50 protein-coding genes and 1 tRNA gene (2 of these 51 running past the window's edge) are annotated in these 57,671 nt (G+C 65.7%); 26 read left to right on the top strand and 25 right to left on the bottom strand.

Annotated elements, in window-relative coordinates:
- Positions 1-42: the 3' portion of a methylmalonyl Co-A mutase-associated GTPase MeaB gene (gene meaB / locus QM615_RS01115; RefSeq protein ID WP_262498332.1), read on the top strand. Its footprint begins 993 nt before the window's first position; only the last 42 of its 1,035 coding nucleotides appear in the window; its start codon lies beyond the left edge, outside the window; its stop codon occupies positions 40-42.
- On the opposite strand, the gene QM615_RS01110 is transcribed toward meaB, so the two are convergent.
- Both QM615_RS01110 and QM615_RS01105 read right to left on the bottom strand, forming a co-directional pair.
- Complete coding sequence (locus QM615_RS01110) at positions 19-1,095, bottom strand: nucleoside hydrolase (protein ID WP_283346923.1); 1,077 nt, start codon at positions 1,093-1,095, stop codon at positions 19-21. The genes meaB and QM615_RS01110 overlap by 24 nt on opposite strands.
- Positions 1,092-1,562 (bottom strand): OsmC family protein, encoded by a 471-nt coding sequence (locus tag QM615_RS01105; RefSeq protein WP_283346922.1) that lies wholly within the window; start codon positions 1,560-1,562, stop codon positions 1,092-1,094. Before QM615_RS01105 ends, QM615_RS01110 begins: the two co-directional genes overlap by 4 nt.
- 287 nt (positions 1,563-1,849) lie before the next feature.
- Here QM615_RS01105 and proP point away from each other — a divergent pair, with 287 nt between their 5' ends.
- Positions 1,850-3,259 (top strand): glycine betaine/L-proline transporter ProP, encoded by a 1,410-nt coding sequence (gene proP, locus QM615_RS01100; protein ID WP_283346921.1) that lies wholly within the window; start codon positions 1,850-1,852, stop codon positions 3,257-3,259.
- Positions 3,260-3,270: 11 nt separating this feature from the next.
- Here proP and QM615_RS01095 read toward each other — a convergent pair whose 3' ends face one another.
- From QM615_RS01095 to QM615_RS01080, 4 genes are all read right to left on the bottom strand, one after another.
- A complete protein-coding gene (locus QM615_RS01095) occupies positions 3,271-4,536 on the bottom strand; it encodes a saccharopine dehydrogenase family protein (RefSeq protein ID WP_283346920.1) in 1,266 nt (421 codons plus the stop codon).
- 44 nt (positions 4,537-4,580) lie between these two features.
- Positions 4,581-6,077, bottom strand: a complete 1,497-nt coding sequence (locus QM615_RS01090) for a glutamate-cysteine ligase family protein (RefSeq protein ID WP_094670049.1) — start codon at positions 6,075-6,077, stop codon at positions 4,581-4,583.
- A gap of 105 nt (positions 6,078-6,182) precedes the next feature.
- Positions 6,183-7,643, bottom strand: a complete 1,461-nt coding sequence (locus tag QM615_RS01085) for an SDR family NAD(P)-dependent oxidoreductase (RefSeq protein WP_283346919.1) — start codon at positions 7,641-7,643, stop codon at positions 6,183-6,185.
- 146 nt (positions 7,644-7,789) lie between these two features.
- Positions 7,790-7,875: transfer RNA gene (locus tag QM615_RS01080), tRNA-Leu, on the bottom strand.
- 204 nt (positions 7,876-8,079) lie between these two features.
- Between QM615_RS01080 and QM615_RS01075 the strand changes: the two genes are divergently transcribed.
- The gene (locus tag QM615_RS01075) at positions 8,080-9,411 is read left to right on the top strand and encodes a M20/M25/M40 family metallo-hydrolase (protein WP_082898618.1); all 1,332 of its coding nucleotides are present in this window, start codon (positions 8,080-8,082) and stop codon (positions 9,409-9,411) included.
- 16 nt (positions 9,412-9,427) lie between these two features.
- Complete coding sequence (locus QM615_RS01070; RefSeq protein WP_068050809.1) at positions 9,428-9,955, top strand: YbhB/YbcL family Raf kinase inhibitor-like protein; 528 nt, start codon at positions 9,428-9,430, stop codon at positions 9,953-9,955.
- 45 nt (positions 9,956-10,000) lie between these two features.
- Here the strand turns inward: QM615_RS01070 and QM615_RS01065 are convergent, their stop codons facing one another.
- From QM615_RS01065 to QM615_RS01055, 3 genes are all read right to left on the bottom strand, one after another.
- Positions 10,001-11,071 (bottom strand): quinone-dependent dihydroorotate dehydrogenase, encoded by a 1,071-nt coding sequence (locus QM615_RS01065; protein WP_283347152.1) that lies wholly within the window; start codon positions 11,069-11,071, stop codon positions 10,001-10,003.
- Positions 11,072-11,166: 95 nt separating this feature from the next.
- A complete protein-coding gene (locus QM615_RS01060; protein WP_149405803.1) occupies positions 11,167-11,427 on the bottom strand; it encodes a DUF5703 family protein in 261 nt (86 codons plus the stop codon).
- 58 nt (positions 11,428-11,485) lie between these two features.
- The gene (locus tag QM615_RS01055; RefSeq protein ID WP_149405802.1) at positions 11,486-12,511 is read right to left on the bottom strand and encodes a YncE family protein; all 1,026 of its coding nucleotides are present in this window, start codon (positions 12,509-12,511) and stop codon (positions 11,486-11,488) included.
- A 160-nt stretch (positions 12,512-12,671) separates the two neighbouring features.
- Between QM615_RS01055 and QM615_RS01050 the strand changes: the two genes are divergently transcribed.
- Positions 12,672-13,037, top strand: a complete 366-nt coding sequence (locus tag QM615_RS01050) for a hypothetical protein (RefSeq protein ID WP_149405801.1) — start codon at positions 12,672-12,674, stop codon at positions 13,035-13,037.
- Here the strand turns inward: QM615_RS01050 and QM615_RS01045 are convergent.
- From QM615_RS01045 to QM615_RS01030, 4 genes are read right to left on the bottom strand one after another with little or no spacing between them, the layout of a single operon-like run.
- Positions 13,012-13,866 carry a heme ABC transporter ATP-binding protein gene (locus QM615_RS01045; RefSeq protein ID WP_502941865.1) on the bottom strand — a complete coding sequence of 285 codons (855 nt, stop codon included), beginning with the start codon at positions 13,864-13,866 and terminating at the stop codon, positions 13,012-13,014. The two genes, QM615_RS01050 and QM615_RS01045, sit on opposite strands and share 26 nt — an antisense overlap.
- Positions 13,857-14,924, bottom strand: a complete 1,068-nt coding sequence (locus tag QM615_RS01040) for a FecCD family ABC transporter permease (RefSeq protein WP_283346917.1) — start codon at positions 14,922-14,924, stop codon at positions 13,857-13,859. Before QM615_RS01040 ends, QM615_RS01045 begins: the two co-directional genes overlap by 10 nt.
- Positions 14,921-15,928 carry a heme/hemin ABC transporter substrate-binding protein gene (locus QM615_RS01035; protein ID WP_283346916.1) on the bottom strand — a complete coding sequence of 336 codons (1,008 nt, stop codon included), beginning with the start codon at positions 15,926-15,928 and terminating at the stop codon, positions 14,921-14,923. The genes QM615_RS01040 and QM615_RS01035 overlap by 4 nt, the downstream gene beginning before the upstream one ends.
- 35 nt (positions 15,929-15,963) lie before the next feature.
- Positions 15,964-16,896 carry an aldo/keto reductase gene (locus QM615_RS01030; RefSeq protein WP_283346915.1) on the bottom strand — a complete coding sequence of 311 codons (933 nt, stop codon included), beginning with the start codon at positions 16,894-16,896 and terminating at the stop codon, positions 15,964-15,966.
- A gap of 211 nt (positions 16,897-17,107) precedes the next feature.
- On the opposite strand from QM615_RS01030, the gene QM615_RS01025 reads away from it, so the two are divergent.
- From QM615_RS01025 to mshC, 5 genes are all read left to right on the top strand, one after another.
- Positions 17,108-17,938 (top strand): undecaprenyl-diphosphate phosphatase, encoded by an 831-nt coding sequence (locus tag QM615_RS01025; RefSeq protein ID WP_502941864.1) that lies wholly within the window; start codon positions 17,108-17,110, stop codon positions 17,936-17,938.
- A 25-nt stretch (positions 17,939-17,963) separates the two neighbouring features.
- On the top strand, positions 17,964-18,671 hold the full coding sequence (locus QM615_RS01020; protein ID WP_149405798.1) for a histidine phosphatase family protein: 708 nt from the start codon (positions 17,964-17,966) through the stop codon (positions 18,669-18,671).
- Positions 18,672-18,806: 135 nt separating this feature from the next.
- Complete coding sequence (locus QM615_RS01015; protein ID WP_269594121.1) at positions 18,807-19,397, top strand: DUF3090 domain-containing protein; 591 nt, start codon at positions 18,807-18,809, stop codon at positions 19,395-19,397.
- Positions 19,398-19,432: 35 nt separating this feature from the next.
- Positions 19,433-20,206: an SCO1664 family protein gene (locus QM615_RS01010; protein ID WP_269594231.1), complete on the top strand. Its 774-nt coding sequence runs from the start codon at positions 19,433-19,435 to the stop codon at positions 20,204-20,206.
- Positions 20,207-20,230: 24 nt separating this feature from the next.
- On the top strand, positions 20,231-21,472 hold the full coding sequence (gene mshC / locus QM615_RS01005; protein WP_269594120.1) for a cysteine--1-D-myo-inosityl 2-amino-2-deoxy-alpha-D-glucopyranoside ligase: 1,242 nt from the start codon (positions 20,231-20,233) through the stop codon (positions 21,470-21,472).
- Here mshC and QM615_RS01000 read toward each other — a convergent pair.
- The 8 genes from QM615_RS01000 to QM615_RS00965 all read right to left on the bottom strand — a co-directional run bounded on the left by QM615_RS01000 (position 21,469) and on the right by QM615_RS00965 (position 34,033).
- Positions 21,469-22,707: a DUF2399 domain-containing protein gene (locus tag QM615_RS01000; protein WP_269594119.1), complete on the bottom strand. Its 1,239-nt coding sequence runs from the start codon at positions 22,705-22,707 to the stop codon at positions 21,469-21,471. The genes mshC and QM615_RS01000 overlap by 4 nt on opposite strands.
- On the bottom strand, positions 22,697-26,881 hold the full coding sequence (locus QM615_RS00995; protein ID WP_149405793.1) for a TIGR02680 family protein: 4,185 nt from the start codon (positions 26,879-26,881) through the stop codon (positions 22,697-22,699). Before QM615_RS00995 ends, QM615_RS01000 begins: the two co-directional genes overlap by 11 nt.
- Before the next feature lie 4 nt (positions 26,882-26,885).
- Positions 26,886-28,319 (bottom strand): TIGR02678 family protein, encoded by a 1,434-nt coding sequence (locus QM615_RS00990; protein ID WP_149405792.1) that lies wholly within the window; start codon positions 28,317-28,319, stop codon positions 26,886-26,888.
- Positions 28,316-29,803 (bottom strand): TIGR02677 family protein, encoded by a 1,488-nt coding sequence (locus tag QM615_RS00985; protein ID WP_373557664.1) that lies wholly within the window; start codon positions 29,801-29,803, stop codon positions 28,316-28,318. Before QM615_RS00985 ends, QM615_RS00990 begins: the two co-directional genes overlap by 4 nt.
- Before the next feature lie 82 nt (positions 29,804-29,885).
- Positions 29,886-30,185 carry a Rieske (2Fe-2S) protein gene (locus QM615_RS00980; RefSeq protein WP_149405790.1) on the bottom strand — a complete coding sequence of 100 codons (300 nt, stop codon included), beginning with the start codon at positions 30,183-30,185 and terminating at the stop codon, positions 29,886-29,888.
- Positions 30,182-32,671, bottom strand: a complete 2,490-nt coding sequence (gene nirB, locus QM615_RS00975) for a nitrite reductase large subunit NirB (RefSeq protein ID WP_149405789.1) — start codon at positions 32,669-32,671, stop codon at positions 30,182-30,184. The genes QM615_RS00980 and nirB overlap by 4 nt, the downstream gene beginning before the upstream one ends.
- Positions 32,671-33,018, bottom strand: coding sequence for a molybdopterin oxidoreductase (locus QM615_RS00970; protein ID WP_149405788.1), 348 nt, complete (start codon positions 33,016-33,018; stop codon positions 32,671-32,673). Before QM615_RS00970 ends, nirB begins: the two co-directional genes overlap by 1 nt.
- Before the next feature lie 100 nt (positions 33,019-33,118).
- Positions 33,119-34,033 (bottom strand): PAC2 family protein, encoded by a 915-nt coding sequence (locus QM615_RS00965; RefSeq protein WP_283347151.1) that lies wholly within the window; start codon positions 34,031-34,033, stop codon positions 33,119-33,121.
- 152 nt (positions 34,034-34,185) lie between these two features.
- Between QM615_RS00965 and metH the strand changes: the two genes are divergently transcribed.
- Genes metH through hisG form a run of 4 tightly spaced genes read left to right on the top strand, consistent with a single transcriptional unit; the run spans position 34,186 to position 39,628 of the window.
- Positions 34,186-37,755 (top strand): methionine synthase, encoded by a 3,570-nt coding sequence (gene metH, locus QM615_RS00960; RefSeq protein ID WP_149405787.1) that lies wholly within the window; start codon positions 34,186-34,188, stop codon positions 37,753-37,755.
- Entirely contained in the window at positions 37,748-38,416 is a 669-nt protein-coding gene (locus tag QM615_RS00955; RefSeq protein WP_149405786.1) for an HAD family hydrolase, read from the top strand. Before metH ends, QM615_RS00955 begins: the two co-directional genes overlap by 8 nt.
- 49 nt (positions 38,417-38,465) lie before the next feature.
- Positions 38,466-38,729, top strand: coding sequence for a phosphoribosyl-ATP diphosphatase (locus QM615_RS00950; protein ID WP_149405785.1), 264 nt, complete (start codon positions 38,466-38,468; stop codon positions 38,727-38,729).
- Between the two features lie 47 nt (positions 38,730-38,776).
- On the top strand, positions 38,777-39,628 hold the full coding sequence (gene hisG / locus QM615_RS00945; RefSeq protein WP_094642360.1) for an ATP phosphoribosyltransferase: 852 nt from the start codon (positions 38,777-38,779) through the stop codon (positions 39,626-39,628).
- Positions 39,629-39,676: 48 nt separating this feature from the next.
- Here hisG and QM615_RS00940 read toward each other — a convergent pair whose 3' ends face one another.
- Together QM615_RS00940 and QM615_RS00935 are read right to left on the bottom strand one after the other, a co-directional pair.
- Positions 39,677-40,489 (bottom strand): thioesterase family protein, encoded by an 813-nt coding sequence (locus tag QM615_RS00940; RefSeq protein ID WP_149405784.1) that lies wholly within the window; start codon positions 40,487-40,489, stop codon positions 39,677-39,679.
- A complete protein-coding gene (locus QM615_RS00935) occupies positions 40,486-41,364 on the bottom strand; it encodes a RecB family exonuclease (RefSeq protein ID WP_410482235.1) in 879 nt (292 codons plus the stop codon). Before QM615_RS00935 ends, QM615_RS00940 begins: the two co-directional genes overlap by 4 nt.
- A 321-nt stretch (positions 41,365-41,685) precedes the next feature.
- Here QM615_RS00935 and QM615_RS00930 point away from each other — a divergent pair, with 321 nt between their 5' ends.
- Positions 41,686-42,552 carry a tRNA (adenine-N1)-methyltransferase gene (locus tag QM615_RS00930; protein WP_149406013.1) on the top strand — a complete coding sequence of 289 codons (867 nt, stop codon included), beginning with the start codon at positions 41,686-41,688 and terminating at the stop codon, positions 42,550-42,552.
- Between the two features lie 34 nt (positions 42,553-42,586).
- Here the strand turns inward: QM615_RS00930 and QM615_RS00925 are convergent, their stop codons facing one another.
- Positions 42,587-43,072, bottom strand: coding sequence for an MTB12 C-terminal domain-containing protein (locus tag QM615_RS00925; protein WP_262498330.1), 486 nt, complete (start codon positions 43,070-43,072; stop codon positions 42,587-42,589).
- A 185-nt stretch (positions 43,073-43,257) separates the two neighbouring features.
- Between QM615_RS00925 and arc the strand changes: the two genes are divergently transcribed.
- From arc to prcA, 5 genes are all read left to right on the top strand, one after another.
- The gene (gene arc, locus QM615_RS00920) at positions 43,258-45,021 is read left to right on the top strand and encodes a proteasome ATPase (RefSeq protein WP_068050781.1); all 1,764 of its coding nucleotides are present in this window, start codon (positions 43,258-43,260) and stop codon (positions 45,019-45,021) included.
- Between the two features lie 82 nt (positions 45,022-45,103).
- Complete coding sequence (gene dop, locus QM615_RS00915) at positions 45,104-46,603, top strand: depupylase/deamidase Dop (RefSeq protein WP_068050780.1); 1,500 nt, start codon at positions 45,104-45,106, stop codon at positions 46,601-46,603.
- 194 nt (positions 46,604-46,797) lie between these two features.
- Positions 46,798-46,992 carry a ubiquitin-like protein Pup gene (locus tag QM615_RS00910; RefSeq protein WP_008716348.1) on the top strand — a complete coding sequence of 65 codons (195 nt, stop codon included), beginning with the start codon at positions 46,798-46,800 and terminating at the stop codon, positions 46,990-46,992.
- Positions 46,989-47,930 carry a proteasome subunit beta gene (gene prcB / locus QM615_RS00905; protein ID WP_149405782.1) on the top strand — a complete coding sequence of 314 codons (942 nt, stop codon included), beginning with the start codon at positions 46,989-46,991 and terminating at the stop codon, positions 47,928-47,930. Before QM615_RS00910 ends, prcB begins: the two co-directional genes overlap by 4 nt.
- Positions 47,927-48,700, top strand: a complete 774-nt coding sequence (gene prcA, locus QM615_RS00900; RefSeq protein ID WP_068050778.1) for a proteasome subunit alpha — start codon at positions 47,927-47,929, stop codon at positions 48,698-48,700. Before prcB ends, prcA begins: the two co-directional genes overlap by 4 nt.
- Positions 48,701-48,733: 33 nt before the next feature.
- On the opposite strand, the gene QM615_RS00895 is transcribed toward prcA, so the two are convergent.
- Entirely contained in the window at positions 48,734-50,203 is a 1,470-nt protein-coding gene (locus QM615_RS00895) for a bifunctional phosphatase PAP2/diacylglycerol kinase family protein (RefSeq protein ID WP_149405781.1), read from the bottom strand.
- Between the two features lie 98 nt (positions 50,204-50,301).
- On the opposite strand from QM615_RS00895, the gene pafA reads away from it, so the two are divergent.
- The 6 genes from pafA to QM615_RS00865 form a co-directional block, all read left to right on the top strand.
- Positions 50,302-51,660: a Pup--protein ligase gene (gene pafA / locus QM615_RS00890; protein WP_170944814.1), complete on the top strand. Its 1,359-nt coding sequence runs from the start codon at positions 50,302-50,304 to the stop codon at positions 51,658-51,660.
- 69 nt (positions 51,661-51,729) lie between these two features.
- Positions 51,730-52,722 carry a helix-turn-helix transcriptional regulator gene (locus QM615_RS00885; protein ID WP_149405780.1) on the top strand — a complete coding sequence of 331 codons (993 nt, stop codon included), beginning with the start codon at positions 51,730-51,732 and terminating at the stop codon, positions 52,720-52,722.
- On the top strand, positions 52,719-53,714 hold the full coding sequence (locus tag QM615_RS00880) for a helix-turn-helix transcriptional regulator (protein WP_149405779.1): 996 nt from the start codon (positions 52,719-52,721) through the stop codon (positions 53,712-53,714). Before QM615_RS00885 ends, QM615_RS00880 begins: the two co-directional genes overlap by 4 nt.
- An 86-nt stretch (positions 53,715-53,800) precedes the next feature.
- Positions 53,801-54,067 (top strand): Sec-independent protein translocase subunit TatA, encoded by a 267-nt coding sequence (tatA, locus tag QM615_RS00875; RefSeq protein ID WP_149405778.1) that lies wholly within the window; start codon positions 53,801-53,803, stop codon positions 54,065-54,067.
- A 111-nt stretch (positions 54,068-54,178) separates the two neighbouring features.
- Positions 54,179-55,150 (top strand): twin-arginine translocase subunit TatC, encoded by a 972-nt coding sequence (tatC, locus tag QM615_RS00870; RefSeq protein ID WP_068050772.1) that lies wholly within the window; start codon positions 54,179-54,181, stop codon positions 55,148-55,150.
- A 27-nt stretch (positions 55,151-55,177) separates the two neighbouring features.
- On the top strand, positions 55,178-57,671 hold the 5' portion of the coding sequence (locus QM615_RS00865; protein WP_149405777.1) for a DEAD/DEAH box helicase. It continues 281 nt past the right edge of the window; only the first 2,494 of its 2,775 coding nucleotides appear in the window; the start codon lies at positions 55,178-55,180; the stop codon falls past the right edge of the window.

Below are 57,671 nucleotides of genomic sequence, written 5' to 3'. Positions count from 1 at the left end.
GCGCTGGCTGCGCAGGAACTACTCGACGCCTTCGATTCCTGAATCTGTCTCGGCGACCGGGATTGCGGGGTAGAGCCGGGCGGCGAGATCCCCGACACGCTCGATCAAGCGGTCGAAGAATGCCTCCGGGTCCGTACGAGTCGCGATCGCGGCATTCGGTTCTCGACCCCACATCCCGCGCCAGTCGGCCACTGTCGTTCCCCGTGTGAGGGTTCCGACGAGTTCGACGTCGACGGTCGCGTGCCGGTAGGTGGCGATGTCCGCGTCCAGCGCGACAGCGGCCGCAAACGGATCGTGCATGTGCGCCAGGAAGCCTTGATCGTGATCGCGATGGAATTCCAGGTAGAACCGCACCGCGTCGGAGAAGTGCCGCACGATCGGGTTCGACGCGATCGATCGGACACCCGGCGCATCGCTCGACGAGATCGATTCGGCCGGAACGCTTCCGGCGCGTTCGGCAAGACGCCGGATGTGTTCGGGGGTCATTTCGACGGTCTCGGTGATGTCGAGCGCGCAGACGATGGGATGGCGTTCCGGCGGTAGTCCGGAGAAGGCCGCGAACACCTCCGCGGCGGCCTCGGGGTCGACGGCGATGTTCCACTCGCTGGTCGGCGTCGTGTTGCCCTGGTGCTGAAATGCGCCGCCCATCAACACCAGTCGCTTCAACAGTCGAGGTAGCTCGGGATCCCGACGGATCGCCAGAGCGAGATTGGTCAGCGGACCGGTGACCAGTCCGGTGATCTCGCCCGGCCGCGAACGAACCAGCTCCACCCACATCGTGGTGGCGTCCCGGTCGGACAGCGGCCGCGTCGACACCATAAGCTCCGCGTACCCGATGCCCTGCGGACCGTGGGTGTCCTCGGTGGTCATCAGTGGTGCCACGAGGGGTACCTGTGCGCCGAGCGAGACCTCGACATCGCCCGCGCGGCACAGGTCGAGCCAGGCGAGATTGTTCGCGGCAACCTGGTTCACCGGCACATTGCCCGCGGTGGATGCGATGCCGAGGACCTCGGCATCCTCGCTGGCGAGCAAGTAGAGCAAGGCGAGAGAATCGTCGATTCCGGTGTCCACGTCGACGATCAAGGGGACGGTCACGACGCCACCTCCGTCGTCGGGGTGTGCCGCACCGGAAAGTTGACCGATCGCGCGATGAAGCACTTCGAAGACGCCGATGCGTGCAGTTTCTCGGCGCGCGGCACCATCGACGGGTCCACGACGGTCACGACCGGAGCGAGGGTGACCTCGACGAACTGACCCGAACCGTCGGATTGCTCGGTCATCACTCCGGTGGGGGAGTCGGTGTAGTCGGTGACGACCACTCCCGAGGCGGCGGCGAGCCCGAGGTACCACAGCATGTGGCAACTGGACAGCGAGGCGACGAGCATCTCCTCGGGATTCCAGCGTGTGGGGTTGCCGCGAAAGCTCGGATCGGAGCTCGCGTGGAGGTCGGGCTTGCCGGGTGCCGAGACGATGTGATCGCGGTCGTAGGCGGCGGCACCGGTGGTACCGACGCCGCGGTTGCCCGTCCAGTTCACCGTGAGTCCGTAGTTGTGGTTCGGCACCGGTCCATCCTGCCAGCTGTGCGTCGATCGGTGTCGTTGCCCCGAGACGGTCTCTGTCCGGATTGGCCGAATTGCTCCAATTGTCAACGTGGTGTGGCACATTCGACGTCCTGCCGTTCACCTGGAGGAACATCGGTAGACCGAGTTCGGTCGTTTGAAATCACATCGTTTGTCTGGCTAACGTTGCTGGAATGACCGTAGCCCGAGAGCCTGAGACAACCCCGCAGCACACGCGGTGGGGACATCGACACGTCCAGCTTCTTCGACGCGACGCGTTCACGAACCGAATGCGCAGGAAGCCGGCGCTCTCGCAGGAGAGCATCACCGTCGTCGATCAGCCGATGCTCAAGCGTGCGGTGTCGGCAGCTGCTCTCGGCAACACGATGGAGTGGTTCGACTTCGGTGTGTACGGCTACCTGGCCGCGACATTGGGCAAGGTGTTCTACCCCGACGCCACGCCCGCAGTGCAGCTCATCTCGACATTCGCCACGTTCGCGGCAGCGTTCGTCGTCCGTCCACTCGGAGGCCTGTTCTTCGGACCACTGGGGGACCGAATCGGGCGGCAGAAGGTACTCGCCGCGACGATGATCATGATGGCGATCGGCACGCTGGCCGTCGGACTCATCCCCAGTTACGCGACCATCGGGATCTGGGCACCGATTCTTCTACTCGTCGCGCGCCTGGTTCAAGGCTTTTCCACCGGCGGCGAGTACGGCGGTGCCACGACGTTCATCGCCGAGTACTCCCCGGACAAGCGTCGTGGTTTTCTCGGTAGTTGGCTCGACTTCGGCACTTTCGTCGGTTATGCCATGGGCTCGGGCTTGGTGACGATCCTCAACGCGGTGTTGGGTGACGCCACGATGGTCGAATGGGGCTGGCGCATACCGTTCTTCGTCGCAGGACCGATGGGTCTGATCGGGCTGTACCTGCGGCTCAAGCTGGAAGACACCCCTGCGTTCCGCAAACAACTCGACGAACACGACAGCAAGGTCAAGGCGCAGGAGAGCGGTCGGAGGTCGATCGGAAAGATCTTCACCGACCATTGGCGGGCTCTGTTGATCTGCATGGGAATCGTGTTGCTGTACAACGTGACCAACTACATGGTGACGTCGTATCTACCCACGTACTTCACCGAGGTCGTCGGCCGCAGTCAGCTCAGCGCCGACTTGCTCGTCCTGTCGGCGATGGTCGTCGTGGTGAGTGTCATCGTGGGTGTCGGCAGGCTGACCGATCGAATCGGCCGCAAACCGGTGTTCGTCTTCGGTGCCGTCGGACAGATCGTTCTGGCCGTGCCGTGCTTCCTGTTGCTGCGCAGCAGTGGGTGGCTGGGGCCGCTGATCGCATGCGTGCTGCTGGGCCTCGTCCTGGCCTGTTTCGCGGCACCGAGCGCATCGACGCTACCGGCCCTGTTTCCCACCCGGATTCGCTACGCGGCGCTGTCGATCGGGTTCAATCTGTCGGTGTCGATCTTCGGTGGTACGACGCCGCTGGTCACCTCTGCGTTGGTCAGCGCAACGGGTAGCCCGATGATCCCTGCGTACTACCTCGTCGTGAGCGGTGTTGTCGGCCTCGTCGCGGTCGGGTTTCTGCGCGAGTCCGCCACCCAACCGTTGGAAGGCTCACCGCCACAGGTCGACTCGACCGCGGAGGCCGAGGAGCTCTACACCGAGCTGTCCTCGGCCTCCCCGCGGTCGTAGTTCGCGGTCGATCAGTTCCGCTTGGCCCAGATCTCCATTCCGGCAGCATTGAGACGATCGACGAGAACGTCGCCGATCGCAGTGGCGGGAGTGAGAACTCCTGCGGCCTTCGGCAAGGCGTCGCCGCCGTACACGAGCGCGAGTGCCGACTCCGCCAGCATGACGGCGGTGGCCTTGTAGCCGGGGTCTCCCGAGGCCTTGACCCGGGCCCGGTAGCGAGCCCCCGACGTGGTGAGGGTGTACAGGTCGACCGTGAAATGTCCCTTCTCGCGGGCTTTTTCACTGGGGCCGGTGCCCGGCTTGGGCAGAATGCGGTCGAGCACCTTGGCCGGAAGCACAGTCATCGCAGACACGCCGACGAACAGCCCGGCAGACAGAGCACCGGCGAGGACAGGGCTGGCGAACGACGAGCCGACGCTCATCACCTCGCTGTAGCGAAACTGCTTGCCGTAGGCCCAGTCGCGGAGTGCATTGGTGCGCCGGACGACTCGTGTGTTGTACGAGGCCATCACGAAGGGAGCTTTCCAGCCACGCAGGCTCGGGTCGATCTTCTTGCCGTCGATCAGCACGGTGTCGAGTTGGCGACCGAGTTGCGGCTCGAGGCCGCGATCGGGACTGAGCGAGTACGGCCGCGCGGCGATGCGTCGGGCCCGCTTGTCCTTCTTCATCGCCTCGATCTGCCCGCGCAGCGAGTCGATGGTGCCGCCGCTGACCCCACCGGACATCGACGTCACCACCAGGGTCGTGTCGGTCAGCTCACCGGCGTTGTCTGCGGTGACGGCCTCGTACAGCGCGTGTACGCCGATGTCGGACGGGATGGAATCGAAGCCGCACGAGTGAACGATGCGGGCCCCGGTGCGCTGAGCGATCTCGTGGTTGGCATCGATGCTCTCGCGAGCGAACAGGACCTCGCCGGTGAGGTCGACGTAGTCCGTCCCGGCCTCGGCGCACGCCGTTGCCAATTCCAAGCCGTACTTGGCGTAGGGACCGACCGTGGTGATGACGACTCGGGTCGATCGGGCCATGGCCTCGAGCGATGCGAGGTCGGTTGCGTCGGCCTCGAGAACGGACCACTGCTGAGCCCTGGAGCCCAGTTCTTTCCTGGCGGCCTCCACCCTCGCCGTAGAGCGCCCTGCGAGGGCGATGCGGGTGTCTGCCGGTGCATGCTCGGCGAGGTACTTCGCCGTCAATTTCCCGACGAAGCCGGTGACGCCGTAGACGACGATGTCGTGAGTGCGATCGGGGCCGATGGTCGAGTCGGATGCAGGCGAATTCATACCAGCGACACTAACGCGGGTCACCCCGGCGAGTCGACGCGCCGTCAGTTCGTCCAGGTGTGCACGGGTTCTCCGGCATTCATGAGGGTGACGTAATCACCGAGCATTCCTGCGAGTGCGCGATCGCGCTTCTCACCGGCGCGTTCACGGGCGACGACGGCGTTGCGCTGCCATACCGAGCCGGACTGCTTGGCCAGGCACCGCGCCTCGATCACCCCCAGATAGCGGTCGCGGACCGCCGCGTCCACGCCGTAGGCGGCCAATCCGGCGTCGGCCAGGGGCAGCAGCCGACGCAGCACCAGTTCCTGCGGACTCACCCAGCCCACCTCGGGCCAGTAGAGCATCGAATCGAATCCGCCGCGGGCGGCGGAGTGCACGTTCTCCTCGGCGGCGTCGAACGACATCTGCGACCACAGCGGGCGGTCGGCATCGGCCAGCGCGCGGACGGTTCCGTAGTAGAACGCCGCGTCCGCGAGGGTGTCGACCACCGACGGTCCGGCCGGCAGAACGCGATTCTCGAGCCGGATGTGGTGGCCGTCGCCGGACCGGTCGTAGATCGGCCGGTTCCACCGGTAGACGGTTCCGTTGTGCATGCGCAGTTCGGACAGCGACGGTGTCTTGCCCTCGGCCAGCGCAGCCTTGGGATCCTCCTCGCTGCAGACGGGCAGCAACGCAGGGAAGTAGCGCGAATTCTCCTCGAAGAGATCGAAGATCGACGTGATCCAACGTTCGCCGAACCACACCCGCGGCCGGACTCCCTGATTCTTGAGCTCCTGCGGCCTGGTGTCGGTGGCCTGCTCGAACAACGGAATACGGGTCTCGTGCCACAGCGCGCGACCGGCGAAGAACGGCGAGTTGGCGGCGAGTGCCACCTGTACACCCGAAAGAGCTTGCGCTGCATTCCAATACGACGCGAACTCGTCCGGAGCCACCTGCAGGTGCAGCTGAACCGACGTACAGGCCGCCTCGGGCAGGATCGTGTCGGTCACGATGTCCAGGTCCTCGGCGGCGGCGGCACCCGGCAGCCGAACTCCGCCGATCTTCAGTTCGATGTCCTCGCCCCGCGCGGCGAAGATCTGCTGATTGAGCAGGTCGTAGCGCGGATTCGCCGAGAGCCACCGGTGCTCGAAGTGCTCCTCGTCCAGAGTCGGGAGCATGCCGATCATGGCGAGACGACTACCCGAGGTGCGGGCGCGTTCGTCCGCTGCGTTCAGCGACCTACGCAGGTCCGTCTCCAACTCGGCGATAGAGGCACCGCGCAGTGGCCGAGGGTCGACGTTGATCTCGATGTTGAACTGGCCGAGCTCGGTTTGATAGTCGGGATCGGCGATGGCGTCGAGCACCGCCGCGTTGGCCATCGACGGCTCCATGTCGTCGTCGACGAGATTGAGCTCGATCTCCATGCCGATCTGCGGTTCACCGACGTGGAAGGTCTCGTCGGCCAACATGATCGCGAGGGCATCGAGACAGTCCTGTACCTTCTGGCGAAACTCGTGCCTGTCCTGCCTGGTGAACTTACGGCGCTCGACGTCCTCGCCCATGGTGCCCGCCTATCGGTGCGTGAAGAAGGGCCGTTCGCTCGCGCGCAACGACTTCGGCTTACGAGTATCGCAGCCCACGTTCGCCGACGGGCACGCACGCGAAAATCACCAGGGCGACGGCTTGTAGTCCTTGAGGAACGAGCCGTACAGATCGACTCCGAGTTCGCCCTGCACGATCGGGTCGTACACCCGGGCGGCACCGTCGACCAGGTCGAGTGGAGCGTGGAAACCTTCGTCGGCGAGCCGCATCTTGGTGGGGTGTGGCCGTTCGTCGGTGATCCAGCCGGTGTCGACGGCCGTCATCAGGATTCCGCTCTCGAGCATCTCCTTCGCGCTGGTGCGCGTCAGCATGTTCAGCGCGGCCTTGGCCATGTTGGTGTGGGGGTGGCCCGGCCCCTTGTACGCGCGGCCGAACTGGCCTTCCATGGCCGAGACGTTCACCACGTACTTGCGCCGCGCGTCCGAGGCCTCCATCGCGGTGCGTAGCCGCGAGACCAGGATGAACGGTGCGACGGAGTTGCAGAGCTGCACCTCGAGCAGTTCCACCGGGTCGACCTGCTCGACGGTGTGGATCCAGCTGTTGGTCTCGGCGAGATCGGGTACCAGGCCGCCGGCATCGATGGCGAGTCCGCTCTCGATCCTCTCGGCCGTGACCGAGCCGGCGACCATGGCGAGCGAGGCCACGTCGTCCGCGCTCAGGGCAGCAGTCGATCGGCCGCCGATCGCGGTGGCGGGCAACGAGCTCGCCAGTGACGCGGGGTGCGCATCACTGGTCTTGCCGAACGTGATCCGCTCCGGTCCTGCGCCCTCGGTCAGGGCTGCGGGCAATGGTTCGGCCTCCGCATCGGCCAGTGCGCTGTAGGAACCGGGGGAGCGTTTGACGGTCTGTGCGGCGTTGTTGATCAGGATGTCCAGAGGTCCCTCGGCCGCGACCGAATCGGCAAGCGCCACAACCTGAGCCGGATCGCGAAGATCGATGCCGACGACGCGCAGACGGTGCAGCCACTGGTCACTGTCGTCCATCGCGGCGAAGCGACGCACGGCGTCGTTGGGAAAGCGAGTGGTGATCGTGGTGTGTGCACCGTCGCGCAGCAGTCGAAGTGCGATGTACATCCCGATCTTCGCCCGACCACCGGTCAGCAACGCCCGCCGGCCGGACAGATCGGTTCGCGCGTTGCGCTTGCCTCGATTGAGCGTCGCGCACTCCGGGCACAGCTGGTGATAGAACGAGTCGACGTGGGTGTAGCGCTGCTTGCAGATGTAGCAGGGACGAGCCTTGATCAACGTGCCTGCGATGTCTCCCTCGGCGCGGGAGGTCAGGGACAGTCCTGCGGTCTCGTCGTCGATTCGGTCCGGGGATCCGGTTGCGGTGGCGGCGACGACGGCACGGTCGGCCGCGTTGACGGCGTTGCGCGCCGCGACGCGTCGAGCACGCTTGAGATCTTTGAACATGGCACCGGATGCGCGCTGCACAGCGATCGAATCCGGATGGTTCTTGTCCAGCTCTGCGGCCTGCTTCAGCACGCGCAGGCACGTCTCGAGATCGGTCGGGTCGATCGCGTCCATCGTCGGTCTCCTAGCATCGGCCCCTTCGAGCCGAACGAAAGCGAGTGCAGAACGAAAAAGACCCCGATTCCGAAGAATCAGGGTCAGTTTCGTCTGTCTCAACTCAGATCTGTGAAAATCTTTGTCTGACTACATCTTTCAGACGGTGTCCGAGGGGGGACTTGAACCCCCACGTCCGTTAATAGGACACTAGCACCTCAAGCTAGCGCGTCTGCCATTCCGCCACTCGGACAAGTGCGACCTCTGCCGCATATTCTTTTGTTGCTTTCACAGCCGGCCGCTGTGTGCTGCGTAAGATTATCCGACGGGTTCCCGATAACCCAAATCCCCACGTCAGTTCATGCTCGAGGCCGTTTCTCATGGTGCCCGGAGCGGATTCTGGTGGTAGGAACGACGTGTGCCCAACGATGTGAGCAATCCCGGAAACACAACCGATATCGACGCCACCGTTGCCCTCGACGAAGTCGTGGATCTCGTCAGTTCCCTCATCCGGTTCGATACCTCGAACACGGGGGAGCTCGACACGACCGTCGGCGAGAAGGAATGCGCCGAGTGGGTGGCGAGCAAGCTCGAAGAGGTGGGCTACGAGACGGAGTACGTCGAGTCCGGTGCCCCGGGTCGAGGCAACGTGTTCGCGTGGCTGCGCGGAGCGGACTCCTCTCGCGGCGCGCTGCTGGTCCACGGACACCTGGATGTCGTACCGGCCGAACCCGCCGACTGGAGCGTGCATCCGTTCTCCGGGGCCGTCGAGGACGGTTACGTGTGGGGCCGAGGCGCGGTGGACATGAAGGACATGGTCGGCATGGCTCTCGCGCTGGCCCGCCAGTTCAAGTCCAACGGAACCGTCCCACCCCGCGACATCCTGTTCGCGTTCCTGGCGGACGAGGAGGCGGGCGGTAAGTACGGATCGCACTGGTTGGTCGACAACCGACCCGATCTGTTCGAGGGCGTCACCGAGGCGGTCGGCGAGGTCGGCGGGTTCTCGCTCACCGTCGCTCGTCCGGACGGCACCGAGAAGCGGCTCTACATGGTCGAGACGGCGGAGAAGAGCCTGGCGTGGATGCGGCTGACGGCCAAGGCCCGCGCCGGACACGGATCCTTCCTGCACGACGACAACGCCGTGACGTACCTCGCCGAGGCAGTGGCCAAACTGGGCAATCACACGTTTCCGCTGGTGCTCACCGAATCGGTCTCGCAATTTCTGCAGGCGGTCTCGGAGGAATCGGGTCTCGATTTCGACCCGACGTCACCGGACATCGACGGCACCCTGCTCAAACTCGGCAGCATCGCCCGCATCGTCGGAGCGACCCTTCGCGACACCGCGAACCCGACGATGCTCTCGGCCGGCTACAAGGCGAACGTGATTCCGCAGACGGCGACGGCAGTGGTGGACTGCCGAGTGCTGCCGGGGCGGCAGGCGGCCTTCGAGAAGGAGGTCGACGAGTTGATCGGCCCGAACGTCGAACGCGAATGGATCACGAAACTCGAACCGTACGAGACCACGTTCGACGGCGATCTCGTCGACGCGATGAACGACGCAGTCCTGGCACACGACCCGAACGGTCGAACCGTTCCCTACATGCTGTCCGGCGGAACCGACGCAAAAGCATTCGCGCGCATCGGTATTCGCTGCTTCGGCTTCGCTCCGCTGAAGTTGCCACCGGAACTGGATTTCGCGGCGTTGTTTCACGGCATCGACGAACGAGTACCCGTGGAATCGTTGGAGTTCGGTACACAGGTACTCGAACACTTCTTGCTGCACAGCTGATACGAAAGGAACCATCGTGGCGTACAACCCATACGACTCGCTTCCGGACCTACCATCCTTCGAGTTGACGTCCGAGGACGTCGAGGACGGCCAGACATTGGCCGCTCAGCAGGTCAGTGGAATCATGGGAGCCGGTGGGCACGACAACTCTCCGCAGCTGTCCTGGTCCGGATTCCCCGAGGGCACCAAGAGCTTCGCCGTCACCGTCTACGACCCCGACGCGCCGACGGCATCCGGCTTCTGGCACTGGGCAGTGGCGAACATCCCCGTCGAGACGACCTCGCTGGTGTCGGGCGCGGGCGACGACGGCGGGACCGGGGTACCGAGCACCGCGGTGACGCTCAAGAACGACGCCGGCCTGTTCCGCTACATCGGTGCTGCTCCGCCCGCAGGCCACGGCCCGCACCGCTACTTCATCGTGGTTCACGCGGTGGACGTCGAACGGCTCGAAGTGGACGAGACGGCCACCCCGGCCTACCTCGGCTTCAATCTGTTCTCGCACGCCATCGGTCGTGCGGTCCTCACCGGCATCTACGAGGCCTGAGCTCGATCGTCGGGTGTCGAAACACTGGTTCCGACACCCGACGGTTCAGGGCTTGTTCGCCGAGCCCACCGCATCGGTGATCGTGGCGAAGCCGTGTGCCTCGAGCCGAGTAGCCAGTCCCCGGTGAATGTTCTTGATCCACAGCGGGCCGCCGTAGATGAATCCGGTGTAACCCTGCACCAGTGACGCGCCCGCAGTGATGCGTTCCCACGCCTGCGCCTCGGTCTCGATTCCGCCGACGGAAATCAGCGTCAGCCGGGTGCCCACTCGGCGGTAGAGACGTCGCAGCACCTCGAGCGAGCGGTCAGCCAGCGGAGCACCGGACAGGCCACCTGCTCCTGCTGTGGCGACCACGTCGGCGTCGGTGCGCAGCCCGGCGCGGGAGATCGTCGTGTTGGTGGCCACGATTCCGTCGAGACCGAGTTCGACGGCCAGATCGGCCACGGCGTCGATGTCCTCGTCGGACAGGTCCGGGGCGATCTTGACCAATACCGGCACCGTCACCACGGACTGAACCGCCTCGAGGATCGGCCGCAACGATTCGACGGCCTGAAGGTCACGTAGCCCAGGGGTGTTGGGGGAGCTGACGTTGACGACCACGAAGTCCGCCAACGGGCCCAGAAGCCGGGCGCTGGCCGTGTAGTCCGCGGCGGCATCCACCGGCTCCACGATCTTGGTCTTGCCGATGTTGGCACCGATCGGGATACCCGTGCGCCTGGCGCGGACACGCTGGGCGGCGTGCTCGGCACCGTGGTTGTTGAAGCCCATGCGGTTGACGATGGCGCGGTCCTGAGGCAATCGGAACAGGCGCGGCGTCGGATTGCCCGGCTGGCTCTGCGCTGTCACGGTGCCGATCTCGGCGAAACCGAATCCGATCGGCCCCCACGCGTCGATTCCGTCGGCATTCTTGTCGAAGCCGGCCGCGAGGCCGAGCGGAGCCGGGAAGTCGACGCCGAACACCGTCGAGCGCAGTCGTGGATCGTCGACCACGAACGCCTTCTCGGCCAGGTAGCGGAGCGGCGGCACGACGGCGACGACGCGGAGCACCCGAAACGCCAGGTGATGGATCCTCTCCGGTGGCACGAGGAACATCAGGCGCAACAGAACTCGGTACAGGCGGTCTCCCACGGTCTTCTCTCCGGTCGATCTGGCTCGGTCGAACTCATGCGGTGGTGTCAACGATCGTGCGGTCGAACAGTACTGCGACGGGCTCAGATTCCGGGCTCGGGGATGTGATGCGCGGTTTTCTTGCGTTTGAGCAACACACGCCTGCTGCCATCGGTGTACAGCCGAACCCGCGACAGTTCCCAGCCGCCGAACTCCGCCTGAATCGCCAGCCGCATCGAGGCCGTCACCCGGGTCACGTCCGGCGGCAGCCGCAACGGCACGTACTCCCAATCGTCGGACGCAGACACTTCCCATCCGACGGGCATCTTCGCGCGACCGGGTACCGAACTGTCATGCGCGTTCATATGCCTCCTCCGTACGTACGGTTCGTTCCTGCAGGCTCCACTCCCGCGTCCACGCGGGTCAACGACCGGCAGCAGGGATGCGCTGCAGTCCGTCACCGGTAGCCGATCCCACGTACAGGTCGCCGGTGTCGGCGTCGACAGCAACCGAATTCGGCTGCCGCACAGTGGCCAACCGCCCGGCCTCGACCGGAATTCCGGTATCGAGTGTGTACCCGACCACCTCGTTGAGAGCCGGAAGCGTCACCCATACGACACCGGACTGCTCATCGTAGGCGATCGCCCACGGCTGCGACCCGACCGGAAAGCGTTGCCGCATCAGCAGATCGTGCGAGGTGAAGACGAGCAACTCGGTCCCCGTCGAATCGGTGACCAGCAAGCGGCCGAACTCGTCGCTGGTCATCTCCGCGGCACCTTCGCCTGCGCGCAAGGCCACTCCGAGTGTGCCGTCGTCCAGATTCAGGTCGGTCACCGACGTCTGGCGACGATCGAGAACCGAGACCCCGTTCGGTGTACTGGACAGAGCATCGGCGGAGGTCACGCTGCCGCCGGAGACCGTGGTGGTGACGTCACCGTTCGTGTCGAGTACACGGACCGCTCCGGTGTCGTCCCCGACAGCCGTCGTGCCGTCGGGTAGGTCTGCTGCGGACAGCGCGTCGCCGTCGACAGGCAGGGCAGTCCGCTGTCCGTCCACCACGGAGATCCTCGCGACGGAACCGTCCATGGGCACCAGCACTGTCGAGTCCCGTCCGGCGACGAGTGCTGCTCCCGTGGCGCCCAGATCGACCACCTGGGTCTGCGCTGCGGCACCGTCGCGGGCCAGGGTCACGGTTGTCGATGCGTCGGTCAGCGCCACGAGGGTGCGGGTGACGGGGTCGAACGTGAGGGCGTCCACGGGCGCGAACGCGCTGACGGTTCCGGCGGGGGTGGCAGTGGCTTCGGGGGACTCGGCCGGCGGTCGGGGGTCGACGGAGATGTCGTCGGCGTTCTCGTCGTCGCTGGAACACCCGCCGACCGACAGGACTGTGACGACGGCGAGCGCGGACGCGACTGCCGCTCGAACGGACCGAGCCGACGGTGTTCGCATGAGGCCGAACCTACTTCCTCGAGAAGACGCTGCCTGTGGAGGCGTTGCCACATCTGTACCAGCGTGCAGCGACCTCGGCGAAATCGACCGCGCCGGATCGGTTGTCGTTCGGTCTCGCCCGAACAGGCGGTAGCGTGATCGGGCGAGGTGAGTACACGACATGGGAGTGGACGTGGGAACCGAGGAAACACACTTCGTCGTCGAGGAAGTGAACGCGGGAACGCACCCGAACGGCTTCGGACGCACCGACGACGGTCGGGCGTTCGCGTTTCGTGTGCATCGAAGCACCCTGTACGTGGAGATATACCGCGCCGATGTGCAATCTCCGGTACCGGATCGGTCCGAGGTCGAGGCGGTTGCCGAGCATTCGGTCACCGAGGTCGATCTGACGGACGAGCGCAGCATCGTCGGTGTGGTTCGTGACGCGGTCGCCCATGCGCAGCAGCTGTCCGATGCGTCACAGCGGGACACCACCGCAGTTCGAGCCTTCTTCAACCGGGTCAATTCCGTGCTGGAGGGTTTCTGACACGGTGGGGAACCACCAGCTGTTCGCCCGTCACGGGATGGTCGAACACGTCGACGGGGTGTCGGTAGACCCGGGCCAGCCGTTCGGCGGTGAGCACCTCCCGCGGCGGACCGGTTGCGACCAGTTCACCCGAGTCCAGGATCGCGACGCAGTCGGCGTAGGCCGCCGCGAGGCCGAGATCGTGCAGCACGACGACTACGGCGCGGCCGGCGGCCGCGAGTGAGCGCACCACAGCCATGACCGACTCCTGATGTCCCAGGTCGAGTGCGGCAGTGGGCTCGTCCAGCATGATCGTCGCGGTGTCCTGGGCTATGACGCGCGCCAGCGCAACTCTGGCCTGCTCGCCACCGGAGAGCGACGCGAACGGTCGATGAGAGAAGTCCGCTACGTCGCACGCGGACATGGCTGCGGCGACGCGGTCGTCGTCGTTGCGCGCGGCCGACGTACCGACCCAGGGGGCTCGACCCATTCGAACGATCTGGCCGGCCGTGAACGCGAACCCGACGCTGTGGTGCTGAGGCAGCACCGCACGCCGCCTGGCCACGTCGACCGTGCGGAGGCGGTTCAGGTGCTTCTCGTCCAGTAGAACCGACCCGGCGCTGGGCTCGGTGTCTCCCGCCATGACCGACAGCAGCGTCGATTTGCCCGCGCCGTTGGGGCCCACCAGCGCCAGTATCTCGCCGGCGACCACGTCGAGGTGGACGTCGGACAACACCGTCGCGTTCCCGCGCCGTGCGGAGACTCCGCGGGCGACGAGGGTCTTCGAACCCGGTTTCGGGATGACCGGGATGTCGTTGCGTGCCGTGCCGATTCGCTTCGTCACGCCCAGCCGCCCTGGCGAGCACGGGTACGGCGGAGCAGCCAGAAGAAGAACGGGGCACCCGCCAGTGAGGTCACCATGCCGAGCGGCAGGTCGACGTTCGCGACGAGGGTGCGGGTGACTAGATCGGCAGCGAGCAGCACGACGGAGCCGGCGAGGGCGCTGGCCGGGATCAGGAGTCGATGGGCGGGGCCGAGCACCATCCGCATGGCGTGCGGAACCACCAGACCCACGAACAGAATGATTCCGGTGAAGGCGACGCCGGACGCGACGAGCAGGGCGACGACGACGATGGCGAACTGTCTGAGGCGTTCGACGTTCACTCCCAGATGGCGTGCGACATTCTCTCCGAGCGCAAGCAGGTCGAGTCGGCGCGCGATCGCCAGGGATGCTCCGATTCCGAGCAGTGCGAGCGGGCCGACCACGGCCACCGACTGCCAGGTCGCGCCCGCGAGTGACCCCAGTTGCCAGAACACGATCTGATCGCGGGCTGCGGGACTGGCGACGAACGTGACGAACGCGATGGCACCGCCGGCGAATGCATTGACTGCAACGCCGGTGAGGATGAGCGTCACCACTTCGGTGCGTCCTGCGTTGCGGGCGAGGAAATACACGGCGATCGTGGTGACGAGCCCGCCGACGAATGCTGCGAACGCCACACTCCAGACTCCGGCGAAGCTGCCGCCGAGCACGATGACCGAGCTGGCACCGACGGCAGCGCCCGAGGAGACCCCGACGACACCCGGCTCGGCCAACGGATTGGCGAACACCCCCTGGAGCAGCGCACCCGCGCACCCCAGACACGCGCCGACGACGATTGCCAGAGTCAGGCGCGGGAATCGGACCTGCCACAACGTCACCTCGCCACTGGGGTGTGCGGGCATCGGGCCGATGTCGAGTCCCACCCGATGCGCGAGGCTGCCCAACACTTCCAGCGGTGTCGTCGGCACCTGCCCCACGACGGCCGAGATCAGGGCCAGACACACCAGTGCCGCGACCAGGGCTCCGAATGTTGCAAGGACCCGCCCTCCGCCCGTGCGCGTTTCGGCGAGTGCGCGGTCGGTCATGACGCCGGGTCGTACACGGCCTTCGACAGTGCGCCCAACACCTTTCCCGTGTTCGGGCCGAAACTGAGGATGGTGCCGTCGTCCATGTCCACCACCCGGCGATCTCGGCCTGCCGGGGTCTGCGCGATTCCGGGGATCTGCTCGAGCCCCTCGATTCCGCCGATCGATTCCAGGCCCTTGGTCATCATGAGAATGACGTCGGGTGCCGCGGCGATCAACGCCTCGCTGGTCACCGGCACGAATTGTTCGGTCAGACCCGATTCGACACCGGCGTCCCTGGCACCGAGAGCCTCGATCAGTGCATCCGCTCCCGAGCCGGGTCCGGCGAGCATCTTGATCGCCGGACCGCGCATGTACAGAAACGCGATCTTCGGCGGTTCCGAGGACTCGGGTGCGGCGTTCTCCGCTGCCGAGATCTCGGTGTGCGTTCGTTCGGCGAGTGCTACACCGGCGTCGGGCACACCCAGGGCAGCTGCGACGGCCTCGATCTGAGGGGCGACGCCGGCCAGAGTGCGCGTGGGATCGAAGTACACGAGCGGAATGCCCGCGGCTCGGATCTGATCCTGCACGGCACGTGGACCGATGCTGGTATCGGTCAGTACGACGGTCGGCGACAGCGCCAGAATTCCCTCGGCGCTCAGCGAATGGCCGGTCGGGGTGACGTCGGGCACGTTCTCGGCCGCGGGAAATGCAGCCGAGGTGTCACGACCGACGAGGTTGTCGCCGAGTCCGAGCGCGAAGACGGTCTCGGCCAGCGTGCCGTACTGGTCCGCAGCGACGATGCGGCTGTTGTCCGTCACCGTGACGGGGACGCCGTCGAATCCGGTCACGGTCACGGGTAGTACCTCCGCCGGATCGTCGACGACGGGTTCCGGATTCGGATCGTCGACGACGGCAGTGCGGGGGCCGATGGAGTCCGAGGATGCGGTGCCGGGGGTGTTCGCCGAGCAGGCGACCAGGACTCCGGCGACGAGGAGCACGGCGGCGAGACGGTTGACGGTCACCACGGAAGGTTAGCCTGTCCGATGTTGGTGCGTGATCAGGCGCTGACGTCGTCCAGGGCCGACGCGATCGCTGGCGGCAGCTCGAGTTCCTCGGCCATCAGTGCGCCCATCAATTGCGCGAGGTCCCGCGCTCCCACGATCGCGCTGCTCACTCCCGGTCGGTCCCGCGCCCACGCGAGTGCGACCACCAGGGGAGAGGTGGCCAGACCGTCGGCAGCGGTGACGGCCGCGTCGACGACGCCCACGGCGGAATCGGTCAGGTACGCGTGCACGGCCTCGGCGTGCAGCTCGTCGGCCCCGCGGGAGTCCGCGGGTATGCCGCTGCGGTACTTGCCCGTCAGGACGCCGCCTGCCAGGGGTACCGCCGCGAGGATGCCGATGCCGTGGTGGTGCGCGGCGGGAACCAGCTCGTCCTCGATTCCGCGCGCGAGCAGTGAGTACTCCGCCTGAGTGGCCACGATGCGCCCGGTACCGGCTGCGCCCGCTGCCGTCGCCAGTTGCCAGCCGAGGTATCCGCGGGCTCCGGTGTAGCGAACCCGTCCGCTGGTCACCGCGTAGTCGAGCGTTGCGGCGACCTCGTCGACCGGCGTCATCGGGTCCCAGGTCGCAACCTGCCACAGGTCCAGGTAGTCGGTTCCCAGTTCGCGCAGCGTGGCGTCGAGTTGACCGAGCAGTCCGCGCCTCGAGCAATCCACGTGATAGCGGCCGTAGCGTGAACTGAGGCCCGCTGCGCTGCTGATCACCAATTCGTGCCGCGGGACGACGTCGTCGAGCAACTCGGCGAGCACTCGTTGCGCCCGTCCATCGCCGTACGCCGGAGACGTGTCGACGAGCGTGCCGCCGGCCTCGGCGAACGCCGACAACTGCGCTGCGGCGTCGTCACCGTCGGTTCCGCTACCCCATCCGAGGGTGCCGAGGCCGAGTCTCGAGACTCGAAGTCCGCTGGTGCCGACCGATCTCTGCTTCATATGTGCCGAATGTCCTTTTACGTGTGATCGTCGGTGTCGAACTGCACTGCCGCCAGTGCACAGTAGTGCGCCGCGCCGCTCGGTGCGTACGTGCCGCGCCGGGTACGGTCGTGCCCGTGAATCGCGAATTCAGGGGGCAGGCCGGCGGCCGCGCATCGACAGTGGACAGTCCATCGACGCTCGTCTCGGAGGGTGGCCCCGCATGATCGACATGACGTGGCTGCAGGCGATCATCCTCGGCGCAGTGCAGGGCCTCACCGAATTCCTGCCGATCTCCTCGTCCGGGCACCTGCGCATCGTGTCCAGCGTGTTCTGGAACGAGGACGCGGGCGCGTCCTTCACCGCGGTGACCCAGCTCGGCACCGAAGCCGCTGTGCTGCTGTTCTTCTGGCGCGACATCGTCAGAATCGTCAAGGCCTGGTTCCTCGGACTGAAGCACAAGAACGAACGCGGACTCGACTACCGAATGGGGTGGTACGTGATCATCGCCACCATCCCCATCGGCGTTCTCGGCCTGCTGTTCAAGGATCAGATCCGAACCGGTGCCCGGAACCTGTACCTCATCGCGTTCATGTTGATCGCGTTCGCCGTCGTCATCGCGATCGCCGAGAAGGTCGGCCGCAAAGAACGTCCGATCGAGAAGCTGACCACCCGCGACGGCATCGTCATGGGTCTGGCGCAGTGCCTCGCGTTGATCCCCGGAGTGTCCCGTTCCGGGGCGACGACCAGCGCAGGCCTGTTTCTCGGACTCGAACGCGAAGCGGCTGTGCGATTCTCGTTCCTGCTCGCCATCCCGGCGGTCACCGCCTCCGGTCTCTTCTCGCTGCCCGACGCCTTCGAGCCGGTCGGCACGGGGCTGGCCGCGTCGGGCCCGCAGCTGCTGGTCGCCACGATCGTCGCCTTCGGTCTCGGCTACGCCTCGATCGCCTGGTTGTTGAAGTTCGTCGCGAACCACTCGCTGTACTGGTTCGTCGGATACCGCATCGTGCTGGGTGTCGTCGTGCTCGGGCTGCTGGCCGGCGGGGTCGTGTCGGCAACGTAGGTTCACCCTCATTAGGCTCGATGCAATGACAGTCATCTTGCTTCGGCACGGCCGCTCGACGTCGAACACCGCAGGCACGCTCGCGGGTCGGAGCGCGGGAGTCGAGCTCGATGATCGGGGGCGTGAGCAGGCGCAGGCGGTGGCGGATCGTCTCGGCGAGCTTCCCGTGGCCGAGATCGTGCGCTCGCCGTTACTGCGGTGCGAGCAGACGGTGGAGCCGTTGGCGGCAAAGCTCGGGCTCTCGCCGGTGGTCGAGGACCGGTTGGTCGAGGTCGACTACGGACAGTGGACCGGCCGGACGATCAAGGAGTTGCTGGCCGAACCGCTGTGGAAGGTGGTGCAGCAGCACCCGTCGGCTGCGGTGTTCCCGGAGGGCGAGGGCTTGGCGACAGTGCAGCAACGCGCGGTGCAGGCCGTGCGTGAACATGACGCCCGGTTGGCCGCGCAGCACGGCCGCGACGTGCTGTGGGTGGCGTGCTCGCACGGCGACGTCATCAAGTCGGTGCTCTCGGACGCCATGGGGGCCCACCTCGATTCCTTCCAGCGGATAGTCGCCGACCCGGCCTCGATCAGTGTCGTCCGCTACACCTCGACGCGGCCGTTCGTACTACGGACCAACGACACCGGGTCCGATCTGAGTGCGTTCGTGCCGAAGGCCGAGGAGCCCGCCACGCCGGAATCGGTCGATGCGGACTCTTCCGACGCGGTCGTCGGTGGTGGGGCAGGCAGCTAGAGCGCCCTTTCGGCGCTGACACCCCTATCGGTGGCAGGCTGGAGGGCAAGCAATACCGTCCACGGTCGATCCGTGGCCGATAATGAAAGTTCCGAGAATCACTTCGCGGAGCTGTTCGAGTCGTTAGGAGGTGCAATGCCGCGCGCCATACACGTTTTTCGCACCCCTGATCGTTTCGTTGCCGGGACCGTTGGGGAACCGGGCGACCGAACGTTCTTCCTCCAGGCGGTGCACGACGCCCGCGTGGTGTCGGTCGCGCTGGAGAAGCAGCAGGTCCAGGTACTCGCAGACAGGATGGGGCTGCTACTCGAAGAAGTGCACCGCCGGTTCGGAGCCGACGTTCCGGCCGAGGAGACCGATTCGGTCGACACCAGTCCGCTGCTGACTCCGATCGACACAGAATTCCGCGTCGGAACGATGGGACTCGGCTGGGATGCCGACGCCAACGCCGTCGTGGTGGAACTTCTCGCCGTCAGCGAAGTCGAGGTGGACGAATCGGTCGTTCTCGACGACACCGACGAGGGCCCGGATGCCGTCCGGGTGTTCCTCACTCCGGTGCAGGCCCGCGAGTTCGCGGTGCGGTCCGAGCGCGTCATCGCGGCCGGCCGTGCGCCGTGCCCGCTGTGCGGACAGCCTTTGGCCCCCGAGGGACACGTCTGCATCAGAACCAACGGCTACCGCCGCGGTGCGACGTTCGGACCGGTGACCGAGGTCGACGAGTCTTGACCGTCGAACTGCCGCCGTTCGAGGGCCGCGAAACCATGGAGACCGGCGACCTGACGATCGTCGGTCGGGTGGTGTCGGCCAGCAACGCCACGCTGGTGTGCGAGGCGGGCGAGGGCGACTCGGCCGTGCGGTGCGTGTACAAACCCGTTCGCGGGGAGGTTCCGCTGTGGGATTTTCCGGACGGCACTCTCGCGGGCCGCGAAGTGGCGTCCTACGAAATCTCCGAGGCCCTCGGTTGGGGAGTCATCCCGCCGACGGTTCTGCGCGACGGGCCGTTCGGTCCCGGCATGGTGCAGAAGTGGATCGACACGCCCGACGATCACGCCGAGGGACGCGTCGACCTCGTCGATATCTGCCGTCCCGATCTCGTACCGGCGGGATGGATTCCGGTACTGCAGGCGTACGACGGCGAGGGCGAGGAAATCGCGCTGATCCACGCCGACGATCCGCGACTGCAGCGGATGGCGGTTCTCGACGTGATCCTCAACAACGCCGATCGCAAGGGCGGGCACGCCCTCGAAGGTCTGGACGGCTACGTGTACGGAGTCGACCACGGTATCTGCCTGCACGCCGAGAACAAGCTGCGCACGGTGCTGTGGGGGTGGGCAGGCCAGGCGGTGGACGACGCGTTGATGACCGACGTCGTGCGGTTCGTCGAGACGTTCGACGCGGTCATCGCACCACGATTGGTCGACAAGATCACCCTGACCGAAACGGTCGCGGTTCTCGATCGGGCGCAGGCGCTGATCGCGCGGCCGGTCATGCCGGAGCCGCGCTCGAGCAGACCCATACCCTGGCCCGCCTTCTGATCGGGCTCGGATAGGCTCGGTTGCATGCATTCTTGGTCGAGCCCGGAGATCCCGACAATTCCAGGACAGGGTCCAGCGCTTCGATTGTTCGATACCGCAGACCGTCAGGTTCGACCCGTCACCCCGGGTTCGACGGCTCGGATGTACGTCTGTGGAATTACCCCGTACGACGCCACTCACCTCGGACACGCAGCGACGTATCTGACGTTCGACCTGATCAACCGACTGTGGCGAGACGCGGGCATGGACGTGCATTACGTCCAGAACGTCACCGATGTCGACGACCCACTGTTCGAGCGCGCCGACCGCGACGGCGAGGACTGGCGCGATCTGGGAGCGCGTGAGATCGAGCTCTTCCGTGCCGACATGGAAGCGCTGCGCGTGCTCCCTCCGCGCGACTACATCGGCGCCGTCGAGTCCGTCGACGAGGTCGTCGAACTGGTGGGCAAGCTCGTCGCGTCCGGTGCCGCGTACGTCGTCGACGATGCCGAGTACCCGGATGTGTACTTCCGTGCCGATGCCACCGAGCAGTTCGGTTACGAGTCCGGCTACGACCGCGCCACGATGGACACGTTCTTCGCCGAACGCGGAGGTGACCCCGATCGGGTCGGTAAGCGGGATCCGCTCGATGCGTTGCTCTGGCGCGCGGTGCGGCCGGGCGAGCCGTCGTGGCCGTCGCCGTGGGGTCCCGGCAGGCCCGGGTGGCACATCGAATGCGCGGCCATCGCCCTCAACCGCATCGGTACCGGCTTCGACATCCAGGGCGGCGGAAGCGATCTCATCTTCCCGCACCACGAATTCTCGGCCGCCCACGCGGAGGCGGCGACCGGTGATCCGCGTTTCGCGCGGCACTACGTGCACACCGGCATGATCGGGCTCGACGGCGAGAAGATGTCCAAGAGCCGCGGCAATCTGGTGTTCGTCTCCAAGCTCCGGGCCGAGAACGTCGACCCCGCAGCCGTGCGACTCGGTCTGCTGGCCGGGCACTACCGGCAGGATCGGCCGTGGTCCGACGAGGTTCTCGAACGGGCTCACACTCGGCTCGCACTGTGGCGTCGGGCCGCTGCGCTCGAGAACGCAGCGTCGGCCGACGACGTGATCAATCGGTTGCGGCAGCATCTGGCCGACGATCTGGACACCCCCAAGGCCCTCGATGCGCTCGACGCGTGGGCGAGTTTCGCAGTCGAGCGCGGCGGATCGGATGCGGGTGCACCCGCCGCCTTCGCCGATGCAGTCGACGCGTTGCTCGGAGTTCCGCTGCGTTAGGTCGAATCCCCGGCTCGCAGATCCATCAACAGATCCGGGACGAGTCGTTCCTCCATGACTGCCCGGCCCGAGTCACGCAGGGCGACAGCCAGTTCCGTGTCCCACGGACTGTCCGTCGGATGGCCCTTCAGCGGTTCGGAATTTCGTGCGTCGAGCGCATGTCGATAGGAGTCGACGTCCATGCGCCACGGCGCCGCGTCGTACCGGGAGAGTGCTCGTTTCACCATGTGCAGTCCGGCCCAGTCGAAGTCGGCACGCCAGCGAATCGTGGTCCCCGGCGCGCGGGAGGTCAGCAGCCGGTGTACCGCTGCGGATGGTTGACCGTCCGTGCAGATCAGGCTCGCGCAGTTCGCCCCGAGAGTGCGGGCTGCGGCGGCGAGAACCGCCACGTTCTCGCAGACGAACACCGTGGCCGAACTGTTGGTGAGCGTCCCGCGCATGAGCATGTCCACGGTGACGGGGAAGGGGATGCCCTCGTCGGCAGCCTCGTTCAGCCACCCCGCCACGGTATGGGTCTCGTCGACGCGGTAACCGAGCACCAGCACCCGGCTGGACACCGCGTCGACCGACACACCCGCGGTCTCCCACAACGCCCTGATACCGACCGGATCGACGGGCCGAGGGACGTTCTCGCGCAACGACAATGCATCCAGAACAAGTTTCGGGGCACCGCCGGCCGAGAGTGCCTTGGTGTCCCCGCAGGCAAGTTCGGCCAGCTCGGTGAGCGACATCCCGTCCACCGGCAGCATCGCGAGGACCTTCGTGGCCACCTCGAGCGCGTCGACGGCGACCCGGCCGCCGAGGGTGCCGTCCTGGTTGAGCAACGAGGCGATCCAGTGCTCGATCCATTCTCGGTCGGTGCCGCCGCCGAGAACCTCCCTGGCCCGATCGAGTGCATCGGCACGCACCTGAGCCTTGTCGGCGGCGATCCGTTTCTTGTCCTGCAACGGGGCTTGCGACGTGAGGGTGTCGATCAGTCCGAGGCCACCGTTGAGCGGATGGCTCAGCCACGCGTCGAACCGCTCCAGGTCGAGTCTGGTGCTGCGCGCCCGAGAATGCAGACTCGAGTTGGACCGAGAGATCGCGCTGCACAGACGCCACAGCTCCGGGGCATCGCTCAGATCCACGGTGATGTTGCCGCCGACCCGAAGCCAGTTGGACTCCAACTTCTTTCGTGCCGCATCGAGCAGCGCACCCAATTCCACGCTGCCGCGCCATTCGCTGTTACCGCTCAAACTCCAGCCCACCTTCGGTTCGGGTCGGCACCCGGCGCGTCAGCGGTGACCCGAGTGCGGCGGCGAGGTCGGTACCGTCGTGCTCGGCGAACAGTTCGCCGTTCTCCCACACCAGAAGTGCTGCGCTGACGGTGTTCTCGGCTGTCGAATGCGCCAGGTCGTAGTGCGCGCAGCCGGGGACGTCCCCGTAGGTGATCCACAGGTCGTATCCGGTCATGAACAGGTCGAGGTCGAATTGCACACTCAGGCCGAGCAATTCGCTGCGGCCGTTGTCGTCGACACCGGCGAACGCCTCGTCCAGCGCCAGCAGCCGAGGTGAATGTGGATCGGCGGAGGACAGCATCACGTGCGCGGCGGCGAACAATGGCAGGTGCAGCGACACCGACTGCTCACCGCCCGAGAGCGCACTGTGGCGTGCGACCGTGAGACGATCCTCGGTGCCGTCACCGCTGATGAGCGTGAAGGCGAACACGCGCCAGCGGCGATAGTCCAGTGTCGTGGACAGGATCTCGGGATAGGACCGTTCCGGATGCGCCGCGCGAGCGATTCTGATCTCCGACGCGAAGTGGGCGCGCATTGCGGCCAGATCGTCCTGGTTCAACGCCGAGGCGTCGCGGTCGAGCAGTTTGGACACCGCCCGGGCCCCGTCGTCGAGGTTGTCCGCGAGCACCCAGTGCACACCGATCGTGTTGCCCGACGACATGCGGCGCTGCTTCATCTCCGCAGACATCTGGGCGATCAGCTCGCGTGCGTCGACGGTGCGCTCGTGAATCTGCTGCGCCAGACCGGTCAGCAGTGCATCTTCGAGTATTCGGCGCTCCTGCTCGGTCAGCAGCAACTCCTGATCGGCCCTCGCCGCGCCGATGCGGTCGGCGAAATCTCCGACCGACGAATAGCCCTGCTCGTCCTGAACTCGTACGACGGTCAAACCGTCCGGCGCATCCCACTGCAAACGGTAGTCCTGCCCCGATGCGGCGAGTTGCGAGTCGAACTCCTGCAGCGCACTCGTCAGGGCCGTCCGGGTCGACTTCCGGCTCGAGTCACTGACTTTCACCGACGCCGTCGCTGCGTCGAGTGCCGAATGCAGTGCGCTCACGACCGGCGGTAGTACCGGAACCTCGTCGTCGGGACCGTCGGCCTGCTGAACTCGATACAGAATCTGCTCCACGGTCAACCAGGCAGAATCACTGGCCGGCCAGGCGTACGCCTCGTGGACACCGAGGATGCCGAGCAGGTCCTTGCGAGCGTAGGGCGCCAGCCGCACGGCGTCGCCCAGGGTTTCGGTGACGGCACCGCGCAGGCTTTCCAGCGCGGTGTTGCAGGCACCCTCGGCCTTGCCGATCGCTTCGCCGGCTTCCTTGTCCGCTTTGCGCGCCGCCCGCTGCTCGGCGCGGCATTTCTCGATGCGTTCGCGTGCGTTCTCCAGATCGGTGTCGATCTGTTCGGCGGTGGCACCGAGCTTCTCGCTCAGGAGCTCTAGCCGTTGCACTTGCTGTCGGTAGTTCTCTTCGGCTATCGCCGCTTCCTCGGCGAGCTCCTCGGCCAGGCCGGTCGCCTCTTCGAGCCGGTTGGTTGCTTCGCGGGCGCGTTCTGCTTCGCGCGTGTGATCGCCACGCTTGCGGATCACCACCGAGCCCTGATGCTCGAAATGCCGAATCGCAGCGGCGAGGGCATCGATGTCGCGGCCGATATGTGGGGTGCGGTGAGCCACGGCGGCGGTGCGCAGCTGCTTCTCCTTCGCCGACAGGTCTGCGATCGCCTGGTCGAACTCACGGTCCGCCGCGGCAGCACCCTCCGTGGACGTGCGTAGCGCTCCAGCGGCAGCGGTGACGGCGCGTTGCGCTCTCACGATGGCCGAGACCCGGGGGAGCTGCTTGGCGGCCGCACCCAGTGCCTGCACCGATTCGCGCGCAGATCGTTCGTCGGCCGTCGCGGTCTCCAGCGCGGCCGTTGCGGTATCGATCGCGGCACCGAGCTCGGCGATGCGGTGCTCACGCCGACGAGCCCGCGCCGTCGCACCGATGTACTCGGCATCGGCCTTGGTGTGGCGACCCTGCTGCACACCCTGCCAGTACCGACCGTCGACGCCCACCGAGACGGCACCGCCGGAGACTGCGCTTTGGTCCTGTTGCAGTGCAACCGAATTCAGCACGTCGAGTACGCGCGATTCCGATACGGCGGTGCCGGGCTCAGCTTCGAGGACGGACGCCAACGTGGTCCCGGTCGGCCTCGCGGCCTCCGGCAGCGGCGACAGATACTGCTCCGAGTTCGAGTCGACGGGGAAATCCGCGATCGGATGGATCCAGCCGTCGAGCAGATTCGCCGCCTGCAGCGCGGATTCGATTCCGGCGGCGTCGGCACTGGAGACCGAATCCGCGAACCGAACCAGCTGCCACAGCGGGGCACCCGACAGATCCGCACGCGAGTCGGTCCGCGCCGCGAACTGCGGCGGCGCGTCATCGTGTTCGGCCCGCACCAGGGACAGTTCGTCGCGCAGCGCGTTCAGCTCGGCCGTGCGGGTCGATACGTCCACGCGGGCCTGTGCCTGCCGGGCACGAAGCGCGTCGATACCGTCTGCGGTCTGTTCGGCCAGCACCGATTCCAGGCTCGGGGCGTCGTCGTCGCCGACGTGTGCCAACGCCGCGTCGAGGGCCTCGAAAGCTACGGAGGTGATGCCCGCAGCAGAGTAGAGCGCCGAATTGTTCGACCACCAGGCTCGTAGTCCCGAAGCGAACTGCGCCTTCTCCAGGTCCACGGTCGCCTCGGCCTCGGTGACCGCAGCCGACGCGGCCTCGAGCATCTCTCTGGCCTTCGACGCGGACTTCTCCGCACGAGTGCGTTCCGTCGACGCCTTCTCGACGGTTCCCAGCGCCTCGCGAACCGCCCGCACGTCGCCGTCGCGTTCCTCGGCGTGGCCACGCAGCGCGGTGCTGATCTGGTCGCTACGGGCCGTTCCCGGCAGTGGTGTCCAGACGATCCCCGCGTCCTCGGCTGCAGTCTGCAGTTCCTCCTCGGCGCGGGTGACCCCGGCAACGGAATCCCGGAGTGCGGAATCGGCCCGAGCCGCTTCGGTGGTGCGCTGTTCCAGTTCTCCTCGAGCCTTGCGGGCGCGGTCGGCCTGCTGGGCGGTCGAGATCTCCAGCTTCGCAGCGGATTCGGCCAGATCGTCGAGTTGCTGCTTGCCCTCGTACGCGCTCGAGCGCTGTAGGGTCTCGCGGTCTGCGACGGCCTGATCCAGTGCGCGTTCGGCCTCGTCGAATCGGGTTTCCGCAGCCGCACGTTCGAGCAGACGGCGGTCCTTCAGAGCGGCAGCGGCGAAGTGTGCGGTGGTCGCATGAGTGACCGCCTCGAGCCGGCGCGAGACCTGCTCGACATCCGAACGGGTCTGCACCCGAAGGTATTTGGAGTACACCGAGACGAAGTTCTTGGCGGCGTGATCGGCCTGCGCCAGTCCTTCGAGCGCCCGGCCAACCTCCTCCATGTCGCTGAAGGAGCGCGCTGCTTCGAGCACCAGCTGCTCGTCCAACGGACGCAGGCCGTCGGTCAACGCCTGCGAGAGCCCCTTCGGGTCGAGGTTCTTGGCCAACTGCGGACGGCGAAGTGTCAGAATGAGATTGATCAACTGGTCGTAGCGCTGCGCCCCGAGCCCGAACATGCGTGCGTCGATCGCGGCGCGATAGTCCACCGGGCGATCGGTCAATGCGTCGGTGCCCAGCTGTTCACCGAGTTGCTTCTTCGTCAACGGACGGTCGTCGGAACCCAACAGCGAGAAGTCGACGCCCACTCGGCCGTCGGCCACGAAGTACCAGCGGGTCACCTTGTCGTTGTGGCGGCTCGCCCGCATGCCGATTCCGACCGTCACCGATTCGGGGTCCTCGCGTGACCCGCGGCCGAACTCCATCCACACGTACGAGTGTGCGCTTTCCTGCCCTCGGTAGAGAAGATTGGACTTCATCGTCCGCTCTTCTCCGGCGAACGGATTGAGCCGGCGCGGTTCGATACGACCGTCGAGGACGAACGGGAACAGCACTTCGAGAGCCTTGGTCTTGCCGGAACCGTTGGGCCCACGCAACACCAGACGACCGTCGGCGAAGGAGAACTCCTGATCACGGTAGTCCCACAGGTTGACGATCCCTGCTCGCGTCGGCCGGAAACGTGACGAGTGTGCGGTCATCTACTCAAGCCTCTACTTCGGATGGATCGGTGCTGCTTGACTGGTCGGTACTGGGGGACTGTTCGGTACCGAACAGCGAATCCTGCGGGGTCCGATCGCGCACGCTGACCATCACGTCGCGGTAGCGCGCGATCACCGGCAGCACCAGCACGCCGCCGGACACGCTGTGTATCAATCGAAGTCGATGCAGCATCGCGATCGATCGGAGCCGCAGGCCGTCGCGATCGGTCTGCCACTGAGCAGCGAACGTACGACCGAACCGTTCGACGAGATCGTCGACCACCGAGACCAACCAACTGTCCTCGATCAGCGGATACTGCTTCTTGCCCACCGCATCGTCTAATGTCCCTGCATCGGAACCGAACCCGAATTCTGCGAGATCACCGAAAACTCCACCGTCGGGAATGGCACCGTCCAACTGCTCGATCAGGGCGTCACCGTCGGGAAGGGGGTAGGTCGCCAGCGCGGGTGCATCCGGATCGATCACCCGGTCCGAGATCTCGCCAGCGATCAGCAATGCGACCTGGGCAATGGTTCCGGTGCTGGGGAATCGGTAGTCCGAGAGTCGTCCCGAGGTGTCGATGAGGGCCACTCCCTCGGCGCGACGCTCGGCAACGAGGCCGGTCAGCAACTCGACGTCGGCAACGGTGCGCGACGCGGCGAGGGCCGTGCGGCCGTCCGGGTCGAGATCGTCGACATAGACGACCGGTTGCTCCACCAACGCACGGCGTACCGCACGCAGCGTTTCCTTCGGATCTGCCTCACGCCCGGAATCGGTCTGTCCCGCATCGGATTCCTCGGGGTCGATCGCGGCGTCCGAGCCGGCCAGCAAACCGCGAATCGACCGCAGATGCTGCACGGCGCGGGGCGGCCTGAACATGGCAACGACGACGGGACGGTCGATGTCGTAGAGCGCCTCGCCTGCGGACGGGTTGTTCGCCCAGCCGCTCGCGTCACCGTCGGCCAACGCGATGGCCCCGCGTGTCGCGAGCCACCCGATCGCGTCGACGAACGCGTCTCGGTCGCTTGCCCGGTCGGTTGTCAGCTCGACGCCGTCGACCTGACTCGCCTCTGCTGCAACATGATCGGCAAGTTCGGACAGAGTGATCTGGTTGCCCGCCCGGCCGAGTGCCGCCAGCGCCAACGCCAGGTACGCGTACCTGCGGCGGTCGAAGATTCGGTCGGTGGGCGTTCGCGCGGGTTGACTGTCGTCGAGTGCGTCGATCACCGGGAACAGGCGAGCCGTGGTCTCGGTGACCTCGAGGCGATACCCGAACAGCTCGAGCAGATCCTCGCGCAACTCGGTGGCCCATCTGCGCAGCAGTGGCAGCGCGATCCGATCGGGGTACGTCGTGGTCACCAGGTGATTCGACAGCGCAACCCGGGCGGCCCGCTGGTAGGAATCCAGTGCGAGGGTGGAGATCTCGCGAGCTCTCATCGGCGTGCCACCTCGCTGACCTCGAGCGCGAGGCGGTCCAGATGCAACCGGCCTCTGCTGGTCCGCACGATCGTCGAACGGTCGCTGTCGCTGAGCGTCAGGCGCACGCCGCTGTCCGATCCGGACGAGTCGGAGGTGCGTCCGCTCACGCGTACCCGGGCGGTCAACGCAGCATTCAACAGACTCAACAGCACCTCGGTTTCCTGCTCGTCGAGAATCCGGTCGTGGATTCCGGCGGAGGCAAGCGACTGCGCTGCGGCACTGCGTGATCGCTGCGACTCGAGTTGCTGCTCGCGAAGCCGTCTGATGCCGCCGTCGTTGCGCTGCACCCGTCCCGGAACACCGGGGGTCGGGGTGCGTCCGGTCTCGGCCAGGGTGCGCGAGATCTCGACCGGAGGTGCCTCCCACCACGATCGGGATGTCGGGATGATGTCTGCGTCGGGATGCACCATCGACAGATGCCGCGGTCTGCCGAGGCCGAACACGGCATGGAACAGAGCGTGCGCGCTGTCTTCGGTCGGTGCGGCAGCGAACCAACCGGCCAGGTGGCGCAATTGGCTCTCGCGACTGACGCCGCCCTTGCGGGTCTCGGTGACCCGGCGCAGCAGCGACAGCACGGCGGCGATCGCGCTCATCGTGCCCTCGCGGAGTCGCTCGGACTCGCTGAGTTCGGACTCGGCCGAGACGAACCAGTGCGAGAGGCCCGCCCAGCGATCGGTCCAGTCGGCGCGGCGTTCGGCGACGGTGAGAAAGACTCGTTCGTCGCTGATCGCGGCTCGCTCGACGAGTTCCTCGATTCCGGTGCTCTCGACGAGTGCTATCGCCTCGGCGAGCTTCGGTGCGTAGCGGGTCAGGTCGGAGCTGAATTCACGCATGTGCGTCAGCAGGGCGTCCTTGTGGACCAGGAACGACTCCGGCGTGATCTCGGTGGTGCGCACGAGGTCGCCGAGCACCAGGTAGAAGTGGGCGGCGCGGGTCGCCATCTCCGACAACGTCGAATCGAGTCGACTGAGCTTGCGGTAGATGCGATCGCCGTCGGCCTGACGGTTCGCCTCGGCCAGCTCGTGCATGTCGGCCAGTAGCTCGGGCAGCACCAGCCGCGACAGGGCGGCGTCGTCCAGGCGGGCCCCGAGCACGTCCTCGACCGCTCGGTAGGCCTTGTAGCCGGCTTGGCCGAACTGGTAGACGAAGTGACGGTTGCGGTACTCGGCGAGGGTGGCGGCGCGGGTGCCGTCGTAGCTGCGTTCGAGCAGGCCCCAGGCGTGGAGCTGATCGAGCAGAGGCGCGATGTCGAGGGTGCTCAGCGCTTCGTGGTGCCCGGAGCTGCGTGCGATGAGGTCGGCGACGTCTCCGGAGTGCAGCAGGACGACGTAGTTGGCTCGTGCGGTGTCGAATGCCCGGAGAACAGCCAGGTACTCGGAACGCTTCTCGGCAACGGCGAACGAGAAGAGACCGAGGCGATCTTCCTCCACGAACGCATTCACGGCTCCCTGCCGTGCCTCCTCGCCTGATTCGCTCACTGGAACAGGGTAGGGGGTCAGGCTCTCGGTCGTTCAACCGTGCCGGTTACAGCTCCACGGTGACTTTTCCGTCCACCACTGCGGCGGGGTAGGTGCGCACCGAGTCGATGCCGCTGGGGCAGGTGCCGTCGTCGAGCGAGAAGGTGTACTGGTGCAGCGGACACACGACGATGGATCCGTCGATCTGACCGTCTGCCAGCGGTCCGCCCTTGTGCGGGCATACGGCATCCATCGCACGGACCGAGCCGTCACGGAGCAGGAACACCGCCACCTGTTTGCCGTCCACCACGTAGGCCCGTCCCTCGCCGGGCGTCAGGTCCTCCACGGCCCCGACCGGCACGCTCATCGGACCGGCACCTGTGGCAGCGGAAGCAGGGGCAGCGATGGGGTGAACTGGGCGGGTGACTTCGGTGCGGCGCGGTCCTGCCACGGGTCGATGTACCCGTCCACCGATGCCTGCATTCGTTCGTCGAGTCCGGCGACGATGCCGTCGCGGTCGTCGATCAGCACGCACTGCAGTTCTTCGAGACCGACACGCGGAACCCACGCGTACGTTCGCTCGAGCCACTGGGCGTTCTCACGGTAATGCTGAATGAACCTGCCTGCCACGGTCAGAACCTCCTCGGCCCCCGTCACGGTGGCCAGTAGATCGCCCTTGCGGATGTGTGCACCGGCCGCACCTCCGACGTAGATCTCCCATTTGTCCTCACCCACCGAGACGACGCCGAAGTCCTTGCACAGTGCCTCCGAGCAGTTGCGCGGGCAGCCCGCGACCGCGAGCTTCAACTTCGCCGGAGTCTCCAAGCCCTGGAACCGTTCTTCGAGGGCGATGCCCAGTGCCGTCGAGTCGCCGAGGCCGAAGCGACAGAAGTCGCTGCCGACGCAGGTCTTCACCGTGCGCATGCTCTTGCCGTACGCGAACCCGGAGGGCATGTCCAGATCGCCCCACACCTTCGGCAGGTCTTCCTTCTTGATGCCGAGGAGGTCGATACGCTGACCGCCGGTGACCTTGACCAGCGGAACGTGGTACTTGTCCGCGACGTCGGCGATCTTGCGCAACTGATCCGGGGTGGTGACGCCACCCTTCATCTGCGGCACCACCGAGAATGTGCCGTCCCGCTGGATGTTGGCGTGGACTCGGTCGTTGATGAACAGCGCGCCGCGCTCGTCCACCCAGTCCGGGCCCCACACCGTCCGCAGCAACGACGCCAACGGCATCTTGGCCGCGGCATCCTCCGCTCCACCGGTCGCCAACGCGGCGAAGACCGCAGACACCGCCCGAAGATCCTGCGCGCGAATCGCGTCGATCAGCTCCGGCTTGGTCATCGGAATACAGGGCACGTACCAGTCTGCGGTCGGGTCGGCCTCGACGGCACCGCCTGCTACACACGCGATGATGTCCTTCACCAGTCCCTTGCACGATCCGCACCCCTTGCCCGCCCGGGTCTTCGCGGTCACGTCGCCGAGGTTCTTCGCGCCTGCGTGTACGCAGGCCACGATGGCTCCCTTGGTGACGCCGTTGCAGTTGCACACCTGGACGTCGTCGGCCAATTCGGCGGCTCCTGTTGCCGCAGAGGGCGTTCCCATGTCGAAGAGCATGCTGATGCGCTCGTCGGGCAACGGCACTTTCTCGTCGAACGCCTGGGTGAGGAAGTTGGCCTTGGAGATGTCGCCCAGCAGGGTGGCACCGACGAGTTTGTTGTTCCGCACGATCACCGACTTGTACGTACCGCTGCGCGGCTCGTAGAACTGGACGAACTCGTCGTCGTCGCGTTCGGGGGCGGTGATCCCCATCGAGGCCACGTCGACACCGGCGACCTTGAGCTTGGTGGTCAGACGCGAACCGTGGTACGCCGCAGTGGGATCGGCTCCGGTGAGCACGTCTGCCAACACGACGGCCTGCTCCCACAGCGGAGCGACGAGGCCGTAGACCTCGCCGCGGTGTTGGCAGCATTCACCGACGGCATAGATGGAACCCTCGTCCTCGCAACGTAATTGGTCGTCGACGACGATTCCGCGTTCGATCACCAGTCCGCCGGCGCGAGCGAAATCGACGCTGGGACGAATGCCCGCGGTGACCACCACCATGTCAGCGGCGAGCGAGGTGCCGTCGTTGAACCCCACGCCGGTGACGACGCCGTCCTCGGAGCGCAACACCGAGTTGGTTCGCTTGGAGGTGTGCACGCCGACGCCGAGTGACTCGATCTTGTTCCGCAGTACGCGGCCGCCACGCTCGTCGAGCTGCTGATTCATCAGGTGACCGGGGGAGTGCACCACGTTCACTTCCAGGCCCTGCGTGCGCAAGCCGTATGCGGCTTCGAGTCCGAGCAGACCGCCGCCGATGACGACGGCGCAGACGTCGTCGCGCGACTGCGCCATCTGCAGCATGCCGTTGGTGTCGGCGATGGTGCGGAAGCCGAACACGCCGCGCGCCAGCCTGCCGTCGGACTCGCGGAGACCGTCCATGTTGGGGAAGAACGTGTTGCTGCCGGTGGCGATGATCAGCACGTCGTAGTCGACGGACCGACCGCTCTCGCAGACGACGGTCTTGGAGAACCGGTCGAGTGAGATCGCGCGGTCTCCGGCGTGCAGCGTGACGCCGTTCTCGCTGTACCAGCTCATCGGGTTGAGGATCAGGTCCTCGTCGTCGACGGTGGCCTCGCCGGACAACACGTGCGAGAGCATGATTCGGTTGTAGTTGCCGTACGGCTCGTCGCCGATCATGGTGATCTCGAACGACGAACTGCCGCCGCGCTTGATGATCTCCTCGACCGCCCTGGCACCGGCCATCCCGTTGCCGACCACCAGCAGCCGCTGCTTGCCCGCGGTCATCAGATCAGCACCAGACCGAAATCGACGACGACCTCTCCGCTGGTTCCGGCAGGGGCGGCGACGACCAAGTCGAGCACCGTGTCCGGATCGACGTCCTCGACCACCCGCAGCGGAATGTTCACCCCGCTCTTGGCACCCATCGGGAACATGCGCATCGGGCTGCCGTCGCGCAGCAAGGTGACGACCACCAGCTCGTCGCTCGAATTCCCGCCGCGAAAGTACAGTGGCTGAGCCGTCGTACCCTCGGGGACAACGAAGCTGAGGCTGGGATCGATCAGCTCGGGCTTGTCCAGACCGTGTCCGGTGAACGAGAAGACGCCTTGCAGGAATCGCGGTGTGCTGGCCATACCCACGAGGTTGCGGGGTCGGGGTGACGTCACCGCTGCGGTGACGTTACGTCGGGATCAGAAAGACCTCACCGGCCCGCGGCTCTTCCTGTGCGGTCGGTCAGAGCCCGAAGTTGCCCGGACCGCGTCGCCTCAGGTACTTCTCGAATTCGGCCGCGATGGCGTCGCCGTCGATCTTGGCGATCGCATCGGACATGTCCACCTCGGCGTCGCCGCGTTCCTCGAGGCTGCGAACGTATTCGCTGATCTCCTCGTCTTCCTTCGTCATCTCGGTCACCGCCTCTTCCCATTCCTCGGCCTGGGTGGGCAGTTCGCCGAGCGGTACCTCGATGTCGAGCACGTCCTCGACCCGCTGCAGCAGCGCCACGGTGGCCTTGGGGTTGGGCGGCTGGGAGACGTAGTGCGGGACCGCAGCCCAGAAGGAAACCGCGGGCACTCCGGCCTTGACGCACTCGTCCTGCAGCACACCGGTGATCCCGGTCGGTCCCTCGTAGCGAGTCTGTTCCAGGTTGAACTGCTCGGCCGATTCGGTGCTGTAGGCGGTGCCGGTCACCGGAACGGGTCTGGTGTGGGGAGTGTCCGCCAGCAGTGCGCCAAGGATCACCACGGTCTCGACGCCGAGCTGTTCGACGAATTCGAGAAGGTCGTCGCAGAAACTGCGCCAGCGCATGTTCGGCTCGATGCCGCGTAGCAGCACCACATCGCGCGAGCTGCCGGGAGGCGAACACACCGACAGCCGAGTCGACGGCCACTCGATCTCGCGCGTGACACCGTCCACCTGCCGGACCGTCGGGCGGTTGACCTGGTAGTCGTAGTAGTCCTCCGAGTCCAGTTCGGCCAGCGGACTGGCGTCCCAGATCAGCTCCAGATGCTCGATCGCGCCGCTGGCTGCATCTCCCGCGTCGTTCCAGCCCTCGAAGGCAGCGACCAGGATCGGGGAGCGCAACTCGGGAATGACGTCGTCGAGGTCGTCGAGGTCTGTGGCATTGGCCACAGCATCGTGGACGGCCTCGATCAATGCAGCATCCAGAGGCACATCCGATCCGGCACCTGAAATGTCCGTATTTTCGTTTCCGTCGTCGATCGGGGACTGGCCATCGAGGTTTCGGGGACTCACCACGACAGCCTACGACCCGACGTAACTTCGGTGCCCACTACTCTGTAGTGATGCCCGCTCAACACAAGCCCAGTCTGCTCGATGCGATTTCACGTCGTGTTGTCATCGGCGACGGAGCGATGGGCACGATGCTCCAGGACGCCGACCTCACTCTCGACGACTTTCTCGGTCTGGAGGGATGCAACGAAATCCTGAATGCCACCAGGCCGGACGTGCTGCGTGAGATTCACCGCGAGTACTTCGCGGCCGGTGCGGACGCCGTCGAGACCAACACCTTCGGCTGCAATCTGCCCAACCTGGCCGATTACGACATCGAGGACCGCATCCGCGAGTTGGCCGAGAAAGGCACCCGGCTCGCGCGTGAGACCGCCGACGAGATGGGCCCGGGCCGCGACGGGATGGGTCGCTTCGTGTTGGGTTCCATGGGCCCCGGTACCAAGCTCCCCACGCTCGGCCACGCTCCCTTCGCCCGACTGCGCGACGCGTACACCGAAGCCGCCCTCGGCATGATCGACGGCGGTGCCGACGCCATCCTGGTCGAGACCTGCCAGGACTTGCTACAGGTCAAGGCCGCTATTATCGGCAGCCAGCACGCGATGGACAAGCTGGGCGTCCGCATCCCGATCATCACCCACGTCACCGTCGAGACGACGGGCGCGATGCTCGTCGGCAGCGAGATCGGTGCCGCACTGACGGCACTCGAACCCCTCGGTATCGACATGATCGGGCTCAACTGTGCGACCGGCCCGGCCGAGATGAGCGAGCACCTGCGCCATCTGTCCAAGCATTCGCGTCTTCCGGTGTCGGTGATGCCCAATGCCGGCCTGCCCACCCTGGGCGCGAAAGGGGCCGAGTACCCACTGACCGCTCCCGAATTGGCCGAGGCCCTGAGCGGTTTCGTCAGCGAGTACGGGTTGGCTCTGGTCGGCGGTTGCTGTGGCACCACGCCCGATCACATCCGCCAGGTTGCCGACATGGTGCACGGGGCAACGAAACTCGAACGGCAGCCCGCGCCCGAGCCGGGCGTCTCCTCGCTCTACACCGCCGTTCCGTTCGAGCAGGATGCCAGCATCCTGATGATCGGTGAGCGCACCAACTCCAACGGGTCCAAGGCATTTCGCGACGCGATGCTCGCCGAGGATTACGAGAAGTGCCTCGACATCGCCAAGGACCAGACCCGCGACGGCGCGCACATGCTCGACCTCAACGTCGACTACGTCGGCCGCGACGGCGCCGCGGACATGGCCGCGCTGGCCAGCCGACTGGCGACGGCGTCGACCCTGCCGATCATGCTCGACTCCACCGAACCAGCCGTTCTCGAAGCAGGTTTGGAGCACCTCGGTGGCCGCAGCGCGGTCAACTCGGTCAACTACGAGGACGGCGACGGACCCGTCTCGCGATTCCAGAAGATCATGCGTCTGGTCAAGGAGCACGGCGCCGCCGTCGTTGCGTTGACCATCGACGAAGAGGGACAGGCGCGGACGGCCGAGTGGAAGGTGCGCGTCGCAGACCGGTTGATCACCGACATCACCGAGAACTGGGGCCTGCGCCACGAGGACATCATCGTCGACACCCTCACCTTCCCGATCTCCACGGGCCAGGAAGAGGTGCGACGCGACGGCATCGAGACCATCGAGGCGATCCGGCAGCTCAAGGAGAAGTACCCGAAGGTGCACACCACCCTCGGGCTGTCGAACATCTCGTTCGGCCTCAATCCCGCTGCACGCCAGGTGCTGAACTCGGTGTTCCTGCACGAGTGCACACAGGCCGGCCTCGACACCGCCATCGTGCACGCGTCGAAGATCCTGCCGATGAACAAGATTCCCGACGAGCAGCGCGAGACGGCCCTCGATCTGGTGTACGACCGCCGCAGCGAGGGCTACGACCCGCTGCAGAAGCTCATGCAGCTCTTCGAGGGGGTCTCCGCGGCGTCGGCGCGTGAATCTCGCGCCGAGGAACTCGGCCGTTTGCCGCTGTTCGAGCGCCTCGAACGACGCATCGTCGACGGCGAACGCAACGGCCTCGACGTCGATCTCGACGCCGCGATGGCCGAGAAGCCGCCGCTGGAAATCATCAACGAGACGTTGCTCTCGGGGATGAAGACCGTGGGCGAGCTGTTCGGCTCCGGTCAGATGCAGCTGCCGTTCGTGCTCGCCTCCGCCGAGGTGATGAAGGCTGCTGTGGCGTATCTCGAACCGCACATGGAAGCGACCGACGACGACGGCAAGGGTCGCATCGTGCTCGGTACCGTCAAGGGCGATGTGCACGACATCGGTAAGAACCTCGTCGACATCATCCTGAGCAACAACGGGTACGAGGTGGTCAATCTCGGTATCAAGCAACCGATTTCGACCATTCTGGAAGCCGCGATCGACAAGCGCGCCGACGTGATCGGCATGTCCGGGCTACTGGTCAAGTCCACCGTTGTCATGAAGGACAACCTCATCGAACTCAACTCGAAGGGTGTCGCCGAGCAATTCCCGGTTCTGTTGGGCGGAGCGGCGCTGACCCGGTCGTATGTCGAGAACGACTTGCAGGACGTCTACGAGGGCGACGTGCACTATGCGCGTGATGCATTCGAGGGCCTTCGCCTGATGGACACCATCATGACCACCAAGCGTGGTGGCGGACCGGCCCCGGACAGCCCCGAGGCACTCGCTGCGAAGGCCAAGACGGCCGAGCGCAAGGAACGCCACGAGCGGTCCAAGCGCATCGCCGAGAAGCGCAAGGCCGCCGAAGCGCCGGTGGTCGTGCCCGAACGTTCCGATGTTGCTGCCGACATCGACATCCCGGTGCCGCCGTTCTGGGGCACGCGCATCGTCAAGGGCGTGTCACTGTCGGAGTACTCGGGGCTGCTCGACGAGCGGGCCCTGTTCCTGGGGCAATGGGGTCTGCGCGGTGCCCGCAAGGGCGAAGGTGCCACGTACGAGGACCTGGTGGAATCGGAAGGCAAACCGCGCCTGCGGTATTGGCTCGATCGACTGAGCACCGACGGCATCCTCGCACACGCGGCATTGGTGTACGGGTACTTCCCGGCGGTCTCGGAGGGCGACGACGTCGTCGTGCTCACCGAACCCGAACCCGATGCGCCCGAACGTTTTCGGTTCACTTTCCCACGGCAGCACCGCGACCGCTTCCTCTGCATATCGGACTTCGTTCGGTCGCGTTCGGCTGCACGGGAATCGGGCAAGGTCGATGTTCTGCCGATGAACCTGGTGACGATGGGCCAGCCCATCGCGGACTTCGCCAACGAGCTGTTCGCCGCCGACTCGTACCGTGACTACCTCGAGGTCCACGGAATCGGCGTTCAGCTCACCGAAGCCCTGGCCGAGTACTGGCACCGCCGGGTACGCGAGGAACTGAAGCTCTCCGACGGCAATTCCGTCGCCTCGGAGGATCCCACCGAGGCCGAGGGCTTCTTCAAACTCGAATATCGCGGTGCGCGTTACTCGTTCGGCTACGGCGCATGCCCCGATCTCGAGGACCGCATCAAGCTCGCCGCACTTCTGGAACCCGAGCGAATCGGCGTGAAGCTCTCCGAGGAACTGCAGCTACACCCCGAACAGTCGACCGATGCGTTCGTACTTCATCACCCGGAGGCCAAGTACTTCAATGTCTAGAACCCACCTGCAGGGTGTCCTGTGGGACATGGACGGCACACTGCTCGACTCGGAGAAGATCTGGGACGTCGCCATCGGTGAGTACTCCCGCTCACTGGGAACGGAACTCAGCGCGGAGGTGCGTGAAAGCACCCTCGGCAACTCGATGTGGGATGCACTGCGGAAGGTCTTGGCGAATGCCGGGGTCGAGGTCACCGACGAGCGCCTGGTCGAGGGCCGCGAGTGGCTGACCACGCGAGTCGGAGACCTGTTCGCCGAGGGGATCCCGTGGCGACCCGGTGCCAAGGATGCTCTTGCGCTCGTGCGCGAGATGGGTCTGTCGACCGGGTTGGTCACCAACACCGAGCGGGGTCTGGTCGAGCGGGCTCTGGACACCCTGGGGCGCGAGTACTTCGACATCACGGTCACCGGCGACGAGGTCGAGGCAGGCAAACCGCACCCGGCCCCGTACCTGCGCGGTGCAGCGTTGCTCGGACTCGACGCAGCCTCGTGCCTTGCGGTCGAGGACTCGCCCACCGGTTCGCTGTCGGCGCACACCGCCGGTTGTCCGGTGCTGGTGGTTCCGTCCGAAATCGCGGTGCCGGCCGCACCGGGGTACACCATCCGCGATGGTCTCGTCGGATTGACCGCCGACGAGGTGCGGCGAGCCTGGGCATCCTGATCTCGACCGATTCGTACCCCCGAGCGACGACGTGAAAGAATATCCTTCCGTGAAGACTTTCGATTCGCTGTTCGCCGAGCTCACCGACCGCTCGAAGACCCGCCCCGAGGGTTCGGGCACCATAGCAGCGTTGGACGCGGGAGTTCATTTCCAGGGCAAGAAGGTCCTCGAAGAAGCCGGTGAAGTGTGGATCGCCGCCGAGCACGAGAGCGACGAGGCACTCGCCGAGGAGATCTCGCAGCTGCTCTACTGGGTCCAGGTGATGATGGTGGGTAGAGGCCTCGAACTCGAGGACGTCTACAAACATCTGTGAGTTCGATCCGCATGTCGCTCACGAACTCGTCGAACAAGGAAAACTCCATGCTGCGCGTAGCCGTACCCAACAAGGGCGCTCTCTCCGAGTCCGCCGCCGAAATTCTCAGTGAAGCCGGCTACCGACGCCGAAGCGATTCCAAGGATCTGACGGTTCTCGATCCGGCGAACGGCGTCGAATTCTTCTTTCTGCGCCCCAAAGACATCGCGATCTACGTCGGATCCGGGCAGCTGGATCTGGGCATCACCGGACGCGACCTGGCTCTCGATTCGGGTGCTGCTGTCGAAGAGCGGCTGGCACTCGGATTCGGCCGATCGACCTTCCGCTATGCCGCACCCGCGGGCAAGGAGTGGGCACCCGAGGATCTGGGTGGATTGCGCATCGCGACGTCCTATCCCAACCTGGTGCGCAAGGATCTGGCCGCCAGAGGACTCGAAGCAACGGTCATCCGCCTCGACGGTGCGGTGGAGATCTCCATCCAGCTCGGGGTCGCCGACGCGATCGCCGACGTCGTGGAGTCGGGTCGCTCGCTGCGTCAGAACAACCTCGTGGCATTCGGCGAATCTCTCTGCGATTCCGAGGGCGTCTTGATCGAACGAGCAGGCACCCCGGGCACCGACTCCGCACGCAAGCAACTCATCGCCCGCGTACAGGGCGTCGTCTTCGCGCAGCAGTACCTGATGCTCGATTACGACTGCCCCAAGTCGATCCTCGACGAGGCCGTCAAGATCACTCCTGGAATCGAATCGCCCACCCTGGCGCCGATGGTCGACGACAACTGGGTTGCCGTGCGCGCCATGGTCTCTCGTAAGGTCCACAACAATGTCATGGACCAGCTCGCCGATCTCGGTGCCAAGGCGATCCTCGCCTCCGACATCAGGTCCTGCCGCGCGTTCTGAATCCGAATTCACGTCGTCACAGCGCTGACGTCTCGATCGGACGAGACGTCAGCTGCGACGTCGAACCAACACCGTCTGAGCGATGCGACCGACAGGTCCTCGTTCGTCGCTGAGGGTGCCCGCGCACATTGCGATTCCGTCCGGCCCGGTGGAGGTCTCGGCGGACACCCCGATCCAATCTCCCTGCGGCACGCGGAACACGTGCACGGTCAGATCGGTGTTCAGGAACGTCCATTCGTCGATCGGGAGCTTGGCTCCGATTCCGTTGGCGATGTCGGCGATCGAGAACAGTCTCTCCAACGGAGTCATCGATTCACCCTGCACCAGAACGGGTCTGGGTCTTGCCCACACCTGGCCCGGCCCCGGCTCGCCGAGTCCGGTGAGAGTCCTGAACTCGACGGCGTCGAGATAGCCCGACGACCAGGTGCCACCGAAGGTGTAATCGACACCGTTGCTCACCGATCGCATCACCGGATCCCCGGAGTGTGCAACGTCGTCGGTCGGCGTGGTGCGCATACGCCATGCGCTGCCGCGGGCCACCGCCCGGGCAGTTCCCGACGTGCCGTCCGCCCAGAGTTCCGCGACAACGAGCTCGATATTGGCACCGGGACGCTCCGTCCATGACCGGATCTCGATGTCCCCGACCGGAACCGGTCCGAGGATGTCGACGGCCACGCGACTGATACGGGTGTCCTCCCTGGCGTCGACTCGCTCGAGCGCCCGGACCAACAGGGCCGACGGCGGAGCGCCGTGTTGCATCGTCGGTGCCCACAGGCTGACGGTGTGCTCGGTAGCGGTGACCCGCTCGTGGCCTTCGCTGCCGACACCGGCGGGAACGAAGAAGGCATTCGGAACCGTCACAGCTCGGCCCCCGCCGGTTCGGCAGCGGCCGTGGGCCAGCCCGGATACGCCGGGGGAGTACCACCGAATTCCGGACACAGCGCCTGGTGGTCGCACCACTTGCACAACGCGCCCCGTTTGGCGCGGAAATCGCCGGTCTCGCCCGCAGCCAGAATCGCTTTCCAGATGGCCGAGAGCATGCGCTCGAACCTCCGCAACTCACCCTCGTCCGGGGTGTAGGTCAGCTCCTGCTTGTCGGAGAGGTACATCAACTTCAGTTGCGCCGGAACGACTCCGCGCATCCGCATGATCATCAACGCGTAGAACTTCATCTGGAACAGCGCCTTGGACTCGGTGAACTCTCGCGGTGCCCGGCCGGTCTTGTAGTCGACGACGCGGATCATCCCGTTCGGTGCCACGTCGATCCGATCGATGAATCCGCGCAGCGGCGTACCGTCGTCCAGCAATACCTCCACGCGCTGTTCGCAGGACTCGGGCTCGAATCGAGTGGGGTCTTCGAGCTCGTAGTACCCGGCGACCAGCGCGCGAGCCCGGTCGAGAAACGCCGGTCTTTCGTCCGCCGGAACCAGACTCTCGATGTCGGGTGACCGAGCGACCACTCGCTCCCACGCAGGATCGACGAGTTCTCGCGCAGTGGCCGGAACACGATCCTGTGCGGGCAACGCGTACAGGGCCTCCAATGCGGCATGCACCACAGTTCCCTTCACCTGAGCTTCGGTGGAGACCTCGGGAATCCGGTCGACGGCACGCAGGCGATAGAGGAGTGGGCACTGCTTGAAATCACCTGCGCGCGATGGCGACAACGCCGGTGTACTGCGGGACCCGGACGTCGCCGGCGACCGGTGCTCGCTGTCGCCGAGATCGAGTAGAGGCAAGTCGACGGGCGTCGACGCGGAAATACTCACGACTGCGACCCTATGCCGTTGGTCCGACATCTTCGGTCAAGGCCGTAGTCTGGCACGTCGAGTCGTCCCGGGTGTCGGACCGCAACAGGTCGGGCACCGAACAGAGCTACGAAAGCAGGTTCCGCTGTGCCGTCCGGTGATGCTGTGTCCTTCGGTGATTCCGCGTCCGCGTCGACCGACGGGCCCGAGGTCGACGCGATCGTCGATGCCCCGGTCATCGGTGCGGACGAAGTGGTCACCGCAACTGTCGACGAAATCGAACTCGACGAAGCTCTCGCGACCGATGACGACGTGCCGGTCGAGTCGGTACCGACCGGACCCGCCCGCAGCGGACCGTTCCGCGTCGGAGATCGAGTCCAGCTCACCGACGGGAAGGGCCGCCACTACACGGTGGTGCTCGAGGCGGGCAAGGAGTTCCACACCCACCGGGGCGGAATCACGCACGACAAACTGCTCGGTGCCGACGAGGGCAGCGTCGTCACCTCCGTCAACGGCACCCCCTACCTCGCGCTTCGGCCGCTGCTGACCGACTACGTGCTGTCGATGCCGCGCGGCGCGCAGGTCATCTACCCCAAGGACGCAGCCCAGATCGTGCACGAGGGCGACATGTTCCCCGGTGCGCGCGTGCTGGAGGCCGGTGCCGGATCGGGCGCTCTGACGTGCTCGCTGCTGCGTGCCGTCGGTACCGCAGGGACGGTCATCTCCTACGAGATTCGCCAGGACCACGCCGACTACGCGATCAAGAACGTCGAGACGTTCTTCGGCGAGCGGCCGGCCAACTGGCACCTGACGGTGGCGGACGTGGACCAGTTCGGTGTCGATCGTCCCGGTGAGCAGGTAGATCGCGTCGTCCTCGACATGCTCGCGCCCTGGGACGCACTGCCTGCCGTATCGAAGGCTCTCGTTCCCGGCGGCGTGCTGCTGGTCTACGTCGCCACGGTGACACAGTTGTCCAAGGTCGTCGAAGCCCTTCGCGCGCAGGAGTGCTGGACCGAACCCCGCTCGTGGGAGTCGATGGTGCGCGGGTGGCACGTCGTCGGACTGGCCGTTCGCCCCGAGCATCGTATGCAGGGGCACACAGCATTCCTCGTCAGTGTCCGACGCCTCGCCGAGGGCACCGTCACGCCGAAGCCGCAGCGTCGGTCCGGCAAGGGCTGACGATCCCAGCGGCGTCGCCGAGGATTCCCGGCCTCTAGGCGCAGGGTGCCTGCCCCATGGCGAGAATCTGGCACGTACTGGCATCTGAGAGCTTCCAGTCGCCGTCGATCAGCACCCAGGTCTGCGGGGACGGCGCTGCAGTTCCCCGCGGAGTGGCGATCGCGACGTCGGCGGTGGACGTCTCGCCCTCGACCGTCGGTTCGGCAACCTCGAACGTGATAGCGCCGTAGTTCGCCAGAGCCGCGGTCATCGCTTCGAGGTTGGTCAGGCGTGCCTGCCCGTTCTCGACCGAAGCCGCCTTCGTCGCCGCGTCGACATCCGGTGCCACCAGTTGCAGCAGAGATGCTTCAAGTTCACCGGACGTAGGTGCTGCGACGGTGGGTGCATCGGTTGCGGGATCGCTGATTTCGGCGGCCGCCGTCGAATTGTGATCGGTGTGATCGGAATCGTCGGCCGAACTGCAGCCGGCCACCGAAATCATCGCTGCCGCGAGCGCGACACCTGCCGAGAGTATGCGCATCTTCACTGGTGAAGCCCCTGATCCCATGGTCGGTCCGCTGCTTGGTCAGGTGAGGCTAACATGAACTCGACCGACGCTCGGGTGCGGTCGAGACACACTGCTTCTCCGTCCCGATCGTGGTGTCGGTCCGCACATTCGGGCCGGTGCCGGTAGCGTTGATAGATCGTCACTGGGAGGAGTCGCTCATGAGCTCAACAGACAATCCGGATGTGGCCGCGGCCAGAGCCGAACTGGACGCCGTGCGAGCCGAAGCTGCTTCACTGCGCCGTCAACTGGGGGAGTCCCCCGAACAGGTACGCGAACTCGAAGGACGCGTCGATTCTCTGTCGCTGCGCAACGCGAAGTTGATGGACACCCTGAAAGAGGCCAGGCAACAGCTCATCGCACTTCGCGAGGAAGTGGACCGCCTCGGCCAACCGCCGAGCGGCTACGGCGTTCTGCTGAGCGTCTTCGACGACGGCACGGTGGACGTGTTCACCTCCGGACGCAAGATGAGGCTGACGTGTTCACCCAACATCGAGGCGGACTCACTGGCACCGGGACAGACGGTGCGCCTGAACGAAGCGCTGACCATCGTCGAGGCCTGCACCTTCGACCAGGTCGGCGAAATCAGCACTCTGCGTGAGCTTCTGGGCGACGGATCCCGAGCACTCGTCGTCGGTCACGCCGACGAGGAGCGAGTGGTGTGGCTGGCCAAGCCGTTGATCGACATGGTCAACGACGAGGGCCCCATCGACCCGGACGAACCGTCCCGCAAACTCCGTCCCGGCGACTCCCTGCTCGTCGACACCAAGGCCGGCTACGCCTTCGAGCGTGTCCCCAAGGCCGAGGTCGAGGACCTGGTCCTCGAAGAGGTGCCCGACGTCGGATACGAGGACATCGGTGGTCTCGGTCGGCAGATCGAGCAGATTCGCGACGCCGTCGAACTCCCGTTCCTGCACAAGGATCTGTTTCGCGAGTACTCCCTGCGTCCGCCCAAGGGCGTGCTGCTCTACGGCCCTCCCGGCTGCGGAAAGACGTTGATCGCCAAGGCGGTTGCCAACTCGTTGGCCAAGAAGATCGCCGAGGCCCGCGGCCAGGACGCCAAGGAAGCGAAGTCGTTCTTCCTCAACATCAAGGGCCCCGAGCTGCTCAACAAGTTCGTCGGCGAGACCGAGCGCCACATCCGCATGATCTTCCAGCGTGCACGGGAGAAGGCGTCCGAGGGCACCCCGGTCATCGTATTCTTCGACGAGATGGACTCGATCTTCCGCACCCGTGGTTCGGGCGTCTCGTCCGACGTCGAGACGACGGTGGTCCCGCAGCTGCTCGCCGAGATCGACGGCGTGGAGGGCTTGGAGAACGTCATCGTGATCGGTGCCTCCAACCGTGAGGACATGATCGACCCCGCGATCCTGCGGCCCGGTCGCCTGGACGTGAAGATCAAGATCGAGCGGCCGGACGCCGAATCGGCACAGGACATCTTCTCCAAGTACCTGACCGACTCGCTGCCGGTCAACGCCGACGATGTCGCAGAGTTCGGCGGAGACCGCGCTGCCTGCATCCGAGGGATGATCGACCGCGTTGTCGAGCGTATGTACGCCGAAAGCGACGACAACCGCTTCCTCGAGGTGACGTACGCCAACGGAGACAAGGAAGTTCTGTACTTCAAGGACTTCAATTCCGGTGCCATGATCCAGAACATCGTCGACCGCGCCAAGAAGTACGCCATCAAGTCGGTACTCGAGACCGGCAACGGCGGGCTGCGCATTCAACACCTGTTCGACTCCATCGTCGACGAGTTCGCCGAGAACGAGGACCTACCGAACACCACGAACCCGGACGACTGGGCTCGAATCTCCGGCAAGAAGGGCGAGCGGATCGTCTACATCCGCACGCTGGTCACCGGCAAGAACGCCAGCGCGAGCCGGGCGATCGACACCGAGGCCAACACCGGTCAGTACCTGTAGCTTCGTCGAACACCACTTTCGGGGCGCGTCCGCACGGGGCGCGCCCCGAATGCGGTCTGTAGCCGACGTCTAGGCTCGACATATGCAGCGCATCATCGGTATCGAGGTCGAGTACGGCATTTCTTCGCCCACCGAACCCACCGCCAACCCGATCCTGACATCGACCCAGGCAGTGCTCGCCTACGCGGCAGCCGCCGGGGTACCCCGGGCCAAGCGCACACGCTGGGACTACGAGGTCGAGTCGCCGCTGCGTGATGCCCGCGGATTCGACCTCGGGCGCTTCAGCGGCCCGGCACCGGTGATCGACGCCGACGAGATCGGCGCGGCCAACATGATTCTCACCAACGGGGCTCGTCTGTACGTCGACCACGCGCACCCGGAGTACTCCGCCCCGGAGGTCCGCGATCCGTTGGACGCAGTGATCTGGGACAAGGCCGGCGAGCGCGTCATGGAGGCCGCCGCTCGTCACGCCTCCAGTGTGCCCGGTGCCCCGCGCCTGCAGCTCTACAAGAACAACGTCGACGGTAAGGGCGCGTCGTACGGCACCCACGAGAACTACCTGATGTCGCGCGAGACGCCGTTTTCGGCGGTCATCGCCGGTCTGTCTCCGTTCTTCGCCTCCAGGCAGGTCATCACCGGATCGGGACGCGTCGGAATCGGCCAGTCCGGTGACGAAGCGGGCTTCCAACTCTCGCAGCGGGCGGATTACATCGAGGTGGAGGTGGGCCTCGAGACCACCCTGAAGCGCGGCATCATCAACACGCGCGACGAACCACACGCGGACGCGGACAAGTACCGCCGCCTGCATTGCATCATCGGCGACGCCAATCTCGCCGAGATGTCGACCTACCTCAAGGTCGGCACCACCGCGCTCGTGCTCGATCTCATCGAAGCAGGGGTCGATCTGTCCGATCTGCAGCTGGCCAGGCCGGTGACCGCAGTCCATCAGATCAGCCACGATCCGACGCTGCGTAAGGCCGTCGCGCTCGCCGACGGCCGCGAGCTGACCGGACTTGCGCTGCAGCGGATCTACCACCAGCGTGCTGCGAAGTTCGTGGCCGCCGAGGGCAGCGACGACGCGCGCGCTCTGGATGTGCTCGACAAGTGGGCGATGGTCCTCGACCTTCTCGAACGGGATCCGATGGAGTGCGCTCATCTGTTGGACTGGCCCGCGAAATTGCGCCTGCTCGAAGGGTTTCGCCAGCGGGAGGGGCTCGGGTGGTCGGCTCCTCGGCTGCATCTGGTGGACCTGCAGTATTCCGATGTTCGCCTGGACAAAGGCCTGTACAACCGGCTGGTTGCTCGTGGGTCGATGGATCGACTGGTCACCGAGCAGCAGGTGCTCGATGCCGTCGGCACGCCGCCGGATGATACGAGGGCGTACTTCCGCGGTGAGTGCCTGCGCAAGTTCGGTGCCGACATCGCCGCCGCGAGCTGGGACTCGGTCATCTTCGATCTCGGCGGCGACTCCCTTGTCCGCATCCCGACCCTCGAGCCGCTTCGAGGCACGAAATCGCACGTCGGTGCGCTGCTCGAGTCGGTCGACAGTGCCGCCGAACTCGTCGATCAGCTCACCAACTGACGCGCCCGAAGACCGGTACCGACTATTCGCGGTGTCTTGCCGACCGACGGAGTCGGTCTGTCGGTAGGGTAAAGGTCCGTGCACTTTCGGCGGAACGTTCGGTTGCACTTGCACATCCACGACGGTGCACCTCGGATCGACCGGTGAGAGTGCAGTAGATCTGTTTTCTCGATATACGGAGGAGGTCGGCGACTATGGCACAGGAGCAGACACGGCGCTCTGGCGGCGGCGACGACGATGAGGTTCCAGGCGACACCGGAGCCGGTGGTCAGGAACGACGCGAGAAGCTGGCCGAGGAGACCGACGACCTTCTCGACGAGATCGACGACGTGCTCGAGGAAAACGCCGAGGACTTCGTGCGCGCCTACGTTCAGAAGGGCGGCCAGTGACGGTGGATCGTTCGGACCCACGGTCGGCCGGCGACGGAACGGCGATTCCGTTCGGGTCGAGCAGCTCGTCGTTCTCCGATTATCTTCGTCAGCACGCCCCTTATCTGTTGCCCGAGAGCGGTATCGCAGCGGACCTGGCGTCCCACACCGCGAACGGCGGGTCGGACAAGTCCGGTATCGCCCCGCACGGGACGACGATCGTCGCGCTGACTTACGCGGGCGGCGTTCTGATCGCGGGTGACCGGCGAGCCACGCAAGGCAATCTGATCGCCAATCGCGACATGCAGAAGGTCTACGTCACCGACGACTACTCCGCAGCGGGTATCGCCGGAACTGCGGGCATAGCGATCGAACTGGTGCGGCTCTTCGCCGTCGAACTCGAGCACTACGAGAAGATCGAGGGCGTGCCGCTCACGTTCAACGGCAAGGCCAACAAGCTGTCGTCGATGGTCCGAAGCAATCTCGGTGCCGCGATGCAAGGGCTGGCCGCGGTCCCGCTGTTGGTCGGATTCGACATCGACATCTCGGATCCGGATCGTGCCGGACGAATTGTGTCCTACGACGTGGTCGGCGGGCGATACGAGGAGCGTTCGGGCTACCACGCGGTGGGATCGGGATCGCTGTTCGCCAAGTCCGCGCTCAAGAAGCTCTATCGCCCCGGAATGACCGAGGAGGAGGCGATTCGCGCAGCGGTGGAATCGCTGTACGACGCCGCCGACGACGACTCGGCCACCGGTGGTCCTGACGTCACCCGCGGGATCTACCCGACGGCTGTCGCCATCACCAGCGTCGGTGCGGACGATGTTGCGCACGACAGGATTTCGGCTGCGGCTCGGTCCGTCCTCGCGGAGCGGACCGAGAGCGCCGCACATTCCGGCGGTGCCGAGCATCACACCCGGGCCGGTCAGCAAGTGAGCGAAGGGGGTAGCGCACCATGACGATGCCGTACTACGCATCTGCCGAACAGATCATGCGCGATCGTTCGGAGTTGGCGCGCAAGGGAATCGGCCGCGGCCGCAGCGTCATCGTGCTGACGTACGCGGACGGGGTGCTCTTCGTGGCCGAGAACCGTTCGACCGCGTTGCACAAGGTGAGCGAACTGTACGACCGGATCGGCTTCGCGGCCGTGGGCAAGTACAACGAGTTCGAGAACCTGCGCAAGGCCGGAATTCAGCACGCCGACATCAAGGGATACACCTACGATCGGCGTGACGTGACCGGTCGTTCGCTCGCCAAGACGTACGCCCAAGCACTCGGCACGATCTTCACCGAGCAGCTCAAGCCGTACGAGGTCGAGATCTGTGTCGCGGAGGTCTCGCATCAGGACGAGCCGATCGCGACCCAGCTCTACCGCATCACCTACGACGGATCCATCGTCGACGAGCAGGATTTCGTCGTCATGGGCGGAACGACCGAGCCGATCGTGGCTGCGCTCAAGGACACGTACCGGTCCGGACTCGATCTGGCCGACGCGGTCCGTGTCGCCGTCGACGCACTCACGGCAGGTCCGGCGACGCCGCCTGCGGCGGGCGGTGAGCCGGAGAAGAAGGTTCTCGAGGTGTCGGCGCTCGAGGTTGCGGTGCTGGACCAGGGTCGGCCGAGGCGAGCGTTCCGACGCATTGCCGGAGCTGCGCTGGAGGACATGTTGCCGACGCCGTCTGCGGCGGCCGAGGCAGTGACCGATACCGAAGCGGCACCGCCCTCCTGATCGGTGGCCCCGATTTTCCCCCGGTCTCGCGCTCTATCGCTTCCGATAGAGCGCGAGACCGTTCTTGTCACTGGTGAACTCGAACCACGTTCCGTCGCCCACCACTTCGCCGTCGGCCGCCAGCGCAACCGGGGCGCCCTCCACCTCTACGGTCAGTTTCTTCACCGCTCGACGGACGTAGGCGGGTGACGAGCCGAGGGTGCCGGTCAACGTTGCCCACAGCAGTCTGGTTCTCGATGCCTTCGGCTCCGACGGTAGAAACCTGACATCGAGGGTTCCGGTGTGAATGCTGCTGCGAGACATGGGAACTTGATCTGCCGGTACGTAGTTGCCGTTGCCCACGAACAGCATCCAGACCGAATGCCTGGTGCCGTCGAGCCCGATGTTCAGTGGTTCCGCAGCCGCCAGCACCCTCGTCATCGCAATGGCGGCGGCCGGCCATTTGCCGACTCGGCGCTGCAACTTCTGACGCAGCCGCACAGAGTCGGGGTAGCCACCGAAGGTAGCGGTGTTGACGAACGACACGCTGCGGCCGTCGACGGACACCTCGGCGATGTCGACCAGTTCGGCGGTGCCCGCTTCCACGGCCGCAGCGGTGTCCTCCACGACGGTCAGCCCGGTGTCGCGAGCGAAGTGGTTGAGGGTGCCGCCCGGAAATGCTGCGAGCGGCAACCCGTTGCGTACCGCCGACGCGGCGACGCTGACCACAGTTCCGTCGCCGCCGCAGACACCGAGCGCACGCGGGAAGGTGCTCCGAATTCGCTGCTCGAGTTCCTCGTTGAAGTCCCGGTCGGGATCGGGTACGAACAGATCTGCCTCGGGAAGTGCTCGACGGATCGAGTCGGGCACGGCTTCCGAGTCGTCGCCCGAACCCGGATTGACGAGCACCAGCAGCCCCCGGCCGCCCGGCAGCGGCTCGACGTCGACCGGCGAGCCCAGATAGGAAGGCTTGCCCGACCGCACGGCCCACCAGCGACGGGTCGACAACGCGATGGCCGAGCCGAGAGCGGCACCGGCGATGACGTCTGTCGGCCAGTGCACCCCGACGTGGACCCGCGAGTAACACACCGCAGCCGCAACGGGCGCCAGCAGCACACCCGCTACCGGGGATTCGATCGCCACAGCCGTGACGAACGCAGCCGCGGACGCCGAATGACCGGACGGGAACGACGACGACACCGGTGGAGCCAGCACCTGACGCAGAACGGGAACCGACTCGGAATCCGGGCGAGTTCGCGGAAACAACGGTTTGAGCAGGCCGTTCGCGACCGAGCTCGCACCCGCCAGAGCGACGAGACCCCGAACGCCCCCGCGTCGGGCCGGGCCACCCGCAGCGACGAGAAGCGCAGCCGCGCCGAGCCACAGACGACCGTGATCGGCGGCGTTGCTCAGCGCGCGCAGGCCGCCGTCCGCTCGGCTCTGCCGCAGAGCAGCACTTCGTGCCACCAGGGACAGATCCCACGCGTGAACGGCCGTCGAGATCGAGGTGCGCGTGGAAGTCATGACGCCCAGCCTAAGCACGCGCGACAGCATCCTCACCGACGGACGACATCGGGGCGCTCCGACACATCGTTTCCAGGGTTGCGTTGTAGTGTCGAAGTGTGCAGCGACGAATTATGGGCATCGAGACAGAGTTCGGTGTCACATGTACTTTCCACGGACATCGACGCCTGAGTCCGGACGAAGTGGCTCGCTATCTGTTCCGTCGAGTCGTCTCGTGGGGTCGCAGCTCGAATGTGTTCCTTCGCAACGGTGCCCGCCTGTACCTCGACGTGGGCTCGCACCCCGAGTACGCCACCGCCGAGTGCGACAGTCTGCTGCAGTTGGTCACCCACGACCGCGCCGGCGAACGGGTACTCGAAGATCTGCTGATCGATGCCGAGCAGCGCCTGGCAGAGGAGGGCATCGGCGGCGATATCTACCTGTTCAAGAACAACACCGACTCGGCCGGCAACTCCTACGGCTGCCACGAGAACTTCCTGGTTCAGCGGGCGGGGGAGTTCTCCCGAATCTCGGACGTTCTGCTGCCGTTCCTGGTCACGCGTCAGTTGATCTGCGGCGCAGGCAAGGTACTGCAGACGCCGAAGGCGGCGACGTTCTGCCTGTCGCAGCGCGCCGAGCACATCTGGGAGGGCGTCTCCTCGGCCACCACCCGTTCGCGGCCGATCATCAACACTCGCGACGAGCCGCATGCCGACGCCGAGAAGTACCGCCGGCTTCACGTCATCGTGGGCGACTCGAACATGGCCGAGACCTCGACGATGCTCAAGGTCGGAACGGCAGCCCTCGTTCTCGAGATGATCGAGGCGGGCGTGTCCTTCCGAGACTTCGCACTGGACAATCCGATTCGCGCCATCCGAGAAGTCAGCCACGATCTCACCGGACGCCGTCCCGTTCGACTCGCCGGGGGACGACAGGCCAGCGCCCTCGACATTCAGCGTGAGTACTACGCGCGAGCCGTCGAGCATCTCAAGACGCGGGAGCCGAACACTCAGGTGGAGCAGGTCGTCGATCTGTGGGGACGCACGCTCGACGCAATCGAGACACAGGATTTCGCGAAGGTCGACACCGAGATCGACTGGGTCATCAAGCGCAAGCTGTTTCAGCGTTACCAGGACCGGTACTCGATGGAGCTGTCCGATCCCAAGATCGCACAGTTGGACCTGGCGTACCACGACATCAAGCGTGGCCGGGGGGTCTTCGACCTGTTGCAGCGCAAGGGTCTTGCGAAGAGAGTCACCGAGGACGAACAGATCGACGAGGCCGTCGATCTACCGCCTCAGACCACCCGAGCCAAGCTGCGCGGAGAATTCATCACGGCCGCCCAGGAGGCAGGTCGCGACTTCACGGTCGACTGGGTGCACCTCAAGCTCAACGATCAGGCTCAGCGAACCGTGCTCTGCAAGGACCCGTTCCGCTCGGTCGACGAGCGGGTCGAGCGGTTGATCGCGTCGATGTAGCCAGGTGGACCTCCGGTAGCTCGGGTCGCTACCGCTCGGTCCTCCGATGAGCAACTAGGCTCGACTGTCGTGGCCACCACCAAAGTCGAACGCCTGATGAACCTGGTCATCTGTCTGTTGTCGACACGTCAGTTCCTGACCGCGGAGTGGATCCGCGAGAGCGTTGCCGGATACGACGACTCCACCAGCCACGAGGCGTTCAGCCGGATGTTCGAGCGGGACAAGAACGAACTGCGCGATCTCGGAGTCCCGTTGGAGACCGGCACTGCCACCAGGTTCGGGGGCGTCGAGGGCTATCGCATCAACCGCGACGCATACGAACTGCCCGACATCGACCTCACCAGCGCGGAATCGGCCGCCGTCGCGGTCGCCGTCAAACTGTGGGAATCACCGGAGCTCACCTCCGCGGCGCAGAGCGCGCTGCTCAAACTTCGAGCGGCGGGAATTCAGGTCGACCAGAACGAGTCCGCTGCGGCGGTGACCGCGGTTCCCGCACGCACCAGGGGCTCGGAACCTGCGCTGGGTGCCTTGCTGGCCGCGATCGACGACGGTAGATCGGTACGTTTCCAACACCGACCCTCGCTGACCGAGCCGTTCACCACCAGAACCGTCCAGCCGTGGGGTGTCGTGACATTTCGCGGCCGCTGGTATCTGGTGGGACACGACGTGGATCGCAACGACACCCGCACGTTCCGCCTCTCCCGAATCGGCGACGACGTCAAACCGTTCGGCACCGCGCAGAGCGTGCGCAAGCCCGATGGCATCGACCTGCAGGACATCGTCCGCCGAGTGGCGGGCACGTCCTCGGTGGCGGGCACGGCCCGGGTATGGCTGCACGACGGCAAGGCGCTGGAATTACGCAGGATGGGAACGGCGGTGGGTGTGCAGAGTCTCGGTGCCCGCAGCGGCACCGTCGTGGAGGTTCCCGTGCGGTCCTGGGACTGGATCTCGCGGTTGATAGCAGGTCACGGCGCGGATGCGGTGGTACTCGAACCCGCCGAACTGCGCGCCGACGTGATCTCGACACTGCGGACAGCGGCCGATGTGGAGAACGAGCGATGAGCGCGCGACTGTCGGTTCGGCTGGCCAGGTTGCTCAACATGGTGCCGTTCTTCATGGCCAATCCCGGGTTGAGCGCTGAGGAGGCCGCCCGGGAGCTGGGGGTGTCGACGGCGACGCTGATGGCCGATCTCAATCAGCTCTGGATGTGCGGTCTGCCCGGCTACGGCCCGGGTGATCTCATCGATCTGTCGTTCTCCGAGGAGAGCATCGACGTGACGTTCTCGGCCGGCATCGATCGACCGCTGCGCCTGACGTCGACCGAGGCGACGGCCCTGTTGGTTGCACTTCGATCTTTGACGTCGATGCCAGGGATGGTCGACCCGTCCGCTGCTCAGCGCGCCATCGCGAAGATCGAGACCGCGGCAGGATCGGCGGCGGCCAACGTGCCACTCTCGTCCGATCACGACGGCACGGATACGGAGGAGGGGCCGGTCCCTGCTACCGTCCGATCCGCATTGCGGCACCGGCACGCTCTGGAACTGACCTATTACTCCGCGTCGCGGGACGTCCTGACCGAGCGGACCGTGGACCCGATCAGGACTGTGGTCGTCGACGACAACAGCTATGTCCAGGCGTGGTGCCGAAGCGCCGAGGGTGTGCGGCTGTTCCGGTTCGACCGCATCGACTCGGCAACCGAACTCGACGAACCGGCCGCGCCGCCGGAATCGGTGCAGGACGAGGACGCCTTCGAAATCTTCAACGACGATCCCTCGCTGTCGCAGGCGCGGCTGAAGGTCTCGCCTGCATTCACCTGGATCCTGGACTACTACCCGATGACACAGGTCGCGGCGAATGCGGACGGGTCGATCGTGGTCACGATGCGATTCGCCACGCTGCAGTGGATGACACGGTTGACGTTGGGCTTCGGCGGCGGAGTCACGGTACTGGCACCTGAATCCTTGGTGAACTCCGTCCGCGACCGAGCACGTTCGGCCCTGGACGCGTACGCAGAGTTCGACGAGACCAGCGCGGACGGTCCCGTCGCCACATGAACACCGGGCAAACCCGGACCCGCCGCTGCCGAAGTCGGCACCCGTGGTCGGGTACGCTCGATTCATCTGATCTGTAGGAGGTTCACATGGGATTCACCAGTCCCTGGCACTGGGCCATCGTTGCGGTGGTCGTCATCATTCTGTTCGGTTCCAAGAAGCTGCCCGAGGCTGCTCGCGGACTCGGCCGGTCGTTGCGCATCTTCAAGAGCGAGGTGAAGGAAATGCAGAACGACGGCAAGTCCGACGCCGACACCGCTCCCGCTCAGCAGCCCGTCGCTCCCGCTCAGCTGCCCTCGCCCGCCCCGGTCGCGCAGCCGAACACCGAAACCCAGCACGACGCGAAGTCTGCCTGAGCGCACGGCCGCTCAGCACACCTTCGGTGCCAGTTCGGCACCGAAGGTTCACTGCTGTCGGTGACGGCTTCTCGCTGTCGTCCGACCGACGAAGGCTGACCGTAGAACACCATGCGCATTCCGTTCGATCCGCGGCGAAGCAAGCGCCGAATCAATCCCGACGGCACCATGTCGTTGGTCGATCATCTGTACGAGCTGCGAACCCGGCTCCTGTGGTCGCTGGTAGCAGTCGCAGTGACGACTGCCTTCGGGTTCTTCTGGTACTCGCACACCATCTTCGGCGTCGAGAGCCTCGGCGACCTCCTACGCGGTCCTTACTGCACGCTCGACCCGAGTCTGCGTGCGAATCTGAGCAACGACGATCAGTGTCGTCTGCTCGCAACCGGACCGTTCGATCAGTTCCTGCTGCGGTTCAAGGTCGCGTTCACCGCCGGTGTCGTACTGGCCTGCCCCATCTGGCTGTATCAGATCTGGGCTTTCATCACCCCGGGCCTGTACGCCAACGAACGGCGACATGCAGTCTCGTTCGTCTCCGGAGCGGCTGCGCTGTTCGTCGCCGGAGCCGTCCTGGCCTACTTCGTGGTCGCCAAAGGCCTGCACTTCCTGCTCTCCATCGGCGACAACGTGCAGATCACCGCGCTGAGCGGTGATCAGTACTTCGGATTCCTGATCAACCTCCTCATCATCTTCGGCGTCAGCTTCGAGATTCCGTTGCTGGTCGTTGCCTTGAATTTCGTCGGCGTACTCACCTACGAGCGACTCAAGGCGTGGCGTCGAGGTCTCATCTTCGGATTGTTCGTCTTCGCGGCCATCGCAACTCCTGGCCAGGACCCGTTCTCCATGCTGGCCTTGGCCTTGGCGTTGACGGTGCTCTTCGAGATGGCAGTGCAGATTGCGCGAATTCACGACAAGCGTAAGTTGCGCAAGAGAAGAGACGAATGGGGTGATGTGTCAGATGACGAAGCAACGCGCATCGACGGCGCAAGTTCGATCGAATCACCGGATGCTGTCGCTCCGACACCGCCGTCCAGCGGTCTCGGTACCGCGACCCGAGTACAGGCGCAGTACGACGACACGATCTGACATCGACCGGCCCGTAGGGTCGAAAGCATGACCGAGACGGTTCTCGATACGGGGACGAGCCCCCGACCCACCCAGCTGCAACGATTCTCCGCCGAGCTCGGCTTTCCCCTCGACCGGTTCCAGGTGGATGCCTGCACAGCCCTGGAGAACGGTCACGGGGTACTGGTCTGTGCCCCCACCGGTGCGGGCAAGACGGTCATCGGCGAGTTCGCGGTGCACCTGGCGCTCGCCGCGGGACGTAAGTGCTTCTACACCACCCCGATCAAGGCGCTGAGCAACCAGAAGTTCGCGGAGCTGACCGCACGGTACGGGCGCGACACGGTCGGGCTGCTGACCGGAGATTCGTCGATCAACCCCGACGCGCCCATCGTCATCATGACGACCGAAGTGCTGCGCAACATGCTGTATGCATCCTCGCATGCATTGCGAGGACTGTCGCACGTCGTCATGGACGAGGTGCACTATCTCGCCGACCGTTTCCGCGGGGCGGTGTGGGAAGAAGTCATTCTGCACCTGTCCGACGACGTTCGACTGGTCAGCCTGTCGGCAACGGTGAGCAACGCCGAGGAGTTCGGTGCCTGGATGAGCACGGTTCGCGGTGACACCGCGGTCGTGGTGGACGAGAACCGTCCGGTGCCCCTGTCGCAGCACATCATGGTCGGCCGCCGACTGTTCGATCTGTTCGACACGCGAGCCCAGTCGGCCGACGGCAGTCAGAAGATCGTCGTCGATCGTGAACTCGTCCGACACGTCAAACAACGCCAGTCCCTCGACTCGATGGACCGCTGGCACGCGCCGCACAGCAGGGGCCGCGGCGGACGTTCGGGTGGCGGAGGTCGCGGTGGCGGTCAGGGCAGCGGCACCAACAACAGACCACTGGCCAGACCCGATGTGATCGCCAAACTCGACGAAGAGGGTCTGCTCCCGGCCATCACATTCATCTTCAGCCGTGCCGGCTGCGACGGCGCGCTGACCCAGTGCATGCGTTCGCGGTTGGTGTTGACCACGCCCGAGCAGGCCGAGGAGATCCGGTACATCGTCGAGAAACACACCTCGGAGCTGCCGCGCGAGGACCTCGAAGTCCTGGGCTTCTGGGAGTGGCGCGACGCACTGGAACGGGGATTCGCCGCCCACCACGCCGGGATGTTGCCGGTCTTCCGGCACACCGTCGAGGAATTGTTCGTCAAGGGTCTTGTCCGAGCGGTGTTCGCCACCGAGACCTTGGCTCTCGGGATCAACATGCCGGCCCGAACCGTCGTGCTCGAGAAGTTGGTCAAGTTCAACGGTGAGACACACGCCGAATTGACGCCGGGGGAGTACACCCAGCTGACCGGCCGGGCCGGACGCCGCGGCATCGACGTCGAAGGGCATGCCGTCGTGCTGTGGCAGCCCGGCACGGAACCGACCGAGGTCGCGGGCCTGGCTTCGACGCGTACGTTCCCACTGCGCAGTTCGTTCGCGCCGGCATACAACATGTCGATCAACCTCATCGAACAGTTTGGTGCGGCCGATTCGCGTCTGCTGCTCGAGCGGTCGTTCGCGCAGTTCCAGGCGGACCGCTCCGTCGTCGGGATGGTTCGCGGTATCGAGAAGAACATGCAGACGTTGGAGGCACTCGGTGCACGCCTCGGTGGCCCCGAGGGCGAGTACTTCGAGTATGCGCGGCTGCGCGAGCGATTGAAGGATCGGGAGAAGACCCTCGAACGCCAGAGCAGGTCCGATCGGCGGGACAACGCCGTCGATTCGCTGCGTGCCCTGCGCCGCGGCGACGTGATCTCGGTGCCGACCGGTCGCCGCAGCGGCCTTGCCGTGGTTCTCGAGCCCGATGACGACCGGGCCGATCCGCGTCCGCTGGTGCTGACCGAGGACAAGTGGGCCGGCCGGCTCTCGGCAGCGGACTTCCCGTCGCCCGCAACGTCTCTGGGAACGATGCGACTGCCGCGATTCGTCGACCACCGCACCGCGAAGACCCGACGCGATCTCGCGGCCGCCCTGGTCACCCGCGGAATATCGCAGCCGTCGGACCGTATCCGACGCAAGTCGACGGCAGCGGACGACAAGGAGCTCGCCACCCTTCGGCGAGCAATCCGCTCGCATCCGGTGCACGCTCGTCCCGACCGCGACGAGCTCGGTCGCACCGGTGAACGCTACAACCGGTTGGCGCGAGAGACCGAAACGATGCGCCAGAAGGTGTCGGCCACGACGAACTCCCTCGCCCGAACGTTCGACCGCATCCTGGCTTTGCTCGCCGACCGCGGTTACGTGACGGCAGGCAAGGATCCAAAGGTCACCGAGGACGGCGCCAGGCTGAGCCGAATCTATTCCGAGTCCGATCTGCTGGTTGCCGAATGCTTGCGCGGCGGCCTGTGGCAGGGGCTTTCTCCGGCAGAGTTGGCGGCGGTGGTCTCGGCGGTGGTCTACGAGTCCAGATCGGAGGGTGACATCACCCCGCACGGACCGACGGGTCCGATTCGGCACGCGCTGACCGAGACCGTCCGGGTGTGGCACGAGCTGCGGTCCG

The sequence above is a fragment of the Rhodococcus sp. IEGM 1341 genome, assembly GCF_030056895.1.
GTDB lineage: Bacteria > Actinomycetota > Actinomycetes > Mycobacteriales > Mycobacteriaceae > Rhodococcoides.
Note: the sequence above shows the minus strand (reverse complement) of the source record. Positions and strands in the feature narration are given on the sequence as shown.

What these genes read in the sequence shown, in the direction of transcription:
- QM615_RS01030 (WP_283346915.1), bottom strand. Translation starts at nt 16,896, where the DNA reads ATGAAGCAGAGATCGGTCGGCACCAGCGGACTTCGAGTCTCGAGACTC.
- QM615_RS00880 (WP_149405779.1), top strand. Translation starts at nt 52,719, where the DNA reads ATGAGCGCGCGACTGTCGGTTCGGCTGGCCAGGTTGCTCAACATGGTG.
- nirB (WP_149405789.1), bottom strand. Translation starts at nt 32,671, where the DNA reads ATGACCGCGGGCAAGCAGCGGCTGCTGGTGGTCGGCAACGGGATGGCC.
- QM615_RS00910 (WP_008716348.1), top strand. Translation starts at nt 46,798, where the DNA reads ATGGCACAGGAGCAGACACGGCGCTCTGGCGGCGGCGACGACGATGAG.
- prcA (WP_068050778.1), top strand. Translation starts at nt 47,927, where the DNA reads ATGACGATGCCGTACTACGCATCTGCCGAACAGATCATGCGCGATCGT.
- QM615_RS01025 (WP_502941864.1), top strand. Translation starts at nt 17,108, where the DNA reads ATGACGTGGCTGCAGGCGATCATCCTCGGCGCAGTGCAGGGCCTCACC.
- QM615_RS00980 (WP_149405790.1), bottom strand. Translation starts at nt 30,185, where the DNA reads ATGAGCGTGCCGGTCGGGGCCGTGGAGGACCTGACGCCCGGCGAGGGA.
- dop (WP_068050780.1), top strand. Translation starts at nt 45,104, where the DNA reads ATGCAGCGCATCATCGGTATCGAGGTCGAGTACGGCATTTCTTCGCCC.
- mshC (WP_269594120.1), top strand. Translation starts at nt 20,231, where the DNA reads ATGCATTCTTGGTCGAGCCCGGAGATCCCGACAATTCCAGGACAGGGT.
- QM615_RS01085 (WP_283346919.1), bottom strand. Translation starts at nt 7,643, where the DNA reads ATGGACGCGATCGACCCGACCGATCTCGAGACGTGCCTGCGCGTGCTG.
- QM615_RS01020 (WP_149405798.1), top strand. Translation starts at nt 17,964, where the DNA reads ATGACAGTCATCTTGCTTCGGCACGGCCGCTCGACGTCGAACACCGCA.
- QM615_RS00970 (WP_149405788.1), bottom strand. Translation starts at nt 33,018, where the DNA reads ATGGCCAGCACACCGCGATTCCTGCAAGGCGTCTTCTCGTTCACCGGA.
- QM615_RS01040 (WP_283346917.1), bottom strand. Translation starts at nt 14,924, where the DNA reads ATGACCGACCGCGCACTCGCCGAAACGCGCACGGGCGGAGGGCGGGTC.
- QM615_RS01015 (WP_269594121.1), top strand. Translation starts at nt 18,807, where the DNA reads ATGCCGCGCGCCATACACGTTTTTCGCACCCCTGATCGTTTCGTTGCC.
- QM615_RS01090 (WP_094670049.1), bottom strand. Translation starts at nt 6,077, where the DNA reads ATGGGCGAGGACGTCGAGCGCCGTAAGTTCACCAGGCAGGACAGGCAC.
- QM615_RS01095 (WP_283346920.1), bottom strand. Translation starts at nt 4,536, where the DNA reads ATGAATTCGCCTGCATCCGACTCGACCATCGGCCCCGATCGCACTCAC.
- proP (WP_283346921.1), top strand. Translation starts at nt 1,850, where the DNA reads ATGCGCAGGAAGCCGGCGCTCTCGCAGGAGAGCATCACCGTCGTCGAT.
- tatC (WP_068050772.1), top strand. Translation starts at nt 54,179, where the DNA reads ATGCGCATTCCGTTCGATCCGCGGCGAAGCAAGCGCCGAATCAATCCC.
- tatA (WP_149405778.1), top strand. Translation starts at nt 53,801, where the DNA reads ATGGGATTCACCAGTCCCTGGCACTGGGCCATCGTTGCGGTGGTCGTC.
- QM615_RS00955 (WP_149405786.1), top strand. Translation starts at nt 37,748, where the DNA reads ATGTCTAGAACCCACCTGCAGGGTGTCCTGTGGGACATGGACGGCACA.
- QM615_RS00995 (WP_149405793.1), bottom strand. Translation starts at nt 26,881, where the DNA reads ATGACCGCACACTCGTCACGTTTCCGGCCGACGCGAGCAGGGATCGTC.
- hisG (WP_094642360.1), top strand. Translation starts at nt 38,777, where the DNA reads ATGCTGCGCGTAGCCGTACCCAACAAGGGCGCTCTCTCCGAGTCCGCC.
- QM615_RS01055 (WP_149405802.1), bottom strand. Translation starts at nt 12,511, where the DNA reads ATGCGAACACCGTCGGCTCGGTCCGTTCGAGCGGCAGTCGCGTCCGCG.
- QM615_RS00895 (WP_149405781.1), bottom strand. Translation starts at nt 50,203, where the DNA reads ATGACTTCCACGCGCACCTCGATCTCGACGGCCGTTCACGCGTGGGAT.
- arc (WP_068050781.1), top strand. Translation starts at nt 43,258, where the DNA reads ATGAGCTCAACAGACAATCCGGATGTGGCCGCGGCCAGAGCCGAACTG.
- QM615_RS00925 (WP_262498330.1), bottom strand. Translation starts at nt 43,072, where the DNA reads ATGCGCATACTCTCGGCAGGTGTCGCGCTCGCGGCAGCGATGATTTCG.
- QM615_RS01010 (WP_269594231.1), top strand. Translation starts at nt 19,433, where the DNA reads ATGGAGACCGGCGACCTGACGATCGTCGGTCGGGTGGTGTCGGCCAGC.
- QM615_RS01060 (WP_149405803.1), bottom strand. Translation starts at nt 11,427, where the DNA reads ATGAACGCGCATGACAGTTCGGTACCCGGTCGCGCGAAGATGCCCGTC.
- QM615_RS01050 (WP_149405801.1), top strand. Translation starts at nt 12,672, where the DNA reads ATGGGAGTGGACGTGGGAACCGAGGAAACACACTTCGTCGTCGAGGAA.
- metH (WP_149405787.1), top strand. Translation starts at nt 34,186, where the DNA reads ATGCCCGCTCAACACAAGCCCAGTCTGCTCGATGCGATTTCACGTCGT.
- QM615_RS00990 (WP_149405792.1), bottom strand. Translation starts at nt 28,319, where the DNA reads ATGAGAGCTCGCGAGATCTCCACCCTCGCACTGGATTCCTACCAGCGG.